Source organism: Neisseria sicca, from assembly GCF_003044565.1.
GTDB lineage: Bacteria > Pseudomonadota > Gammaproteobacteria > Burkholderiales > Neisseriaceae > Neisseria > Neisseria sicca_A.
The window spans coordinates 55,980-112,863 of the sequence record NZ_POXG01000009.1; the positions used below are offsets into that span (position 1 = coordinate 55,980).

General features: G+C 48.2%; 52 protein-coding genes, 1 tRNA gene, 1 other RNA gene, 1 pseudogene and 1 riboswitch (1 of these 56 running past the window's edge). Of the genes and pseudogenes, 21 read left to right on the forward strand and 34 right to left on the reverse strand.

Annotated elements, in window-relative coordinates; all coding sequences use genetic code 11:
• The 5 genes from DBZ16_RS13675 to DBZ16_RS13695 all read right to left on the reverse strand — a co-directional run.
• Positions 1 to 607, reverse strand: the 5' end (the start) of a protein-coding gene (locus tag DBZ16_RS13675) for a GntP family permease (protein ID WP_107814373.1). It extends 779 nt beyond the left edge of the window; 607 of the gene's 1,386 nt are visible here — the first part of the coding sequence; its start codon is at positions 605 to 607; the stop codon falls past the left edge of the window.
• 329 nt (positions 608 to 936) lie between these two features.
• The gene (locus tag DBZ16_RS13680; protein ID WP_240600399.1) at positions 937 to 1,782 is read right to left on the reverse strand and encodes a DUF4145 domain-containing protein; all 846 of its coding nucleotides are present in this window, start codon (positions 1,780 to 1,782) and stop codon (positions 937 to 939) included.
• Positions 1,783 to 1,900: 118 nt separating this feature from the next.
• On the reverse strand, positions 1,901 to 3,937 hold the full coding sequence (locus DBZ16_RS13685; protein ID WP_107814374.1) for a M3 family metallopeptidase: 2,037 nt from the start codon (positions 3,935 to 3,937) through the stop codon (positions 1,901 to 1,903).
• A gap of 244 nt (positions 3,938 to 4,181) precedes the next feature.
• On the reverse strand, positions 4,182 to 5,048 hold the full coding sequence (locus DBZ16_RS13690) for a hypothetical protein (RefSeq protein WP_107814375.1): 867 nt from the start codon (positions 5,046 to 5,048) through the stop codon (positions 4,182 to 4,184).
• Positions 5,049 to 5,081: 33 nt separating this feature from the next.
• Positions 5,082 to 5,933 carry a mechanosensitive ion channel family protein gene (locus DBZ16_RS13695; protein ID WP_070601903.1) on the reverse strand — a complete coding sequence of 284 codons (852 nt, stop codon included), beginning with the start codon at positions 5,931 to 5,933 and terminating at the stop codon, positions 5,082 to 5,084.
• Between the two features lie 299 nt (positions 5,934 to 6,232).
• On the opposite strand from DBZ16_RS13695, the gene DBZ16_RS13700 reads away from it, so the two are divergent.
• On the forward strand, positions 6,233 to 6,568 hold the full coding sequence (locus DBZ16_RS13700) for a hypothetical protein (RefSeq protein WP_003744687.1): 336 nt from the start codon (positions 6,233 to 6,235) through the stop codon (positions 6,566 to 6,568).
• Positions 6,569 to 6,769: 201 nt separating this feature from the next.
• On the opposite strand, the gene yacG is transcribed toward DBZ16_RS13700, so the two are convergent.
• The 17 genes and pseudogenes from yacG to DBZ16_RS13790 form a co-directional block, all read right to left on the reverse strand.
• Positions 6,770 to 6,955 (reverse strand): DNA gyrase inhibitor YacG, encoded by a 186-nt coding sequence (gene yacG / locus DBZ16_RS13705; RefSeq protein WP_107814376.1) that lies wholly within the window; start codon positions 6,953 to 6,955, stop codon positions 6,770 to 6,772.
• Positions 6,956 to 7,009: 54 nt separating this feature from the next.
• Positions 7,010 to 7,639, reverse strand: a complete 630-nt coding sequence (gene coaE, locus DBZ16_RS13710) for a dephospho-CoA kinase (protein WP_107814377.1) — start codon at positions 7,637 to 7,639, stop codon at positions 7,010 to 7,012.
• A gap of 1 nt (position 7,640) precedes the next feature.
• A complete protein-coding gene (locus tag DBZ16_RS13715) occupies positions 7,641 to 8,504 on the reverse strand; it encodes a prepilin peptidase (protein ID WP_107814378.1) in 864 nt (287 codons plus the stop codon).
• A gap of 1 nt (position 8,505) precedes the next feature.
• Positions 8,506 to 9,747, reverse strand: a complete 1,242-nt coding sequence (locus DBZ16_RS13720) for a type II secretion system F family protein (RefSeq protein WP_107814410.1) — start codon at positions 9,745 to 9,747, stop codon at positions 8,506 to 8,508.
• Positions 9,748 to 9,818: 71 nt separating this feature from the next.
• Positions 9,819 to 11,498 (reverse strand): type IV-A pilus assembly ATPase PilB, encoded by a 1,680-nt coding sequence (pilB, locus tag DBZ16_RS13725; protein ID WP_107814379.1) that lies wholly within the window; start codon positions 11,496 to 11,498, stop codon positions 9,819 to 9,821.
• Between the two features lie 526 nt (positions 11,499 to 12,024).
• Positions 12,025 to 12,498 (reverse strand): outer membrane protein assembly factor BamE, encoded by a 474-nt coding sequence (locus DBZ16_RS13730; protein ID WP_070496021.1) that lies wholly within the window; start codon positions 12,496 to 12,498, stop codon positions 12,025 to 12,027.
• A 64-nt stretch (positions 12,499 to 12,562) separates the two neighbouring features.
• Entirely contained in the window at positions 12,563 to 13,822 is a 1,260-nt protein-coding gene (locus DBZ16_RS13735; RefSeq protein ID WP_107814380.1) for a YadA family autotransporter adhesin, read from the reverse strand.
• 729 nt (positions 13,823 to 14,551) lie between these two features.
• Positions 14,552 to 15,631, reverse strand: a complete 1,080-nt coding sequence (gene apbC, locus DBZ16_RS13740; protein WP_107814381.1) for an iron-sulfur cluster carrier protein ApbC — start codon at positions 15,629 to 15,631, stop codon at positions 14,552 to 14,554.
• Between the two features lie 312 nt (positions 15,632 to 15,943).
• Positions 15,944 to 16,642: an N-acetylmuramate alpha-1-phosphate uridylyltransferase MurU gene (murU, locus tag DBZ16_RS13745; protein ID WP_107814382.1), complete on the reverse strand. Its 699-nt coding sequence runs from the start codon at positions 16,640 to 16,642 to the stop codon at positions 15,944 to 15,946.
• A gap of 179 nt (positions 16,643 to 16,821) precedes the next feature.
• A complete protein-coding gene (gene hpaC / locus DBZ16_RS13750) occupies positions 16,822 to 17,322 on the reverse strand; it encodes a 4-hydroxyphenylacetate 3-monooxygenase, reductase component (RefSeq protein WP_070496011.1) in 501 nt (166 codons plus the stop codon).
• Positions 17,323 to 17,332: 10 nt separating this feature from the next.
• A complete protein-coding gene (gene hpaR, locus DBZ16_RS13755; RefSeq protein WP_070496009.1) occupies positions 17,333 to 17,770 on the reverse strand; it encodes a homoprotocatechuate degradation operon regulator HpaR in 438 nt (145 codons plus the stop codon).
• Positions 17,771 to 18,118: 348 nt separating this feature from the next.
• Positions 18,119 to 18,625, reverse strand: a complete 507-nt coding sequence (locus DBZ16_RS13760; RefSeq protein ID WP_107814383.1) for a protein disulfide oxidoreductase — start codon at positions 18,623 to 18,625, stop codon at positions 18,119 to 18,121.
• A 190-nt stretch (positions 18,626 to 18,815) separates the two neighbouring features.
• On the reverse strand, positions 18,816 to 19,064 hold the full coding sequence (locus tag DBZ16_RS13765) for a GlsB/YeaQ/YmgE family stress response membrane protein (RefSeq protein WP_070496004.1): 249 nt from the start codon (positions 19,062 to 19,064) through the stop codon (positions 18,816 to 18,818).
• Between the two features lie 213 nt (positions 19,065 to 19,277).
• Positions 19,278 to 19,718, reverse strand: coding sequence for a hypothetical protein (locus DBZ16_RS13770; RefSeq protein WP_107814384.1), 441 nt, complete (start codon positions 19,716 to 19,718; stop codon positions 19,278 to 19,280).
• Positions 19,719 to 20,247: 529 nt separating this feature from the next.
• Entirely contained in the window at positions 20,248 to 20,562 is a 315-nt protein-coding gene (gene hpf, locus DBZ16_RS13780; RefSeq protein ID WP_107814386.1) for a ribosome hibernation-promoting factor, HPF/YfiA family, read from the reverse strand.
• Positions 20,563 to 20,628: 66 nt separating this feature from the next.
• On the reverse strand, positions 20,629 to 21,981 hold the full coding sequence (rpoN, locus tag DBZ16_RS13785; RefSeq protein ID WP_107814387.1) for an RNA polymerase factor sigma-54: 1,353 nt from the start codon (positions 21,979 to 21,981) through the stop codon (positions 20,629 to 20,631).
• 560 nt (positions 21,982 to 22,541) lie between these two features.
• A pseudogene (locus DBZ16_RS13790) lies at positions 22,542 to 23,726 on the reverse strand (cytochrome-c peroxidase).
• A gap of 327 nt (positions 23,727 to 24,053) precedes the next feature.
• Between DBZ16_RS13790 and DBZ16_RS13795 the strand changes: the two are divergent.
• From DBZ16_RS13795 to DBZ16_RS16455, 9 genes are all read left to right on the forward strand, one after another.
• On the forward strand, positions 24,054 to 25,043 hold the full coding sequence (locus DBZ16_RS13795; protein WP_107814388.1) for an NAD(P)H-dependent glycerol-3-phosphate dehydrogenase: 990 nt from the start codon (positions 24,054 to 24,056) through the stop codon (positions 25,041 to 25,043).
• A 141-nt stretch (positions 25,044 to 25,184) separates the two neighbouring features.
• The gene (locus DBZ16_RS13800; RefSeq protein WP_019271148.1) at positions 25,185 to 25,508 is read left to right on the forward strand and encodes a hypothetical protein; all 324 of its coding nucleotides are present in this window, start codon (positions 25,185 to 25,187) and stop codon (positions 25,506 to 25,508) included.
• Positions 25,509 to 25,517: 9 nt separating this feature from the next.
• Positions 25,518 to 25,820, forward strand: coding sequence for a cell division protein ZapA (locus DBZ16_RS13805; protein ID WP_003744050.1), 303 nt, complete (start codon positions 25,518 to 25,520; stop codon positions 25,818 to 25,820).
• Positions 25,821 to 25,827: 7 nt separating this feature from the next.
• Positions 25,828 to 26,007: non-coding RNA, 6S RNA (gene ssrS / locus DBZ16_RS13810), on the forward strand.
• A gap of 258 nt (positions 26,008 to 26,265) precedes the next feature.
• Positions 26,266 to 26,697, forward strand: coding sequence for a 50S ribosomal protein L13 (gene rplM / locus DBZ16_RS13815; protein WP_003744049.1), 432 nt, complete (start codon positions 26,266 to 26,268; stop codon positions 26,695 to 26,697).
• A gap of 9 nt (positions 26,698 to 26,706) precedes the next feature.
• On the forward strand, positions 26,707 to 27,099 hold the full coding sequence (gene rpsI / locus DBZ16_RS13820; protein WP_003744048.1) for a 30S ribosomal protein S9: 393 nt from the start codon (positions 26,707 to 26,709) through the stop codon (positions 27,097 to 27,099).
• Between the two features lie 236 nt (positions 27,100 to 27,335).
• Entirely contained in the window at positions 27,336 to 28,226 is an 891-nt protein-coding gene (gene rarD, locus DBZ16_RS13825; RefSeq protein ID WP_107814389.1) for an EamA family transporter RarD, read from the forward strand.
• 389 nt (positions 28,227 to 28,615) lie between these two features.
• Complete coding sequence (gene uvrD, locus DBZ16_RS13835) at positions 28,616 to 30,838, forward strand: DNA helicase II (protein WP_107814390.1); 2,223 nt, start codon at positions 28,616 to 28,618, stop codon at positions 30,836 to 30,838.
• A gap of 390 nt (positions 30,839 to 31,228) precedes the next feature.
• Entirely contained in the window at positions 31,229 to 32,290 is a 1,062-nt protein-coding gene (locus tag DBZ16_RS16455; protein WP_240600401.1) for a hypothetical protein, read from the forward strand.
• A gap of 248 nt (positions 32,291 to 32,538) precedes the next feature.
• Here the strand turns inward: DBZ16_RS16455 and lptB are convergent, their stop codons facing one another.
• From lptB to DBZ16_RS13865, 5 genes are all read right to left on the reverse strand, one after another.
• A complete protein-coding gene (gene lptB / locus DBZ16_RS13845; protein ID WP_019270978.1) occupies positions 32,539 to 33,273 on the reverse strand; it encodes an LPS export ABC transporter ATP-binding protein in 735 nt (244 codons plus the stop codon).
• A gap of 93 nt (positions 33,274 to 33,366) precedes the next feature.
• A complete protein-coding gene (gene lptA, locus DBZ16_RS13850; RefSeq protein ID WP_003743816.1) occupies positions 33,367 to 33,897 on the reverse strand; it encodes a lipopolysaccharide transport periplasmic protein LptA in 531 nt (176 codons plus the stop codon).
• On the reverse strand, positions 33,878 to 34,459 hold the full coding sequence (gene lptC / locus DBZ16_RS13855; protein ID WP_003743817.1) for an LPS export ABC transporter periplasmic protein LptC: 582 nt from the start codon (positions 34,457 to 34,459) through the stop codon (positions 33,878 to 33,880). Before lptC ends, lptA begins: the two co-directional genes overlap by 20 nt.
• The gene (locus DBZ16_RS13860; protein WP_107814391.1) at positions 34,456 to 34,992 is read right to left on the reverse strand and encodes a KdsC family phosphatase; all 537 of its coding nucleotides are present in this window, start codon (positions 34,990 to 34,992) and stop codon (positions 34,456 to 34,458) included. The genes lptC and DBZ16_RS13860 overlap by 4 nt, the downstream gene beginning before the upstream one ends.
• Positions 34,993 to 35,069: 77 nt before the next feature.
• Complete coding sequence (locus DBZ16_RS13865; RefSeq protein ID WP_107814392.1) at positions 35,070 to 36,044, reverse strand: KpsF/GutQ family sugar-phosphate isomerase; 975 nt, start codon at positions 36,042 to 36,044, stop codon at positions 35,070 to 35,072.
• A gap of 240 nt (positions 36,045 to 36,284) precedes the next feature.
• Between DBZ16_RS13865 and tal the strand changes: the two genes are divergently transcribed.
• The 3 genes from tal to DBZ16_RS13890 all read left to right on the forward strand — a co-directional run bounded on the left by tal (position 36,285) and on the right by DBZ16_RS13890 (position 39,430).
• Positions 36,285 to 37,340, forward strand: coding sequence for a transaldolase (gene tal, locus DBZ16_RS13875; protein WP_107814393.1), 1,056 nt, complete (start codon positions 36,285 to 36,287; stop codon positions 37,338 to 37,340).
• Positions 37,341 to 38,213: 873 nt separating this feature from the next.
• Complete coding sequence (locus DBZ16_RS13885) at positions 38,214 to 38,759, forward strand: pilin (protein WP_107814395.1); 546 nt, start codon at positions 38,214 to 38,216, stop codon at positions 38,757 to 38,759.
• A gap of 116 nt (positions 38,760 to 38,875) precedes the next feature.
• Positions 38,876 to 39,430 carry a pilin gene (locus DBZ16_RS13890; protein WP_276308317.1) on the forward strand — a complete coding sequence of 185 codons (555 nt, stop codon included), beginning with the start codon at positions 38,876 to 38,878 and terminating at the stop codon, positions 39,428 to 39,430.
• 407 nt (positions 39,431 to 39,837) lie between these two features.
• Here DBZ16_RS13890 and glnE read toward each other — a convergent pair whose 3' ends face one another.
• The 4 genes from glnE to rplU form a co-directional block, all read right to left on the reverse strand.
• Positions 39,838 to 42,528, reverse strand: coding sequence for a bifunctional [glutamate--ammonia ligase]-adenylyl-L-tyrosine phosphorylase/[glutamate--ammonia-ligase] adenylyltransferase (gene glnE / locus DBZ16_RS13895; protein ID WP_107814397.1), 2,691 nt, complete (start codon positions 42,526 to 42,528; stop codon positions 39,838 to 39,840).
• Positions 42,529 to 42,795: 267 nt separating this feature from the next.
• Complete coding sequence (ubiM, locus tag DBZ16_RS13900; protein WP_107814398.1) at positions 42,796 to 43,980, reverse strand: 5-demethoxyubiquinol-8 5-hydroxylase UbiM; 1,185 nt, start codon at positions 43,978 to 43,980, stop codon at positions 42,796 to 42,798.
• Positions 43,981 to 44,552: 572 nt separating this feature from the next.
• Positions 44,553 to 44,825: a 50S ribosomal protein L27 gene (gene rpmA, locus DBZ16_RS13910; RefSeq protein ID WP_016686478.1), complete on the reverse strand. Its 273-nt coding sequence runs from the start codon at positions 44,823 to 44,825 to the stop codon at positions 44,553 to 44,555.
• Positions 44,826 to 44,850: 25 nt separating this feature from the next.
• Entirely contained in the window at positions 44,851 to 45,159 is a 309-nt protein-coding gene (rplU, locus tag DBZ16_RS13915) for a 50S ribosomal protein L21 (RefSeq protein WP_003763980.1), read from the reverse strand.
• A 262-nt stretch (positions 45,160 to 45,421) separates the two neighbouring features.
• Between rplU and DBZ16_RS13920 the strand changes: the two genes are divergently transcribed.
• From DBZ16_RS13920 to DBZ16_RS13930, 3 genes are all read left to right on the forward strand, one after another.
• Entirely contained in the window at positions 45,422 to 46,396 is a 975-nt protein-coding gene (locus tag DBZ16_RS13920; RefSeq protein WP_101810534.1) for a polyprenyl synthetase family protein, read from the forward strand.
• A gap of 5 nt (positions 46,397 to 46,401) precedes the next feature.
• Entirely contained in the window at positions 46,402 to 46,848 is a 447-nt protein-coding gene (locus DBZ16_RS13925) for a DUF441 domain-containing protein (protein ID WP_107814400.1), read from the forward strand.
• Positions 46,849 to 46,852: 4 nt separating this feature from the next.
• A tRNA-Arg gene (locus DBZ16_RS13930) sits at positions 46,853 to 46,927 on the forward strand.
• Positions 46,928 to 47,015: 88 nt separating this feature from the next.
• Here the strand turns inward: DBZ16_RS13930 and DBZ16_RS13935 are convergent.
• Positions 47,016 to 47,699: a 7-cyano-7-deazaguanine/7-aminomethyl-7-deazaguanine transporter gene (locus DBZ16_RS13935; protein ID WP_107814401.1), complete on the reverse strand. Its 684-nt coding sequence runs from the start codon at positions 47,697 to 47,699 to the stop codon at positions 47,016 to 47,018.
• A 75-nt stretch (positions 47,700 to 47,774) separates the two neighbouring features.
• The gene (queF, locus tag DBZ16_RS13940) at positions 47,775 to 48,248 is read right to left on the reverse strand and encodes a preQ(1) synthase (protein ID WP_016686771.1); all 474 of its coding nucleotides are present in this window, start codon (positions 48,246 to 48,248) and stop codon (positions 47,775 to 47,777) included.
• Positions 48,249 to 48,252: 4 nt separating this feature from the next.
• A riboswitch (PreQ1 riboswitch) is annotated at positions 48,253 to 48,297 on the reverse strand.
• A gap of 602 nt (positions 48,298 to 48,899) precedes the next feature.
• Here queF and DBZ16_RS13945 point away from each other — a divergent pair.
• The 5 genes from DBZ16_RS13945 (at position 48,900) to DBZ16_RS13965 (ending at position 55,211) form a co-directional block, all read left to right on the forward strand.
• Positions 48,900 to 49,394, forward strand: coding sequence for a MarR family transcriptional regulator (locus DBZ16_RS13945; RefSeq protein ID WP_003757030.1), 495 nt, complete (start codon positions 48,900 to 48,902; stop codon positions 49,392 to 49,394).
• A gap of 52 nt (positions 49,395 to 49,446) precedes the next feature.
• Positions 49,447 to 50,847, forward strand: a complete 1,401-nt coding sequence (locus tag DBZ16_RS13950; RefSeq protein WP_107814402.1) for an efflux transporter outer membrane subunit — start codon at positions 49,447 to 49,449, stop codon at positions 50,845 to 50,847.
• A gap of 349 nt (positions 50,848 to 51,196) precedes the next feature.
• The gene (locus DBZ16_RS13955) at positions 51,197 to 52,387 is read left to right on the forward strand and encodes an efflux RND transporter periplasmic adaptor subunit (RefSeq protein ID WP_107814403.1); all 1,191 of its coding nucleotides are present in this window, start codon (positions 51,197 to 51,199) and stop codon (positions 52,385 to 52,387) included.
• Positions 52,388 to 52,609: 222 nt separating this feature from the next.
• Positions 52,610 to 54,136 carry a DHA2 family efflux MFS transporter permease subunit gene (locus DBZ16_RS13960; protein WP_107814404.1) on the forward strand — a complete coding sequence of 509 codons (1,527 nt, stop codon included), beginning with the start codon at positions 52,610 to 52,612 and terminating at the stop codon, positions 54,134 to 54,136.
• 67 nt (positions 54,137 to 54,203) lie between these two features.
• Positions 54,204 to 55,211: an IS5 family transposase gene (locus DBZ16_RS13965; protein WP_107814405.1), complete on the forward strand. Its 1,008-nt coding sequence runs from the start codon at positions 54,204 to 54,206 to the stop codon at positions 55,209 to 55,211.
• A 211-nt stretch (positions 55,212 to 55,422) separates the two neighbouring features.
• Here DBZ16_RS13965 and coaBC read toward each other — a convergent pair whose 3' ends face one another.
• A complete protein-coding gene (gene coaBC / locus DBZ16_RS13970) occupies positions 55,423 to 56,616 on the reverse strand; it encodes a bifunctional phosphopantothenoylcysteine decarboxylase/phosphopantothenate--cysteine ligase CoaBC (RefSeq protein ID WP_107814406.1) in 1,194 nt (397 codons plus the stop codon).
• Positions 56,617 to 56,884 lie beyond the last annotated feature (268 nt).

A 56,884-nucleotide genomic window follows, 5' to 3' on the forward strand; every position in this document is an offset into this window, starting at 1 on the left:
AGCCGCTGACATACCAAGTGAACATGGCGACGGGCAATCCCAAAATCAGCACCTGACCGATGTTCGCCGAATAAAATTCCGAAGCCGCAATCGGACCGGGGTGGGGCGGCAGGAAAACGTGCATCACCGAAAACGCGCCGATAGACGCCAAAGCATAAGGCAAGACATCCTGCTTCATGCGCCGCGCCGTCGCGAAGACAATCGGCAGCATCACCACCAGCCCCGCATCAAAGAAAATCGGGAAGCCGAAAATCAGCGACGCCACGCCCAAAGCAAACGGCGCGCGCTTTTCGCCAAACATCCGAATCAGCGCATCCGCCAGCGACTGCGCCCCGCCCGAAGTTTCCACCAGCCGCCCGAGCATCGCGCCCAAACCGACCAGCAAAGCCACGCTGCCGAGCGTACCGCCGAAGTTTTTCAGCAGAACGTCGTTCACAATCTTATCCATCGGCAGCCCCGTCGCCACCGCCGTCAGCAGGCTTACCGACACCAACGTCAACAGCGCATGGACACGCAGTTTCACAATCAACAGCAAAATCAGCACAATCGCCATCGCCGCAATACCCAGCAGCCAGCCCGCGCTCAAAGTCTGAGTCCAACCGTCCATTTTGAAGCCTTTCTTTGTAATCAGAATACAAGGTGATTAAGGTTTTTCAAACGTATCAAATAGACCATAGCACGATTTGCAACGGGGCGGTATGGCGGGTTTTTGATGCCGTAAGCGATTAATTTTTTGATGAATTTTAATGATGAATGGGAGATAAAATAGAGAGTAGGAAAGATCAGGTCGGATGAGATATTAAATAAGGCAGAGAGGTCGTCTGAAAGTTTCTTTATCGGGTGTCGGGCATGAAATATTATGCAAAAAGGTCGTCTGAAAACTTTTCAGACGACCTCTAATATTTTTGAAAATTGAAATGAAAAAACTACCTGCCGTTACTTTTGAGTAGGTGGGGAGGGAGGATTTTGTGCCTGATTTTGCAAGTTTCTTTTATCTTGAGCTTCTGCGGCGTTTCTTGCATTTTCGGGCAACTGTTGATAAGAATTATTCCACCTTTTGGGATTTGTAATGGTTTCCTCCACAATAGCGTTGAGTAAGCTAAACATATTTCCGGCGAGGCTATCAAAATCTTCATCTGAAATTTGACCGGGATGTACGGCATTATTTCCGGTAATCCTCAAAGTATCGGCAACTTTGATCGCGTCACCCGATAACTTTTTCTGCTTGACCAGTGACCTAATGTCAGCATTGATGTTTTTTCCTTCTTCACCTAAGTGGATACATAATTTTTGCAAGCCTAAACGCATCAATGCTGCCGCGCCTCGGGGTGATTTGGCGAAAATTCGGGCGGCTTCTTCGTAATCTTTTTTCACGTCCTCGGGCATATCTTCGGCTGGAAGGGGTGCAGAGCCGAAATCTGGATAGAGTATTTCACCTTTTCGGGGTTTTAAACCTGTAAAGTCCGTTTCGGTTACTCGCCAAAAACTATATTGTTTACAATGAGCGCAAATGGCTTGGTAATAAACATTGGGTTCGTGACTTACCCATTTCATATGCGCAAATGCCCCGCAATGCGGGCAATTAAAAGCGTCTTTATTAAAATCAGGTGCTGTGTATTTTGTCATTTCTGCCATCTCCCTATCAATGTTAACAAAACAATATCTATTGGTTTCGATAAAGGTCGTCTGAAAACTTTTCAGACGACCTTTTATAGTAAATTTCCAATAAAAAACATCTTCGCCGTCATTCCCGCGCAGGCGGGAATCTAGACTTGTCTGCATAGGAACTTATCGGGTAGAACGGGTTCTTTAACTTTACGTTCTGGATTCCCGCCTGCGCGGGAATGACGGTTCAGGTATTTCTAATTGAATCCGCCATATTTTTACCTCAACCTTACTCTCAAGCCGCGTTGTTGAAGCCGCTGTGGCGCAGCAGCGCGTCTATGCTCGGTTCGCGTCCGCGGAAGGCTTTGAAGGATTCCGCCGCGCTGCGGGAGCCGCCGACGGCGAGGATTTCCTGCCAGAAGCGTTTGCCTGTGGCGGCGACGTCGTCGCTTTCTTCAAAGGCGGCGTAGGCGTCGGCGCTGAGGACTTCGGCCCATGCGTAGCTGTAATAGCCTGCGGAGTAGCCGCCGGCGAAGATGTGGCCGAAGCTGTTGGCGAAGCGGTTGTATTCGGGCGGTTGGATGACGGCGACTTCTTTGCGCACGTTGTCTAAAACCTGTTGCCAGTTTTTCAGACGACCTTCGTTGTCTTCGCTGTAAATGGTCATGTCGAAGAGGGCGAACTCCATCTGGCGGACGAGGAACATGCCGCGCTGGAAGTTTTTGGCGGCGAGCATTTTGTCGAAGAGTTCTTTCGGCAGGGGCTCGCCGGTTTCTTCGTGGGCGGACATTTGTGCCAAGACGTCGTATTCCCAGACGAAGTTTTCCATAAACTGGCTGGGCAGCTCGACTGCGTCCCACTCGACGCCGTTGATGCCGGATACGCCCAGTTCGTCCACTTGGGTGAGCAGGTGGTGCAGGCCGTGGCCGGTTTCGTGGAAGAGGGTGAGGATTTCGTCGTGGCTCAAGCGGGCTTCTTTGCAGCCGACGGGAGGGGTGAAGTTGCAGACGAGGTAGGCGGTGGGCAGTTGCAGCGTGCCGTCGGCGAAGCGGCGGCGGCCTTTGTAGTCGTTCATCCACGCGCCGCCGCGTTTGCCTTCGCGGGCGTAGAGATCCATATAGACGCCGCCTATGGTTTTGCCGTTTTGCTCCAGCTCGAAGTAGCGCACGTCTTTGTGCCAGACGGGAACGGTTTTTTCGGCGAATCCGATGCCGTAGAGTTTTTTGATTTGGGCGAACAGGCCTGCCAGAACTTTGCTGACGGGGAAGTATTTTTTGACTTCGGTTTCGCTGAATGCGTATTTGGCTTCGCGCAGTTTTTCGCTGGCGTAGCTCAAATCCCACGGCTGCGGGTCGGCGAGGTTCAGGCTTTCGCGTGCGAAGGCTTTGACTTCGGCGAGGTCTTTTTCGGCGTAGGGTTTGGCGCGGCGGGCGAGGTCGTGCAGGAAGGTGAGGACTTGTTCGGGAGTGTCTGCCATTTTGGTTGCCAGCGACAGCTCGGCGTAGTTTTTGAAGCCGAGCAGTTTGGCGGTTTGCAGGGCGTTTTCGAGGGTGCGGTCGATGTTGGCGGTGTTGTCGAATTTGCCGTCGTCTGAAAGTTCGCTGGCGCGGGTAACGTAGGCGCGGTAGATTTGTTCGCGCAGTTCGCGGTTGTCGGCATATTGGATGACGGCGAGGTAGTGCGGAATCTGTAAACCGATTTTGTAGCCTGTTTTGCCTTCGCTTTGCGCGGCGGCGGCAAACATGGCGAGCGAGTCTTCGGGAATGCCGGCAAGCGGTGCGGCGTCGTCGAAGTAGAGGGCGAAGGCGTCGGTTGCGTCTAAGACGTTTTGCGAGAATTTGGCGGAAAGTTGCGCGCCTTCGGTTTGCAGTTGTGCTAGTTTTGCCTGCTGTTCGGGCGGCAATTCTGCGCCGCTGAGGACGAAATCGCGCAGGTCGTGGTTGAGCTTGGTTTTTTGTGCGGGGGACAGGGTGTCGAATTCAGGGGAGTTTTTGATGGTTTTGAAGCGGTTGTACAGCTCGATGTCTTGTCCGATTTCGGTGAAGAAGATGGTGATTTCGGGCATCAGTTCGTTATAGACGGCGCGCAGTTCGGGCGTATCGACGACGGAGTTGAGATGCGACACCACGCCCCAAATTCTGCCGACGCGTTCGGTGATGCCGGTCAGACGCTCGACGGTGTTTGCCCAGTCGGTGTGCGTTTGGGCTTTGACTTCGGCAATCTGCGCGCGCGCTTCGGCGATGGCGGTTTGCAGGGCGGGTTTGATGTCGGCGGTTTGGATGGCGTCGAAACGGGGTTCTTCGCCCAAATGGAGCAGTACGTTGTCGGTCATGGATGGGATTCCTTTGTGTGGGTGGCGGGGTCGGACGGAGGTCGTCTGAAAAATGGCTGCCGCCTAAGTCAATGGGAAAATGGGGAGGATGTGTGTCTTGGTTTTAGGTTTGCCGTTCGGGAGAACCGATTGTGTTTTCAGACGACCTGTTTGGATTCGGGGTCGTCTGAAAACGGTGGGGCAAACGATAGGGGAGATATAGTGCCATCTTGTCGGGCTTAAAGCATCTTTCCCTGTTTTTACGCTATTCTGCGCCGCGCGGGTTAGATTTGAGCGGGGCGGCGAGGTCGAGGCTCATCGGTGTGCCGGCGGGGGCGAACACGGCTTGTGCGATATTGGTTTGCAGCGAGTCGGCAAACGAGCCGCGGTAGATTTTCGCGCCTTGGTGGGTCAGGTTGGATTGGACGTCGACATAGACTTCGCCGCCGATTTGCTGCCACAGGCGGCAGAACGTGTAGTCTTCGGAAAGGTAGCGTTTGCTTTCGGGATCGACCATGCAGTCGAAAAAGCGGTAGTGCAGCCCTTTGTCTTCGTGCTTGTAGTCACTGTCGGAGATATAGTTCAGCTCGGGGTAGGCTACCATCATTTTTTCGAACACGCTGCGTTTGATGACCATGAATCCGGTCGGTGCGTCATCGACTTTCATAAAGCCTTCCTCATCGACGCGCAGGACGATTTCGCCGTTTTCGTTTTTATCGCCTGTGTTGACGGTGTAGGCGGTGTACATCCGCTCGAAATCCGCTTGGGTCGTGCCGGCGGGAACGCCTTCGTCCGGCCAGTTTTCGCGTTTCAGCGGATAAATGCCGGCAACGACGTCTTTATCTGCCAAAAGCAGGCGGTAGAACGCTTCGGCGGAAAAACCGATGTCGGAATCGATCCAGAAGAGGTGCGTCCATTCTTTGTTTTCCAAGAATGTTGCCACGCAATTATTGCGCGCGCGGGTAATCAGGCTCTCGCCGCGCTGCATCATTACTTGCAGCGGCCAGCCGTTTTGCGCGCTGGTGTTGACGATGTTGAGCAGCGAAAGGACGTAATTGTGGAAATATTTCCCGTCGTGGCTGGGGGTCATGATGACGGGGTACATTTGTGTAAGTGCGGATTCAGGCAACATAATGATTTTCCAGATTATTAATAGATTATGGGGTTAAGCTTGAGGGTTTAGCAGACGGTATTGTACGCGTAAAAACTCATCTAACACCGCCTGCTGGATTTCTAAACGCTTCGCCACGGGCGAGGCATAGCGCACGATGATAAGGTACACCTTGTCGTCATGCGGCACGCGGGTTACGCGCGGCTGGGCGGCGGGTGTGATAAATAATTTCTCCGCCTGAACATTATCCAAATGCTGCTGGATGGCAGGCACATAAGGTCGGCACAAAGGCTCGAGTACGGCTTTCAGACGACCTACAATCTCATCTGAATCCAAATGAATCGGTACGGGAATCTCTACCGTATGAATCACATAATCGCCCAAGATATTGTCGCGGCGGACGGAATGGTTCAAAAGCAGGCTGTTGGGAAACGACAGCGTTTTGCCCGAAAGCTGACCGACCAGCGGGTTCGGGCCGATCTGCATCATCAACGTATTCAAAAGATTAATATCGACCACGCGCCCGCGCAGGCCGTCAACTTCGATGTAATCGCCAACCGAATATTGTTTCGTTACCGAGCGCAGGATGCTGCCCGACAAACACATAATCAGCTCTTTCGTCGCCACCACAATCGCCGCCGCCACCGCAAACATCGACAGCGCCAGCGTCTGAATTTGTGTCGCCCAAATTACCGCCAGTCCGAAAATGGTCAAAATCAGCGTCAGATTGCGGCTGAGTACCAAAGAGCGGCGTTTTTCCTCGATGCTGTAATGCGGGTGGCGGCGCAGATAAAGATTCAGCAAAATACCCCGCAAAACCAGCAGCGCCACCACCATCAGCACCGATTCCACCACTTCCTCGCGCACCGGCAGAGTATGCAGCCATTGCCGTACTGTATCCCACATAGTGAAAAATCCTATATTTATCTTGATATTGTTTTCAGACGACCCGCAAATCATCGGCATAAGCTGCCAAGCCGTCTAGGAAATGACATTATAAATGATAACGAATGGGGAGGTCGTCTGAAACATTTGCAAGAGTCATATCATCGAAATTACGCGTTCAGACGACCTTTAAAAGCTATAATGATATACCGTAACACTATGTTAATAAAGAAGAAATTGTTTACTGAGCTGACAAAAAAGGATACTATAGGGGCGTAACCTAAAGGGTTTGAATTAACCACCAATAACGAGGAATCAAAATGACTTGTAAAATCCACGATCATCACGATCATACCCACGGCGCCGGTTGCGGCCATACCGCCATCAAACACGACGACCATACCGACTATCTGCACGACGGTCATCTGCATCACGAGCACAACGGTCATTACGACGAGCACAGCTTAAGCGTCAATGAAACCAACCCCGACGGCTGCCATCCCGTCGATACCTGCCAAGGTCACGTTCACGGCGAAGGCTGCGGTCATGAAGCCGTACCGCACGGCGATCACACCGACTATATCGTCAACGGCCGCCTGCACCATCAACACGGCGACCACTGCGACGATCACGGTCCGGTTGAGATTGTGAAGTAAGTGCAATAGAAGCGGTTTCTTCTGAATAAGCGTTAAAAACAAAAGGTCGTCTGAAAATGCTGCTTCCGTAAAAAAACGGAATGGCGTTTTCAGACGACCTTTTTGTGTTTTCTATCTAATGAGAAGAAGGAGAGGGGAGGGGTAAATGGCTTTAGCTTTTGTTTGTTAAACCAGGTCTATTAGATAGTTATGCTCTATCGTTTATGATTTTAATAAGTCCGACAAACTATCATCTTCTTCTGATGCAACCGTATATTTCTCTTGCGCCCATTCGCCTAAGTCAATCAATCGGCAACGCTGACTGCAAAACGGTCGGTATTTGCTCTCTTCATTCCATATCACCGGCTTTTGACAGGTCGGACATTTCACAGTCGTTACTTCAGTCATTATTTGTTCCTTACAAATCATTTAAGCTTTGTCTGTTGATTGAGATATTTCATTTTAGGGCAATAATGTACCAAATTTCGAGTTGCCGGCATATCCCAGATAAAACCTATGCAGCCCCTGAATTTTCTTGGTTAACTCAGATAAAGTCCCTTCATTTTCTAAGACATCATCTGCATAGAGAAGCCGCGTTTTGCGGTTAGCCTGAGTATGCATAATGCGCTTGATCTCTTCTGTGTCCAAACCACTTCTTTGCTGAACACGAAGAATTTGTGTTGCTTCAGAAACATCAATCACCAATACTCTATCAACAACCGCCAAAAAATCTGGATTTTCAATCAGCAAGGGTACATCGATGATGCCGTATGCTGCATCGGGATAACAGGTCTTTGCTGATTTGATTTCATTTAAAATCAAAGGCAGTAATACCTCTTCCAATTCTTTTTTGGCTTGAGGTCGTCTGAAAACAATATCTCTCAAAGCAGCACGGTTCAGACTGTTTTGAGTATGAAAAACCTTGTCGCCAAAAAGACGGCGGATAGCCGGTAATGCTATACCGTTATCCGCCGTCAGGTTTCGACTCAGAGCGTCGGCATCAATATGCGGGGCATCCAAATCAGAAAAGATTTTTGCTGCTTGAGATTTCCCGCTGCCGATACCGCCTGTCAAACCTATCCATAAAGTCATATTAAAACCCTGATTTGGTCAGCCACCAAGTGACGGCACGATGTACCGGCTCATTAGCTACCAAAATAATCCAGCCGGCAATGGCCAAACTCGGACCGAAAGCAAAATATTGTCCTTTGGCAACCCGTCCGATAATCGCTCCAATCAGACCGATTAATGCCGCCATGAAAACCAAGACAGGTAAAATGCCGACCCCAAGCCATGCACCTAGAGCAGCCAGCAATTTAAAATCGCCGTTACCCATACCGATTTTTCCAGTCAAAAGCTTATAGATGAAACATAACAACCATAAGCTCATGTAACCGAAAACTGCACCTAAGACGGCGGATTTCAATGGCACGAATGTGCCGTTCAAATTAAACAGCAAACCTAACCATATCAACGGCAGGGTCAGGCTGTCTGGTAAATATTGAGTATCCGCATCGATAAAGGTCAATGCAATCAATATTGCAGTCAATATCAACCCACCGAATGCCGCCATCGTCCAGCCATATTGCCACGCTACTACGCCAAACAATATACCGGTCAATAATTCGATTAAGGGATAACGGATGCTGATGGGCGTTTTACACGAACCACATTTACCGCCAAGCATCAGATAACTGACAATCGGAATATTTTGCCAAGCCTTTACCGGAGCATGACACTTAGGGCAGCGTGAATCCGGTTTCATCAAATTGAATGGTTGCTGCTCTTCTTCCGTTAATTCAAGTTGCAAATGCTCTTTCGCAAACTGAGTCCAACCGCGTTCCATCATGACAGGAACGCGGTAAATGACGACATTAAGGAAACTTCCGATTAACAAACCAACGACGACAGATAATGGAATCGCAAATGGCGTTAATGTATCCAAAGATTCCAACATATTAACCTACTACGTTACCGAGGTTAAACAGCGGCAGATACATTGCTACCAACAGTGTGCCGATGATGGTGCCTAAAATAACCATAATAATGGGTTCCATCAGTGAGGATAATTGTGCTACAGAGTTATCAACTTCATCCTCGTAAAATTCAGCAGCCTTATTCAACATATCATCAAGGGAGCCGGATTCTTCACCAATAGCAGCCATTTGAATAACCATATTGGGGAACATATCCGTACTTTGCATACTTGAAGTTAAAGAAAGCCCCTGAGTAACTTTTGCACGAATGTCCTGTGTTGCCTCCTCATAAAGGATATTACCAGCTGCACCTGCTACTGAATCTAAAACCTCTACCAAAGGTACGCCTGCTGCAAACAAGGTGGAAGTGGTACGAGCCCAGCGAGCAATAGTTGCTTTACGGACAATTTGACCAAAAATTGGTAAACGTAAAATCATTGCATCTATACGTTTTTGGAAACTTGGTGATTTTTCATGTAATTTATAAACACCAAAACAAACGGCAATAAAGATAACGATCATCAGCCATCCGTATTCTACAAAAATTTTGGAAATATCCATAACAATTTGGGTTAAGTCAGGCAGTTTCGCCCCCATGCTTTCGTAAACTTTACCAAACTCAGGCAGCACCCAACGCATCATCACGAAGATCAATGCCACTGCAACGACCAAAATAGAAATTGGGTACGTCAGTGCAGTTTTTACTTTTTTCTTAATGGCTTGTGTTTTTTCTTTATATACAGCAAGTTTATCCAATAGGCTTTCTAAAACACCGCCAGCTTCACCGGCTGCAATCAGATTGCAATAAAAACGGTCGAAATATTTTGGGTATTTGGCAAATGATTTACCTAATGCACTACCTTGTTCCACATCTGCACGGACTTGCATCAACATTTCAGTCATGGATGGGTTGGAGTGTCCGCGTGCGACAATTTCAAAAGCCTGCATTAAAGGCAGACCTGCTTTCATCATGGTGGCGAGTTGACGGGTAAAGACAGTGATGTCTTCCTGAGTAATACGACGCTTTTTAGTTGCCTTTACTTTACTGATACGTAAAGGACGTATCCCGCGGCGTTGGAGCTTTTTACGCGCTTCTTCTTCGTCTTTAGCGACTACTTCACCTCGGACTAATTGATCTGTATTGGTATTTTTACCTTCAAACGTAAAACGTTTGCCTTTGTTTTTTTGAGCGAATAAGCCTTTTTTTTGCTCTGCTTGAGCCATTTTGTTACCCCTTGGTTTAATGTTTGAGAATGAAGAAAACATAAGTCCCCGTGTTTCTTCGATTCAATGGTTTAATCGTTAGTGTGAGCAATAACTTCTTCTAATGAAGTCAAACCTTGCATTGCTTTTAATAAGCCTGCACGGCGCAAATCAACCATACCTTCTTTGTAGGCCATGTTCATAATATCAACTTCTGTACCATTATTCATAATTACACGTTGCATTTCCTCGGTAATCGGCATGACTTCATAGACGCCGACACGACCTTTAAAGCCTTTGCCACGACAACTGTCGCAACCAACAGGACGGTAGAGTTTCCAATCTTTTGCTAAATCTTCATCTGTAAATCCTGCTTTTTTCAATGCAGGAACTGGAGGACGCTCAACCTCACGCTTACAACTTGAACACAGACGACGCAATAATCGTTGTGCCATAATCAAGCTGACCGAGCTTGCAATATTGAACGGAGCAACCCCCATGTTTAACATACGGGACAGAGTTGCAGGTGCATTATTTGTGTGCAACGTTGAAAATACCATATGTCCTGTTTGTGCTGCTTTAATGGCAATATCCGCAGTTTCCAAATCACGAATCTCACCTACCATGATGATGTCAGGGTCTTGACGCAAGAAAGATTTTAATGCTGCAGCAAAAGTCAAACCTTGTTTATCATTGACGTTGACTTGGTTGATGCCTGGTAAATTAATCTCTGCAGGGTCTTCTGCAGTGGAAATGTTGACGTCTTCTGTATTTAAAATATTCAGACAGGTATACAGCGATACAGTTTTACCTGAACCTGTCGGACCTGTTACCAATACCATGCCATAAGGCCGATGAATGGCCTCAAGCAGCATTTCTTTTTGGAAAGGTTCGAACCCCAGCTGGTCAATATTTAAAGTTGCCGCATCAGAATTCAGAATACGCATTACTACTTTTTCACCAAAAAGGGTAGGTAGCGTACTCACGCGGAAATCAATGGGGCGACCATGTTTATGGAAAGCAATCTGAATGCGACCATCTTGTGGTACACGTTTTTCAGAAATATCCAAACGCGCCATCACTTTAATACGTGAAGCCAGTTGTCCGCGTACTGCAACAGGCGGTTGAACCACTTCTCTTAGCTGTCCGTCTACGCGAAAACGGACACGAGCCATTTGTTCGTAAAATTCGAAATGTATATCAGATGCACCTGCGTTTAGTGCATCCGATAAAGTTTTGTGAATAAAACGAGGGATAGGACCATCTTCAGCCTCTTCATTGTCAATGTAGAGAGCTTGTGAGGGTTGAGCAGCTTCTTGTTCTTCACTGATCTCTTTTAAAATGGTGGTGGAACGTTGTCCCAGCCACTCTAAGAGGGAGCTTAATTGGTCGTCGGGTACAACAACCAAATCAATCGTAACACCTGAAGAAAAAGTGATTTTTTGGAAGTTTTGGATTTGTGTTGGATCGGAGACGGCCAGATAAACTTTACGGCCGCGACGGAATATCGGTATGCAGCGATTTTGAACCATTTGTTCTTCGCTCAAAACATCAGTAATGATGTTGCTGCGAGGGTAATGATGCAAATCCAATAATGGGTAGCTGAATACACGCGCAACTAATTCTCCCAAGCTTCTAGGAGAGATGATGCCGTCCGCAAAAAGCATGGGTAGGATTTCTTTACCTGTTTTCAAGGCGCTGCCGTAATGTTCAGCTTGTGCATTTGTAATGGTTTGGCTTTGAAGCAGTACGCGTAATAGTCCGATACTCATTATTCAATTGTCCGTTTCTTGTATAACCTTTTACACAGCCAGATATCCTCAGATAGTCTGCTGAGAAGTTATTTCACAAAGGAGTAGGTTCTGTTGTTTACTTAAGATTTTTGTATTTAGCTGTATTAAAAAGAAATTTTATTCTAAGTGTTTTTATTTTATTACTAAAAGATAATATGATATTCCGCTATTATGTGCAATCCCCTTATTTATTCGGAATATTAAAGGAGGGAAGTATTGGAAACTTCTAAAGAGCCGTTATTATAAGGTAAACAATACAGTTGCAACACTTCTAGGCGAAACTTTGTATGAGGCTATCCTTGAATGATTGCTTTGGGTGCTGTTTTTAGCGAGATAATTTGGTGGTATTTAAGAGACAGTATGATCGGAATATGCACATATAGGTCGTCTGAAACTAAAAATGCTAAAAGCCGGATCATGTTTGAATACATGATTCGGCTTTAATTAGATTTGAGTTCCTATTTCAATAAATTAAAATAGGAACTCAGTTCATTAGTTGATAAACTTATTGGCGAATGCGAGTTTGTACAGGAGCAGGTGCAACTTCGCGGATGATGACTTCGCGAACAACTTGAGGTTCTGCTTTTTTCGGACCGCAGCCTTCAGGCATCCAATAGAATGATTGTGCATCCTTGTTTTTATCAAACAGAATTTTGAATTGGCAGGTTTTGTGTTCGCCATTTTCACGGTAGTTGAACAAGTAGTCCCACTCACGTACACCATAGAGACCTTCTTGGAAGTGAGGGCGGCCGATCAATTCATAGATTTGATCCTTGTTCATGCCGGCTTCAATTTGACGGACATTGTCCCAGTTTGGCCAAGAACCATGTTGGGTGCCATCGTGGCGGAAGGTAGTTTTTGCTGCATCAGGCCATACTGGATTGTCAGTAGTACCTTCTTTGCTGACTTTGCTCAGATTACCACAGGCTGCTAGGGCGAGTGCTGCAATTGCAGGCAATACAAATTTCGATAATTTCATGTTTTTTCCTTTTATATCAAATCTTTGATAGATAGAGATGCTTTTAAGTCATCCCCTCTAGGTCTTACCATTGGTAGCCGACGCTTCCGCCCCAGTTAACATCTTTGCGGGTGTTCACGCTTACGCCGGTTTTGATGGACCATTTGTTGTTATCGGAATTGTGTGCATAACCAACAGCGACTGCTTGTTGACCACGGTAGCCACCTACAGCTGCAGAAACGATGCTTTTACCTGCTTCGTTAGGACGTTGCAGGAAACCGATTGCTGTGGCACCGGCGATACCTGCACGCAGGTCTTTGTTCATATCGTTGATACGATCTTGAAGATTATTGATAACAATGCTGTTACCGTTTGTTTGTGCGGCTACTTGGTACAGTTGGCTGCCGTTGATAGCATCTGTGCTGGTAGGTGTGATGCGACCAGCTGCAACATTAGTGATAGTACGTTCGTTGCCTGTTGAACCTACACTCACTGTGGATGTAGGAGTGGTGCCGGCAAAGCCGCTGTAAGTTACACCGTTTACAGTAGCGGTATTTGTACCTACTGCAGCAGAAGTAGTAGAACCTGCGCCTAAAGCAACAGAGTATTCATCACTTGCAATCGCTCCGCGACCGATAGCGACAGAAGAACCGCCTTTAGCTTGAGCCTGGAGGCCAGAAGCTACGCTGGCGTTTCCGGTAGCTTGGGAGGCAGCACCTGTAGCAATAGAATAGTTACCTTCGGCAACAGAAGCAGAACCTACAGCAGCTGAAGAAATACCCTTGGCTTGAGCTTTTTGACCTACTGCAACAGTGTAAGCGCCGGTTGCTTGAGTGCCTTGTCCGATCGCAGTAGAGGCGGGAGCCGCAGCGTTAGAGCCAGAGCCAAATGCAGTAGAAGACAGGCCTTCGGCTACAGAAGCAGAGCCTACAGCAGTGCTGCTGTTGCCTTTGGCAGCTGCTTGACGACCGATTGCAGTAGCGGCATTAGCAGTTGCGTTGGCGCCTTGACCGAAAGCTGCGGCGGCAGTGCCTTCAGCCTTGGAGAGTGTACCAACTGCAGTGGCAGATTCATCTTTAGCAGTAGTTTCAGAACCAATTGCAACGGTGCTGAGGCTTTGTGCGCTGGCGTTAACGCCGACAGCTACACCGTAACGACCAGTTGCGCCCTTACTGTCGTAGTTGCCACGGACAGGTTCGTTGTTATCGTTAATGCTTACATAAGAAGCATTTGTCAGCGCTGCTGCAAACGCAGGCGAAGCAGAAACAAGACCTGCGGCTGCCAATGACAAAGCCACTGTTTTGTTGAGCGCGGTAAAACGATTCATGTGTGTTTTGTGTTTCATAATTATCTCCCTGATAAAAACACATAAATAATAATATGGATGAATCTATATATTTTGCATATTCTGATTGACAAATATATGCCGCTTATCTAATATGCATACCACTGGTTGTTGAGCAGTAGTGAAATACATAAAATTTTATTTCTAAAAAATAAAATTGATTCAGAAAACAAATGGTTCGAAGCACGATTTACTACTCCGTACATGATGACCATTATATGAAGTTCCTTATTTTGTATTTATTATTTTTTTTTATCAAATATTAACTTCATTATAAAAAAACAATCGTTCCCCTTATTATCTATATGTAATATATAACAAAAAAAATAATAACATGTATTATATATTTATGTTTTTTGGGTTGTTTTGATTTTAAATTGCGTTTTTTTATTTTTAAGTAATTTAAAATGTCTTAATTTTTCGGATGAGTCATTGGTAAAATCAAGTGTGGCATTTAATATATTTAATACGGTAGAAAATTTTATATGAAGATAAATTTTTTCTACTGGAAACGATATTTTTCTTTTTTATATCTCTGTTAATTATTCCATAGATTTGTGTTGTATTTTCGATACTTGTGCCATGATGTAGATAAGAGGTGTTTTTGTTTGGATGGTATATATTGGAATAAGCTGAGATTTGTAAAGACAATTCCGAGTTTTCAGACGACCTTTTAGTCACAAATAAAGCCCGATTATTGCGATCGGGCTTTATTTGTTTATCGTTGCATCATTCAATTACGATTTTGGGGAAACGGCTGCTGAAATCTTTGCCTTTGTCTGCAATGGTCAGTGCGATTTGGAAGGCTGCGTCGGTGTAGATTTTGGCAATGGCGGGATGGTCGTCAAACAACTGTTTCGCCGCGCCGTCATCCATTGCTTCGCGTACGGGCAGGCTTAACGGGAGCTGTCCGAGCAGCGGGACATTCAGACGACCTGCCAAGTTTTTGCCGCCTTCAGAACCGAAAATAGCTTCGGCATGACCGCAGTTGGAGCAGATATGTACCGACATGTTTTCCAGTACGCCGAAAATCGGGATATTGACTTTGTGGAACATATCGACCGCCTTGCGCGCGTCAATCAGGGCGATGTCTTGCGGCGTGGTAACGACGACCGAGCCGGTTACAGGGATTTTCTGCGACAGGGTGAGTTGGATATCGCCTGTACCTGGCGGCAGGTCGATGAAAAGGTAGTCCACTTCGTCCCACTCGCTTTGGAACATCAACTGCTGCAAGGCTTGGCTTACCATCGGACCGCGCCAAACGACGGCTTGATCGGTATCAACCAGAAAGCCGATGGACATCACTTGGATACCGCTGTCGGCTTCGACGGGAATCAGTTTCTGGTTTTGTTGGTCGGGTTTACGGTCTTGCACGCCCAGCATGGTCGGTTGACTGGGGCCGTAGAGGTCAGCATCTAATACACCCACGCGCGCGCCCATGCGTGCCATGGCGGTGGCGAGGTTGGCTGTGGTGGTGGATTTGCCAACACCGCCCTTGCCAGATGCAACGGCAATGATGTTTTTTACGCCTTTGATGGTGGCGACTCCGGGCTGTACTTTGTGTGTTGTGATTTCAGTGTCAATGCGGAGATGGATATGCGCGTCGCCTGTGATGCCGATGACGGCTTCTTGCAGGCTGTTGGCGATGTCGGCGGCAATATGCCCGACAGGGAAGCCGAATTTCAGTCCGATATGGAGACCGTCGGTGCGTTCTTCCAACAGTTTGACGGCTTTTTCGCTACCAAGTGTGCGTGTGGTGTTGGGAATTTGTACTGCTTCCAGTGCAGTTTGAATGGTTGCGATATTCATGGCGTATCTCTGGTTGATAGGTAACGATAATTGAATCAAGGATGATTCATATTTGGTGTGTGGATGCAAGAAATACAATAGGTGTGGAATAAAAAATACGATCCATATTTCAGGATGAATGCGCGGATGCTGTAATAAATTTTCTTCCAAAAGAAACTGTATCTAAAGTCATCATAATCGATATCAAAATATTATTTGAAATATAGAGTTTTTATGTAATAAATTGTCGATAGGAATATAGTACTTTGTGTAATTATATTTCCAGACTTTATATTATGTCTCAATGGATGCAAGCGAGCAGAATGGTGAATGTTAATCCCAGTTTGCGGCAAGTTCATTTGCTGTTTTCAGTCGTTCCGTTGTGCCGACATCCAGCCATAATCCATTGTGTTGTTCGCCGGTAACGCGGTGTTGGTTCATGGCTTCCCTCAATAGAGGTGCGAGTTTGGCGATTTGATTGGCGGGTGTGTTTTTGAAGAGGTCGGGGTGATATATGCCTACGCCGCTGAAGGTTAGTGCAACTCCCTCGGTTTTATTAGAGTGCACCTGTCCATCGGGGGAAATGGAAAAATCACCCTCCGGGTTGTGTGGTGGGTTGGGAACCAACCAAATATGGGCCAGTAGGTTGGAGGTTTGTAGAGATGAGGCGGCTTGTCGGGCGGAGTTAAAGTCAATATCGGTCAGAACATCTCCGTTAATGACAAGGAAAGGAGCGTCGCCCAGTAAGGGTAGGGCGGTGGCGATTCCGCCGGCGGTCTCCAGTCCGCCTGTTGATTCGGGGGAGTAGGCTATGTTGACTCCGTATTGCGCGCCAGTACCAAGTGTGGCTTCGATTTGTTCGCCTAGCCATGCGTGATTGATGACGATTTCGGTAAAACCTGCGTTTTTCAGACGACGTATATGCCAGCCGATGAGTGGTTCGCTGCCGACTTTTAGAAGTGGTTTGGGTGTATGGTCGGTCAGGGGGCGCATCCTTTCTCCGCGTCCTGCTGCCAGTATCATTGCTTTCATGGCTGTCCTTGTTTGGGATGGGATTGTAGTCATTTGATGTGAAAGTATACAGTGTTGTGCCGTCAGGGTTCAAAGAGAATGATGCTTTGGTTATTGGTGTATTGATTGGTCGTTGATGAGGGAATACGAAATCAAGAGGTCGTCTGAAAACAAAGATGGGTTTTCAGACGACCTTGTGTTTAGGCTAATGATTTGAATTGTCGGCGGAAATACAGCAGCGCCGGGTTGTCGGTGTGGGTAGTGGTGATTTCATCGATGCGGACATAAAAGATGAAATGTGTGCCGATTTCGTGTTGCTCGATAATGTGACCGTGTAAATGAGCCAGTGCGCCTTCAACTTCGAGTTGACCGGTTTGCCCTCTATGCCAAATGTGGTATTCGAAGCGTTCTTCGGGGGAAAGGTTGGTAAGCCCTGCGAAGTGTTCGGCGACGTCTTGTTGATTTTCTGACAGGGTGTTGATACAGAGGTTCCGGTTTGCCTGCAATATGGGAATGATGCCTGCCTGCCGGTTGATGCATAACATGACGGTAGGCGGCTCGTCGGTAATTGGCGCTACAGCTGTCATGGTAATGCCGTAACGTCCGGACTGCCCGTCTGTGGTGATGACGTGGACGCCTGCGGCGCAGGATGCCATAGCATCTCGAAATGGACTCTTGAGTGTGTGTGCGGAATCTGTCATTCAGTTTCTTTTATTTTAGTGCCTGCTCAATTTGCGCGAGTTGGAGCAGCAGCTCTTTCAGTTCGAGCATTTTTTCTTTGGATAAGATTTTTTCGATGGCGTCGTAGCGTTCGTCTACTTGCGCGCCTATGGTTTCGTACAGTTTTTCGCCTTCTTGAGTCAGTTTCAGGTAAACGCGGCGTTGGTCGTTGGAAGGTTTCAGTCGTACCGCCAAACCTGCTTTTTCGAGTCGGGTCAGGATGCCGGTCAGGCTGGGGCGCAGGATACAGGCTTGGTTGGCGAGGTCTTGAAAGTCTAATGTGCCGTTTTCTGCCAGAAGACGGATGATACGCCATTGTTGGTCGGTAATATTGGCTTGGTTCAGAATAGGGCGGAATTGGGTCATCAACGCTTCTCGGGCTTGAATCAGTCCAATATTGATAGATGCATGTTTAGATTGGTTAGGCATTATAAGTCTCCATTGTTATCAAAAATCAAACCGTTGAAGCGCGAGGCAGGTATGTAAAAGGCGTTTTTTGATTATAAGCCGTCATTGGGGCGGCAAGGATATATAGGAACAAAAGCATCATTGTTTGGGTATCTTGGGAATACGCTAAACAGTTTGTTTTGATAATAATGTTCCCAAGTTTTCTTATAAACCTATCTTAGTCTATTTTCTGTGCAATCTCAACAAAATCATCAAGTACGGATTTTTTGAGTAATTCGTTTCTTTAAAAAACGAATATATTTTGAAGCGATGGATATGCCGTATGGTATTTGGGTTCTTTATATTTTAAGGATTTTAATAGGGGCTTGGTCAGTAGAAGAGGTCCATCAGCCAGATTCGGCTGCGTAAGCCCCAGTAACTGCTCAATCCTGAGGTGTGATGTATCATTTTGCCGTTTTTAATCAAGATGATGGTCGGGGTAACGGCGATCTTCCAGTTGGTTGCTAATTGGTCGTCTGAATCGTTGGCTGTCGGGAATTGCAGTTGGTGTTCCTTCATGTAGGACTGAATCTCTGTATCGGAGCCGGAATGTACGGCGACGCCAAGTGTGGGAATGCCGTTTTGATGTAGGCGGTCGATTGTCGGGGATGTGTATGAGCAGATATGGCACCATGTTCCCCAGAAATAGACGACAGCAATGCGCTCTTTGCTGAGTGTTTCAAGGGAAGTGCTGTTTCCATTGATAACATGGAGGGGTTCCGATGAGGCTTGCATCGGCTGATTGGGTTTGCGCCACCAGTCAATGGCTACGGAAATCAGAATAAAGAGAAGGAGGGCTTGGGTAAGGGATTTTAGATAAGGTAAGAGTCGTTTCATGTGGTGTCTGCATAAAGCAGGCTGAATATAAGGGAATCTGTATGTACTGCTACAAGGTTGGCTTGCGGTAATCATCTGCGGCTTGCCCGCCTTGCATCGGTATATTGGGTGTTCCTTTATAAACAGCCTGTTTGTATTTGAATCGTTGAAGAACGATATCAAAGTTCACAACGTGTTATGGTTATAGGTTTTAGCGTTTTTTAAACTTGCGTGTATAAATTGCCAAGATAATGACGGCAAATACGGTGGAAGCAATCCAGCCCGCTGGTTCGCCGACGTTATACCAACCTGCTTTTTGTCCGACAAAGCCGGCCAGTGCGGAACCGCCGATGCCTAACAGGGTAGTCATGATGAAGCCTAAGTTGTCTCTACCCGGGTGCAGGAATTTTGCCAATACGCCGATTACAAAGCCAATGATGATGGTAGTAAGCCAACCCATATTGCTTATCTCCTTATGTGTGTTGTGGTGAATGTGTGTGTGAAAATGCAGTATACAGTGTTGTTTTATCCCGCTGTGTCGTCTTTACATTTTATAGCACTGCTTCATATGGGTAGGGCGAGTAGCGGTATTGTGAGTCAGTATTGGATAATATTAAAAGGTCGTCTGAAATCTGTTTCAGACGACCTTTGGATTTACTGGGTCAAATTCTGATTATTGGGCAGCTTCAGCGTTTTCAGGAATTTCTTCAGGAACTTCTGAGGCAGCTTCGCTTTCTTGTTCCAACATATTATCAGCAGATGAGTCTTGCTCAGGGAGGCTGTTGGCATCAAATTTTTCAGAAGGCATGTTGTTCATTGGTGCTTCATATGCAGGCTGTCCAAAATTGTGTTGCTGCATGGCTGCGGCAGGAAGATTTTTCGTTATAAAAAATACTAGTGGAATCATAATAATGAAACAAATCAGCATAAGCCACAAATAAGCTTGCATGAAATGTTTGCGGTTTTTGTTGCCATCCCCAAATGCCCAGACAAATATCATGACAAGGCCTACGATAGGAATGGCGAGTATCAGGAATGTGATAATCCAATCCTTGACGGTCATGACTGCAGTGTCGTTGGGTACATTAGGGTGTGGAGTGTTATTTTGATCCATGAATAAACTACCTAAATGAAAGTGAATGAATAGGTCGGCAGCGGGCGGTTTTAATTTCTAATGTATTAAAATGTGCTGAATGTTAAAGCGGTGATGCTGTGTAGAATCATTTTGCACATTTATCCGACTGCCTGGCGATTGCAACATATATAGTGGATTAACTTTAAACCAGTACGGCGTTGCCTCGCCTTGCCGTACTATCTGTACTGTCTGCGGCTTCGTCGCCTTGTCCTGATTTAAATTTAATCCACTATATTTTATCCCAGCTGCAAGGATGAGAATGTTATCTTTCATTCCGTTTTCATGCAAGTGGATAGGGGTGAGGTGTGTTGGATTTTGGGTAATATGTGAATGGATCTTGACGTGATAGCGTTGCGTTGCCGTGTCCTATGAAATTCAATCCACTATGGGGGAGAAACTCAGGAACAAGTTGATGAGATTGGGTAAGATGCGGGTTGGTGCCGCAAAAGGAAATTTAATGTAAAGGTCGTCTGAAAATGGGTTTTCAGACGACCTTTGGGATTTTGATTTATTCTGCGGCAGGTTTTACCGTACTGCGGACATCGCCGCTTTTTTCTTTGTGTTTCAGCACCGCGCGGTCGAGTTTGTCCATCAGAACATCGATGGCGGCGTACATATCTTGTTCAACGGCCTCGACGTGGAGGTCTTTGCCCGCCAAATGGATGTCTGCTTCAGCCTGTTGATTGAGTTTTTCCACAGAAAGGGTGATGGTAATCGAAATGGCGTTGGCTGCGTGGCGGTTGATGCGTTCCAATTTTTCGGAAACGTAGTTTTTGATGGCTTCGGTAACGTCGAAATTCAGACCGGTGATTTTCAGATTCATAATACAGCTCCTTCGGTGGGGTTCAGTCCGTCAGAAACGGAACGGGAAAACTGCGGTTTAAAACTGTCATTCGGTAAGTTTGCGTTTGTGTGCCGGCGGGATGTCGAGCGACTCCCTGTATTTGGCGACGGTGCGGCGGGCGATGTCTATGCCCTGTTGTTTGAGGAGGCGGACGAGGGTTTCGTCGGAATGGGGCTTGCTGCTGTCTTCGTTTTCGATAATCTGCCCCAAAACGGCTTTGATTGCGCCTTGGCTCAGGCCTTCTTTGTCGCCTTCGGAATTGACTGCTTGTGTGAAGAAATAGCGTAACGCAAATAGTCCGCGCGGGCAAGACAAATATTTCTGGTTGGCGGCGCGCGAAATGGTACTTTCGGCAAGCCCCAATTCGGCGGCGGCGTCTTTCATAAGCATGGGCGCGAGTCCGATTTCGCCGAATATGAAGAAGTCTTCCTGATTTTTGACGATGTATTCGGCAAGGCGGATGACGGTGCTTTTGCGCAGTTCGAGAGAGTCGATGCGCTGCTTGGCTTCGTTGATTTTTTCTTTCCATTCGGGTGCGCCGTCTTCTGCGGATTTCATGAGGTCGCAGTATTCGCGGTTGAGTTGCAGTTTGGGCCAGGCGGCTTCGTTGCCGATGACTTTCCAGCCGTCTTTGCCTTCTTTGACCCAAACGTCGGGCTGGATGTAGGCGGTTGGTTCGGAGGAGGCGAAACCGTAGGCGGGGTAGGGGTTGAGCGTGGCGATGATGTCGAGCGCGACTTCTATGGTTTCGCTGTCGATTTCGGGAAAGAGTTTGCGGAAGCGGATGATGTTTTGTTTGCGGTTTTTGCCCAAATCGTGCAGCGAACTTTGGATGAGGTGGGCGGCCGCCTGACGCGCGGGGCTGGCGGGCAGGCGCATGAGTTGGAGCATCAGGGATTCGGTCAGGTCGGCGGCGGCAACGCCCGGCGGGTCGAAGGTCTGCAAAAGGTCGAGGGCGTTTTGCAGCTCGTCTTCGTCCAGCATCCATTCCAAGGGTGTGTTGTCGATAACGTCTTGAATGCTGTCGGTGAAATAGCCTTGGTCGTCAAGGAAGTCGATAAGGATGTGGACGTAGGCGGCTTCTTTGTCGGAAAGGGGGTGTTCGCACACTTGGGCGTGCAGGTATTGGTTGAAATCTTCTTCTTTGGCGATGTTGAGCCACGCGTCTTCGGCATCGTCGCCGCCGAGGTGGTTGCTGCGCGGCATGGTGGTACCGTGATTGAACTCTGCGTCGGCAAATTCGTCGGCTTCGGGACGTTCGAGCAGGGGATTGTCCTGCAACCAGTCTTCGACCTCGCGTTCGAGTTCGATACCGGACATTTGCAGGATGCGCAGGGATTGTTGCAGACGTTGGTTGAGTTGTTGGGTCTGCCTGAGTTTGAGGCCGAGTAAGGTCATGGTGCAATGTATGTTAATTAGTTTTATGGTGGATTGGACTTGAAACGGTGCAGCTTGGTTTACATTACGCTGTCAATTGCTTCTTGTTCATCCACTATATGATTTCAGACGACCTTGGGTTTGGTTATTGGGTGGGGAAAGGCCGTCTGAACGGATTTTGTGGTGTGTTTATAGGCGTTTGGTCAACGCTTTTTATTTTTTATCCTAGATATGTATTTCAACATTTTGCCTTGCCGCCGTCAACTGACGAGGCGTGTTTGAAGATAGGCATTCGGATATCAATGATGTGAGTTGAAGATTCGTTTGTTGATGGTTTTTATAAAAACTTAAATAAATCATATGTTTGATTATATTCAAGATGTAATTGTTTGAACAACGTGTATTTCATTGCATATGAGGCTGATTTTTGTCTAACGTGTCATTTGAGGGAAAAAAAGAATGTGGGATCAAATAATATAGGGTCATGAAATGGCATAAAGGTCGTCTGAAATCCTGTTCTCTAAAGCTTTGGGCTTGGTTGAACCTGAATTTCAGACGACCTTTCTTTATTTACCGCTTATTTATTTATTGTTCGGATGGGATTCCATCGGTGCGGACAAAGGCAGTTCGGGTACAGTGCGGGCAGATTCCGAAACGCTGCCGGACAGGGTTTTCAGGAAGGCAACGATGTTTTCGGTTTCTTCCGGAGTCAGGTCTTTACCCAGCTGCGCTTTACCCATGATGGTAACGGCTTTGTCTAATTCCCAAACGCTGCCGTTGTGGAAATACGGATAAGTTTTGGCGACGTTGCGCAAGCCTGGTACGCGGAAGAAGAATTCGTCTTCAGCTTTTTTGGTTACGTCGGCACGACCTTTGTCTTGTTTCGGATCTTCAATGAATTTCCAGTACGGACCTTGAACCAAACCGAATTTTTGGAAGGTTGTGCCGCCGAGGTTGACGCCGCTGTGGCAGGCGATACAGCCGCTGTCCATAAAGGCGCGCACGCCTTTGCGCTCTTGCTCGTTCAGAGCGTTGACGTTACCTTTGAGGTAGTCATCCCATTTGGTCGGTGTTAGTAGGGTACGTTCGAATGCGCCCAGTGCGGTGGTGATGTTTTTGAAGGAAACTGCGCCGTCTTCAGGGAAGGCGGTTTTAAACAGTTCTTGATATTCGGGGATTTTGGCAATTTTGGCAGCGGCTGCTTTTTGCGAGTCGTTTGCCATTTCCACAGGGTTGACCAACGGTCCGCCGGCTTGTTCTTCAACGTCGGCTGCACGGCCGTCCCAGAACTGCATGCCGAGCAAGGCGGCGTTTAACGCGGTCGGGGAGTTGCGTCCGCCGAACTGTCCTTTATGGCCTTGGCTGGTCGGCAAGTTGTCCACGCCTGCGGTGGCGAGGTTGTGGCAGGAGTTGCAGCTTACGGTGTTGCCTTTGGAGAGGCGTGGCTCATACCATAATTGATGGCCGAGTTTGACCTGTTCTTCGGTAAACGGGCGCAGTTTCTGCATTTCTTCAGCGCTTGGCAGTGGTTTGAAGATGCCTTGCGCGCGTTTGAGCAATTCTTGGTCTTCAGGTGAAGCATTGCTGTCAACGGCGACTTGGGACGCTGCTGAGGCGGTTGAAGCAGCTTCAGGGGTTGTCTGAACGGCAGAGGCTTCGGTCGGTGCGGAAGCAGGTTTTTGTTCCTTGCTTTCCTATCCGCCACAGGCGGCCAATGCGGACAAAACAGCAAGCGACAGGAGCAGTCGGGTGTTGCGGTGGTTCATGGCGTGTTCCTTTTTGTAGTGGATATTATTATGAGTAAGCACCGTTTCCGTTGATTGCCGTGATGAATGGCGGGCGAAAATGGGGAATGGCATTCCGCTTTGTTTACGTCCGTTTGATATGTCCGGCTTTTTTGTCCGCGAAGTATAAACAGCGGGCGTGGTTTGCCCTTTGCGGTAAATCAATATTGGATTTTCAATAGAAATAAGCAATATATGTGATAGCTTCTGCATTTTCATGCGGTTTTCATGTTGAATAGGCCTCTATCGCTTGCACTGCCAAGCCGATTGGTTTAAATTAAACGACAATTTACCGTTGGAAGACACACAATGAAAATCACCGTCATCGGCGCAGGTTCTTGGGGTACAGCCCTTGCCCTGCACTTTGCCCGCCACGGCAACGAAGTCGCCCTTTGGACACGCAATCCCGAACAAGTCCGTACATTGCAGGCAGAACGTGAAAACAAACACGGTCTGCCCGGTTTCCCTTTCCCTGAATCCTTAACCGTTTACGCCGATTTGGGTGATGCACTCAAAGACAGCGAACTCGTCCTTGTCGTAACTTCTGTCGCGGGTTTGAGAAGCAGCGCAGAACTCCTCAAACAACACAATGCCGACCACGTTCCCGTCCTTGCTGCCTGCAAAGGCTTTGAACAAGATACAGGGCTGTTGACCTTCCAAGTATTGAAAGAAGTATTGCCTGAGAACAAAAAAATCGGCGTGCTGTCTGGTCCGAGCTTTGCCCAAGAACTCGCCAAACAACTGCCTTGCGCCGTAGTTATCGCCTCAGAAAATCAGGAGTGGATTGAGGAATTGGTTCCACAACTCAACACCAACGTAATGCGCCTTTACGGCAGTACGGACGTGATCGGCGTGGCTGTCGGCGGTGCTGTCAAAAATGTGATGGCAATCGCTACCGGCCTTTCCGACGGTCTCGAATACGGACTCAATGCGCGTGCGGCGCTGGTGACGCGCGGTCTCGCCGAGATTACCCGTCTTGCCATGGCTATGGGCGCGCAGCCTAAGACCATGATGGGGCTTGCCGGCATCGGCGACCTTATCCTGACCTGTACCGGCGCGCTTTCGCGCAACCGCCGTGTCGGTTTGGGTTTGGCAGAAGGAAAAGAACTGCATCAAGTGTTGGTGGAAATCGGTCATGTTTCCGAAGGTGTCAGCACCATCGAAGAAGTGTTTAACACCGCTGTGAAATACCAAATCGACATGCCCATCACCCAAACCCTGCTGCAACTCATCCGCAAGGAAATGACCCCGCAACAAGTTGCAGAAAGACTCATGGAGCGCAGCGCACGCTTTGAGTAAGACCGAACGGTAAAGGTCGTCTGAAAACATCAAACCAAAAAGTTTCAGACGACCTCAAGATTCGGCAGCGATTGACATCCCTGCATCATCATCCTAATATCCTGACCGCCTGCCACCATGCGGCAATATGGAAGCCTATACATGAATCAATCACTCGACACCTTGGAAGTCAGCGTTTACCAGCTGGCCCAAAAATTTGAAACCCTTGTTGGTGAAAACCGCCGCCTTAATGAAGAAATCGACCGCCTCAAGCTCGAGCATGAACAACAAAAGCGCGAACATGAAGCCGCCGTTGACGAATTGAGTGAAGCGTTGCTTGTACAAGTCGGCAAACTCAAAGAAGACCTACAAGGCAAAATCGACAATCTTAATGCCGAAAAAGAACAATACCGCAGCGCATTGGAACAGACTGCAGAAAAAATCCGCCAGCTCATTTCCCGCCTGCCGCAAGAAACACAATCATAAGGACACGCCATGAGTATCGAACAAGTCAGCCTCGACATCATGAATGTCAATTTCACCATCAACACCCCGAGCGAAGAAAAAGATACCCTGCTCCAAGCCGTTGATATGCTCAACAAAAAAAGTGCCGCCATCAAAGAGAGCGGACGCATTGTCGGCAGCGATAAAATCGCCATTATGACCGCGCTCAACGTTGTCCACGACCTCCTTAAAATTACACTCAAAGACGATTTGGCAATAGGCGAATTTGAGCGTAAAATAACTGACATGAACAACGCCTGCCAAAAAGCTTTGGCGCGGTTGGAACAAAACTGATTTTTCTTTTTCCCTGCGGTGTCCGCGAAGGCATATATTCCTTTGAACCAATAAGTTCGCTTAAGGTTGCCGGGAGTTGCAGTGGGCGCGAGTGTCTATTCTTAGATGCACCCGAAGCTGCCCGAGGTGACCGCCTTGTCAACAAGGTTCAAGCGGATTCAGCCAAAACGGCTCTCGCGGGGATTCCCTATATCAAGCCATGCCCGTGCGGCATGGCTTTCATTTATCATCGGCTTCGACGTCGTCTGAAAACCAAGCGTAAAATTAAAAAACATATCCCGATATTTTGAATCATCAGGAATGTTTTCCAGCTTAAAAACAACATCTCCCTACGCATAAAACCGCCATCATAGAAAAAACACTTTCAGACGACCCCAATCCGATTGACAAAAGCCAATCCCATCTTTAAAATTCACAACTTTCTATATCTATCTGGATTTCCACTATGAAAACCTTTTCAGCGAAACCCCACGAGGTGAAGCGCGAATGGTTCGTTATCGACGCCCAAGACAAAGTTCTGGGTCGCGTTGCAGCCGAAGTCGCACACCGTCTGCGTGGCAAGCACAAACCTGAATACACCCCCCACGTTGACACCGGTGACTACATCATCGTCATCAACGCGGACAAACTGCGTGTAACCGGCGCCAAATTCGAAGACAAAAAATACTTCCGTCACTCCGGTTTCCCCGGCGGTATCTACGAGCGTACTTTCCGCGAAATGCAAGAGCAATTCCCGGGTCGCGCTTTGGAACAAGCTGTAAAAGGCATGTTGCCTAAAGGCCCATTGGGTTACGCAATGATCAAAAAACTGAAAGTGTACGCTGGTGCAGAACACGCCCATGCCGCACAACAACCCAAAGTTTTGGAATTGAAATAAGGACACGACATGAACGGTAAATACTACTACGGCACAGGCCGCCGCAAAAGTTCAGTGGCTCGTGTATTCCTGACTAAAGGTACCGGCCAAATCATCGTAAACGGTCGCCCCGTTGACGAATTCTTCGCGCGCGAAACCAGCCGCATGGTTGTTCGCCAACCTTTGGTTCTGACTGAAAACGCTGAAGCGTTCGACATCAAAGTCAACGTTATCGGCGGTGGTGAAACCGGTCAATCCGGCGCAATCCGTCACGGCATTACCCGTGCCCTGATCGACTTCGATGCTGCGTTGAAACCTGCCTTGTCTCAAGCCGGTTTCGTGACTCGCGATGCCCGTGAAGTTGAACGTAAAAAACCAGGTCTGCGCAAAGCACGTCGCGCAAAACAATTCTCCAAACGTTAATTCGTTTTTGGAATCTAAAAAAGCCCTGCAATGCAGGGCTTTTTTTATTTGTTGCAGCTATCGGATTGCCTATACATTTTTGAGACTGGTTGAGAGAGGGCGGACGGCTGAGCGATAGTAAGTTGAGACGGCAGGATTCGCGTTAAGTTTTTCTATTTCTTCAAATATCGAAAATGTGAAATTTCTTTTCGCATTCCCCATTGATACAATGAGGTTTTTTGCAGGGTCGTCTGAACATGACGGATTTCTCAAAGGGGCTTGTGGCAGCAGTAGCTTCCAATTTATTGTTTTCCATGCTGTTTCTGTACGGAACTTGGATGCATCCGATGACCGGGACGGAAGTTTTTGCTTGGCGCATGGTTGCAATGTTGGCGGCCATATGCGTATTGATGGGCATGAGCGATGGCTGGAAGGGGGCAGGGCAGTTTGTTCGTGAAACGGGCAGGGATTGGAAACGTTGGTTTTTGATTATGTTGCCCACGCCTGTTTTCGCAAGTCAGCTTTGGCTGTTTGTATGGTCGCCGATCAATGGTGAAGGTGTGAATGTGGCAATGGGCTATTTCCTGTTCCCATTGGCGATGCTGGCGTGCGGGAGGATTTGGTTTAAGGAAACGCTTAACCGTCTGCAAATAGTAGCGGTCGTATCGGCATGTTTGGGCGTGGCATGGGAGTTGGTACGATCCGGTGCATTTTCATGGGCGACGGTATGGGTATTCGGAACATATCCCATCTATTATTTGGTGCGCCGCAGACTGGGCGTGCCGGCATTGATAGGGCTGACGTTTGATTTGCTCGTGATTGCGCCTTGTGCCTTGTTTTATATTCTGACGCAAACCGATACCATTAATTTGATTGCGTCCACCCCAAAACTTATCGGCTTTATCGTTCTGCTGGGTATCAATAGCGCGGTCGCCATGCATTTGAATTTAAAAGCAAGCCAATTATTACCCATTGCCGTATTCGGTATGTTGAGCTATTTGGAACCGGTCTTGCTGTTTATCATTTCGATTGCGTGGCTGGGCGAACCTTTGGAGAATAGGGCATTAATCAGCTATGGATTTATCTGGTTGGGGTTGAGTCTGATGATGGTAAACGGATGGCTGGCAATGAAGAGAAGGGTCGTCTGAAACCGCTGTTTTATATAGTGGCTTAACTTTAAACCAGTACGGCGTTGCCTCGCCTTAGCTCAAAGAGAACGATTCTCTAAGGTGCTGAAGCACCAAGTGAATCGGTTCCGTACTATCTGTACTGTCTGCGGCTTCGTTGCCTTGTCCTGATTTAAATTTAATCCACTATAAATTTCAGACGACCTTGCTCCGTCAAAATCGCATTTCCCGCTTTCCGTCCTAAAGTTTCAATTTCTAAATCAATGTCGTCAGCAGGCTGCCTCGGCTTGTCAAACTTTTGCCTGATAGACAGCATTCGATATCGAAAGGTCGTCTGAAACATCTTTTCAGACGACCTTTGCCGTTTCCATTAAAATACCGTATTCCCATTTTTCAGACGGCCTTTTCCCATGTTTACCGACCAATCCGCCCCCAATCTTCTGCAAGGCTTGAACCCCGAACAACTTTCCGCCGTAACCTGGCCGCCGCAATCCGCCCTTGTGCTGGCGGGCGCGGGCAGCGGCAAAACGCGCGTGCTGACCACGCGCATCGCATGGCTTTTGCAAACCGGTCAGGCAAGCGTACACAGCATTATGGCGGTAACGTTTACCAACAAAGCTGCCAAAGAAATGCAAACCCGACTCGGCGCGATGGTTCCCATCAACGTCCGCGCCATGTGGCTCGGCACGTTCCACGGTCTCTGCCACCGCTTTTTGCGCCTGCACCACCGCGATGCCAGCCTGCCGTCTTCCTTTCAAATCCTCGACAGCGGCGACCAGCTTTCCCTCATCAAACGCCTGCTCAAAAGCCTCAACATCGCCGAAGAAATCATCGCGCCGCGTTCGCTGCAAGGCTTTATCAACGCGCAAAAAGAATCCGGTTTGCGCGCTTCCGTGTTGAGCGCGCCCGACCCGCACACAAGCCGCATGATTGAATGCTACGCCGAATACGACAAAATCTGCCAACGCGAAGGCGTGGTCGATTTCGCTGAGCTTATGCTCCGCAGTTACGAAATGCTGCAAAGCAACGAAATCCTGCGCCAACATTACCAAAACCGCTTCAACCACATTCTCGTTGACGAATTCCAAGACACCAACAAACTGCAATACGCCTGGCTCAAACTCATGGCGGGCGGCAACGCGGCAGTCTTTGCCGTCGGCGATGACGACCAAAGCATCTACCGTTTCCGCGGCGCGAACGTCGGCAACATGACCGCGCTGATGGAAGAATTCCACATCGACGCGCCCGTCAAACTCGAACAAAACTACCGCTCCGTCGGCAACATCCTCGCCGCCGCCAACGCCGTTATCGAAAACAACGACGAACGCCTCGGCAAAAACCTGCGCACCGACGCCGAAGCAGGCGACAAAATCCGCTACTACTCCGCCTTTACCGACCTCGAAGAAGCCCAATTCATCGTGGACGAAACCAAAGCCCTCGAACGCGAAGGCTGGGATTTGGACGAAATCGCCGTCCTCTACCGCAGCAACGCCCAATCCCGCGTTATCGAACAAAGCCTGTTCCGCAGCGGCATCCCCTACAAAATCTACGGCGGACTGCGCTTTTACGAACGCCAAGAAATCAAACACGCGCTCGCCTACCTGCGCCTCGCCGTTAATCCCGACGACGACAACGCCCTCTTGCGCGTCATCAACTTCCCGCCGCGCGGCATCGGCGCACGCACTGTCGAAAACCTTCAGACGGCCTCAACCGAACAAGGCATCACCCTCTGGCAGGCAGCCTGCAATGCCGGCGCAAAAGCCGCCAAAGTCGCCGCCTTCGTCCGCCTGATTGAAGCCCTGCGCAACCAAGTCGGACAACTGCCCCTGCCCGAAATCATCGTCGGCATCCTCAAAGACAGCGGCCTGACCGAACACTACAAAACCCAAAAAGGCGACAACCAAGACCGTCTCGACAACCTCGACGAACTCGTCAACGCCGCCATCGAGTTCAAACCCGAAGACAGCAACTTCGAAATCCTGCCCGACAACATTTCAGACGACCCCGCCTTCCCCATCCTCGCCTTCCCCATCCTCGCCTTCCTCAGCAACGCCGCCCTCGAATCCGGCGAAAACCAAGCAGGCGCGGGCGAAAAAGCCGTCCAACTCATGACCGTCCACGCCGCCAAAGGCTTGGAATTCAACGCCGTCTTCCTCACCGGCATGGAAGAAGGCCGCTTCCCTAGTGAAATGAGCCTTGCCGAACGCGGCGGCCTCGAAGAAGAACGCCGCCTCATGTACGTCGCCATCACACGCGCCCGCAAACGCCTCTACATCACCATGGCGCAGCAACGCATGCTGCACGGGCAAACCCAATTCGGCATCGTCTCCCGCTTCGTCGAAGAAATCCCGCCCGAAGTATTGCACTACCTGTCCGTCAAACAAACCGCCTACGACAGCTACGGCAGCCCGCGCCAAACCGCCGCGTCCAAAGACAAAATCATCGACGACTACAAACAGCCGCAAACCTACGCAGGCTTCCGCATCGGACAAAACGTCCGCCACGCCAAATTCGGCACCGGCGTCATCATCGATGCCGTGGACAAAGGCGAATCCGCCCGACTGACCATCAACTTCGGCAAACAGGGCGTAAAAGAGCTGGATACCAAGTTTGCGAAATTGGAAGAGATGTAGAAGGGAGATGGCAGAGGCCGTCTGAAACCCGTAGCGTGGGCTTTGCCCACGAATCAAACTAAAATTTCAGACGACCTCTTTTAGTCGTCATTATCGTGGGCGAAGCCCACGCTACAATGCACACCGATAAAGCAAATAGTCGTCTGAAAACGAGAGCAACGAGCTTTGCTGAAACCTCTGCCGTCATTCCCGCGCAGGCGGGAATCCAGAAGTTTGAGGTTGCAGCAGTCTTGAAATGTTCCTGAAATACCAAGGTCTGGATTCCCGCCTGCGCGGGAATGACGGCATTAAAGAATCGGCAGTTTGCAAATAGGTTGTTCAAATTAAGTGATTCGATTCTTATCTTTAGAATCCGAAAAGATTAATCAGCAAAAATAGGAAAGGGAAAAAATGGGATTTTTTAGCGAGTTACATGATGATTTGGTGCAGGTTAAAAAGAAAATTGCCCAAGCGGATGAGTCGATGTTGTCAGAACAGGAGCGCGAACAGTATGAATTGATTACGGCGGTGGCGTCATCGATGATTGATAATCCTGAGTTATGGGAAGAACAATGTTTATTCAATATTCATTATATAGGTGAAAATTTTAAAAGTCTGATCCAAAATTTTCTTTTTGATTTTTCAGATAAAAATTTGTCATATCTTTATGACGATGTTGTAAGGTTTTTAGCTGAATTAAATTTAAGCTTTCAGCAAAAAGAATATAGTTTCAATCCTGGAAGTTCATTATTCCCAATAATCAAAAGATTAAAGGAACAAATGTTTTACTCAGGAGAAAGACATCCTGATAGTCTTAATTATGCTTTTTATAAGATGCCGATAGACATATTATGTTTCTATATGGGTAACCAAGGCTTTAAGACATTCTTTGAATTTGATGAAAGGAAAAATGCCTTAGAAACATCAATTACAAAATATTGGGATGAAATTCAACAAAAAATAGATGAAGTAAATGTACTCAAAGATAAATTGGACGAATACAAAACGGCATTTAATTTTGTCGGTTTGTCTAAAGGTTTTGAAAGTCTGTTGGAACAAAAGAACGAAGCTAAAAAGAAAACTTTTGGGCTGTTGGTTTTGTTGGCAATAACCGTAGCTTTGACTTTGGCTATCAGTTTCTCTGTACAAACTACAGGTGCAGTTTTTTCATGGCAATCCATGCTACCCATTATCGGCTTGGAATTTGTTTTAATCTATTTCTTCAGAGTGGTTTTAACTCATTACCATTCGATACAGACCCAAATCATGCAGTTGGAACTGCGACAGTCGTTGTGCCAATTTATCCAAAACTATGCCGAGTACGCGAAAAAAATCAAAACTGATGATAAAGACGCGCTGGAAAAATTCGAAAACTTGATTTTTAGCAGTATTTTGTCCAATCCTGATAAAGTGCCGGGTACATTCGACGGTGTGGAAGGATTAACGTCTTTGCTGAAAGAATTGAAGAAATAAAATGAAGGTCGTCTGAAATCCTAAATTAGTTTTTCAAACGGATTTCGTGGGCAAAGCCCACGCTACGGGATGGTCCTATCAACGTGGTCAGTGTAGGTTGGGTCGAGACCCAATAAAGTCTGTTGAGTGTTCGCAATGTTGGGTTTTCAACCCAACCTACGTGAAAAGTCGTCTGAAAACGTTTTCAGACGACTTTTCGGGGCTTTGTTATGTTAAAACCGCACAATTTATTGTGCGGTTTGTCATTGTCAGTATTTGAAGTTTTCGCCGAGATAGACGGAGCGGACTTGTTCGTTGTTGACCAAGTCGTCGGGCTTGCCGGAGGCGAGGACAGTACCGTCGCTGATGATGTAGGCTCTGTCGCAGATGCTGAGGGTTTCGCGTACGTTGTGGTCGGTAATGAGTACGCCGATGCCGCGCGATTTGAGGAAGTCGATGATTTTTTGGATGTCGATGACGGCAATGGGGTCGACGCCGGCGAAGGGTTCGTCCAAGAGGATGAAGCGCGGCTTCATGGCGAGTACGCGGGCGATTTCGACGCGTCGGCGTTCGCCGCCGGATAGGGAGGGGGCGGGGTTGTGGCGCAGGTGGCCGATGTTGAGGTCGGCGAGCAGTTTTTCGACTTCGCCGTCGATGCGGCTTTTGTCTTTGGTGCTGATTTCTAAAATGGCGCGGATGTTTTGTTCGACGGTCATTTTGCGGAAAATCGAGGCTTCTTGGGGCAGGTAGCCGACGCCGAGGCGGGCGCGTTCGTGTATGGGCAGGTGGCGCAGTTCTTGTCCGTCGAGGGTAACGCTGCCTGCGTCGGCGGCGATGAGTCCGACGATCATGTAGAAGCTGGTGGTTTTGCCTGCGCCGTTGGGGCCGAGCAGGCCGATGACTTCGCCGCTTTCGATTTCGAGGGAGAAGCTTTTGACGACTTGGCGTTTTTTGAAACTTTTTTGCAGGTTTTGAACGACGAGGCGGCTAGTGTTTTCGCTCATAAATGACTCTTGGTTCGGAGGTCGTCTGAAAATGTGGCTTGGGGAACTTGCTATGCTGGTTTTCAGACGACCTTTGGTGTTGTCAGATATTGGTTATTTGGTTTTTTGGGTGCTGGACGGCTGGATGACGACGCTTACCCTGCCGGATTTGGCGGCGGATTTGGCACCTGTTTTGGAGCTGCCGTTGATGGTATAGACTTCGGTTTTGGTGTTGTAGGTGATGACTGCGCCTTCGGCTACATCGCCGCCGCGTTGGACTTTGGCGTTGCCGGTCAGGGTAACGAGGTTGATGGCGGAGGAGTAGGTTACGTTGTTGGCTTGTCCGTTAACCGTGCCTTTGTTGTCGTCGAGCGTTTGGCTGAAGCGGACTGGCGAGCCGCTGGCTTTCATAAACTGTTCGCCTTTGTCGTTGCGGGAGACGTTGACGCTGCCGGCGCGGATGTTGAGCGTGCCTTGTTTGATGATGACGTTGCCGGTGAAGGTGGTGCTTTGGTTGTTTTGGTCGAGCGAGCCTTGGTCGGCTTCAATCTGTATCGGCTGCTTGCTGTCGCTTTGCAGGGCGTAGGCTGGGGCGGTGGCGAAAAATGCGGTTAAAACACATGCCTTACATATTTTTTGTATCATAAATCGTGGCTTTCACTCTGGATGGGAAGTTCAACAAACCTTTTTTGTGGTCATACGTCAGACCTTCGGCGCTGCCGCTCGATTCGCCGTATTGGAAGGTAACGGGCGTGTCGGTTTTGGCGTATTGCGATTCGGTGTCGACGTGTAGAAGCTCGGTTTTGACGACGCCCGCCTGCCGTTTGGCATCGGCGGCTTTGGTCAGGACGACGTTGTGTTTGAACAGGAGTTGTTTGGTTTGGGTGTTGTACACGGCTTCGTCGCTGCCGACGTCGTAAAGCCGGCTGCCTTCTTGGAAGAAGACGAGGTGTGGCAGCTCGAAATGGACGTCGGTGCTTTCGGGAAACTGTTTTGCCCCTCTTGCGCTCAGATGCTCTTTCAGACGACCTTGTTCGTCAAATCGCCGCCCGTCTATGCCGTCCATCGTATATTGCGGCTGGTTAGGGTTGAGTTTGACTTCTTCAATGTCGATTTCGCTGATGCGCCCCAGCCATGCCGACAATCCGCCGAGCGCGACCGCCAGCACCAAAGGGAATGCGATTCCGTACCGCCATCTTACTTTCATTTGATGTACTCGTTCAAAGCCGCGCCCAGCGTACCTTTTGCGCGCATAATCAGGTCGCACACTTCGCGCACCGCGCCTGCGCCGCCCGCCTGTTTCGTAATATAGGCGGCGTGTTGCAGCGTAAACCAATGCGCGTCGGGGACGGCAACCGGCAATCCGCAGCGCACCATCACCGGCAAATCGACCACGTCGTCGCCGACAAAGGCGCACTCGGCTTCTTCTACGCCTGCCTGCGCGCGCAATTCTTCATAGGCGGCGCGTTTGTCCGAAATGCCTTTGAAGTAGTAATTTATGCCCAACTGTTTGACGCGGATGCCGACGGAGGGCGCGTCCCGACCTGTGATAATCGCAGTCTGCACGCCGCTTGCCTGAAGCATCTTCAAGCCGTGTCCGTCCAGGGTGTGGAACGATTTGATTTCTTCGCCGTTGTCGCGGATAAAGATGCGGCCGTCGGTCAAAACGCCGTCCACATCCAATACCAGCAGCTTGATATGCGCCGCGCGCTGTTGCAGCTCGGGGTCTAAGGTTTGCATAGTGTTTCCTTGCGGATTGCCAGGTTTCAGACGACCTATTCTAACATAAAGGTCGTCTGAAAACGGTTAGCCCGCCTTTACACAATCCGCGCCATCAGTAAATCGTGCATATTCAGCGCGCCGGTCAGCACGCCGTCGGCGTCGGTTACCAAAAGCCCGTTCACATGGTTTGCCTGCATGACTTTGAGGGCTTCGGTGGCGAGGCGTTCGGCGGGGATGGTTTTGGGGGAGGGGTGCATGATTTCATCGACGGTCAGCCCGTCAAAGCGGTCGCGCTGTTGGAACAGGCGGCGCAAATCGCCGTCGGTGAACACGCCTTTCAGACGACCTTGATTGTCCGTTACCGCGAGCATACCCAAGCCTTTTTCGCTCATGCTGACGATGGCTTCTTTTAAGGGCGTACCGAGTCGGACGGCAGGCAGTGCGTCGTCTTTGTGCATGATGTCTGCCACGCGTAAAAGCAGGCGTTTGCCGAGGCTGCCGGCGGGGTGGCTCAGGGCGAAATCGTCGGGCGTGAACGCGCGTGCGCGCAAAAGGACGACCGCCAACGCATCTCCCAAAGCCATAACGGCGGTGGTGCTGGTGGTCGGGGCAAGTCCCAGCGGGCAGGCTTCTTTGGAAACCGACGCCGTGATGTGGATGTCGGCATGACGCGCCATGGTCGAGTCGGGGCGGGCGGTGATGCAGATTAGGGTGATGTTTTTGCGTTTGAGCGCGGGAATAATGGCGGCGATTTCGTCGCTTTCGCCGGAATTGGAAATCGCGACGACGACGTCGTTATCCACAATCATGCCCAAATCGCCGTGTGCCGCTTCCGCAGGATGAACGAAAAACGCGGGTGTGCCCGTCGAAGCCATGGTCGCCGCTATTTTGCGCCCGATATGTCCCGACTTGCCCATGCCCGTGATGACGACTCTGCCTGTGCAGTGCAACAGCGCGTCTGCCGCAAGGGCGAAGTTTTCGTCCAACTCCGTCGCAATTTCGCGCAAGCCTTCCGCTTCGGTGTGCAACACTTCGCGCGCCCAATCGAGATATTGACCGTTTCCTGCCATAAATTCATGCCTTTTTGTGTTCGTTTTATAGTGGATTAACTTTAAACCAGTACGGCGTTGCCTCGCCTTGTCGTACTATTTGTACTGTCTGCGGCTTCGTCGCCTTGTCCTGATTTTTGTTAATCCACTATATATCGTTTTGGACATTGTTAAATGCCCTAATAAACTATCCAAATTTTCCGAATAGGGGTAGCATTACCGCCAGCTTCGCAAATAACCTATATTTAAAAGGAATCAGAGATGACTATTTTATCGGACGTTAAAGCATTAGGACAACAAATCTGGCTGGACAACCTTTCCCGCTCGCTCGTGCAAAGTGGCGAATTGGCGCAAATGTTGAAACAAGGCGTGTGCGGCGTCACTTCCAATCCCGCCATCTTTCAAAAAGCCTTTGCAGGCGACGCGCTTTACGCCGATGAAGTCGCCGCCCTCAAGCAGCAAGACCTCAGCCCCAAACAACGCTACGAAACCATGGCGATAGCCGACGTACAGGCAGCATGCGACGTTTGCCTCACCGAACATGAATCCACCGGCGGCAAAACCGGTTTCGTCAGCCTCGAAGTTTCCCCCGAGCTTGCCAAAGATGCGCAAGGCACGGTAGAAGAAGCCCGCCGCCTTCATGCCGCCATCGGGCGTAAAAACGCCATGATTAAAGTTCCCTCCACCGATGCAGGCATCGAAGCACTCGAAACCCTCATCGCCGACGGCATCAGCGTCAACCTGACCCTGCTGTTCTCACGCGCCCAAACCCTCAAAGCCTACGCAGCCTACGCGCGCGGCATCGCCAAACGTTTGGCAACCGGACAAAGCGTTGCCCATATCCAAGCCGTCGCCAGCTTCTTCATCTCCCGCGTGGACGGCGCGCTGGATGCAACGCTGCCTGACCACCTCAAAGGCAAAATCGCCATCGCCCTTGCCAAAGCCGCCTACCAAGACTGGGCGCAATACTTCGGCAGCACCGAATTTGCCGCGCTGGAAGCCAAAGGCGCAAACCGCGTGCAACTCTTGTGGGCATCCACAGGCGTCAAAAATCCCGCCTATCCCGACACGCTCTACGTTGACAGCCTGATCGGCGCGCACACCGTCAACACCGTCCCCGATGCCACCCTCAAAGCCTTCATCGACCACGGCACAGCCAAAGCCACGCTGACCGAAGGCGTGGAAGAAGCGAAAGCGCAGCTTACCGAAACCGCCGCGCTCGGCATAGACGTAGAAACCCTCGCCAACCGCTTGCAGGAAGACGGTTTGAAACAGTTTGAAGAAGCCTTCGACAAACTGCTCGCCCCGCTGGCTTGATTGTCAAAACCCAAGCAAGCCTTAGCAACCCGATTCCTGTGCTTTATCTATAAACGAACTCAAAAGGTCGTCTGAAAACCTCAATTCGAGATTTTCAGACGACCTTTTGCCGTTTCCATCATCTATATATAGATTCAAATAAATGCCAAGCATCATCACAGTGATTATTTCAATACTGGCAGAATCTGCCAAAAATAATGTGCAAAATCGAAAAAGGGCAGGGCGGGTATCCCTATCGATTATCCCCTTTTTAGAAGAGGCTTCGAGCGCTAAGAATAACCATTCAAAATTAAATTAATTTCCATAAATTTCTATTGCGAATTACCTCTTATCCTAAATAAATACCGAATATCAAAAAATCATATTAAAAATATTATATAAATCAATTTATTAAAAATATCTAAATTTCAAGAATACCGCTTATCTAAATAATCATACCGTTTGTCAAAATATTCAAATATTATTAAAAACGGCTTTCAAAAGTGACGAAACACGGCACATGACACAAAACGTCTTCTTCACTTCCCCCAAAAAAATCAAAAAATGACAAAACGCGTCATATCGCAGAAACAATCCCTCGTCATAAAAAAGCCAAAATCTGCCCGAAAAATCCTTCAAAACAAATTTAAACTTATTAAAAACATAAAATTACAAAATATTTGCACAAAAAATCCAAAAAAATCCAGACTTGGCACATCCCCTGCTTGATACATTACGTCCGGCAAGGAAATGAAGCAACGAAATCCGAACCGGGAAGCTGTATATTCCTTCTACTTGATGGTTTTACTCATAAAACAAGAGAGCCAAACACATTACGGTTTTTTAACAACAAACATTTTTATTCACAACACTTTTTAAACTGGAGTTTATTAAATGAAAGCAATCCAAAAAGGTTTCACTCTGATCGAATTGATGATCGTAATCGCAATTATCGGTATTCTGGCCGCTATCGCCCTGCCGGCTTACCAAGACTACACCGTACGCTCCCGCGTAACTGAAGGTTTGGGTCTGGCTGAATCTGCCAAACAAGCCATTGCTACTGAAGGCTCTGCAGCTGCTGCTGACCTGGCTCGTGTTGCTGCGACTTGGAACGCTCAAAACAACGGCACTGGTGCCAACTCTAAATATGTTAACAGCATTCAAATGGATGAGAATAGCGGCGTTATTACTGTTGTCTACAATCCAGGTCGAGTGGGTGTTGCTGCTACTGAAAACACCCTGACTCTGACTCCATGGGTACGTAGTGGTGCTGCTGGTGGCGGTGAAAGTTTGGCTGCTGCCATTGGTGGTGGTCGTACCGGTTCTTTGGACTGGGGCTGTGCTTCCTCTACTCATGGTTCTGCTGATGCTTCAAATATCACAGTTACACCTGTTACGAATGCTTTGCAAGCTAAATACGCTCCTGCACAATGCCGCTAATTTAATCAATCAGAAACACCCGCTGCGGCGGGTGTTTTTCTATCAGATAAAATAATTTTCAATCGGATTTATCTTTCGGAGTCATTTTTTTTCAAGATTTAAAAAGGGGGGATATTGTGTCTTTACAAGCAATGCATACAAAAAATAGAGGCTTTACCTTGATTGAGCTGATGGTGGTCATCGCCATTATCGGCATTTTGGCGGCAATTGCATTGCCAGCTTATCAGAATTACGCGATACGCGCCCGTATTTCAGAAGGGCTATTGTTGGTTGCACCCCTAAAGAACGAAATTGTTGTTGATGGACGGACATCATCTGTGTACTTGCGTAGTGCTATCACTGAAATGAATACTCGCAACAACAATACGGGAGCGAACAGTAAGTATGTAGATTCTATACAAGGCGATCCGACAAGCGGCGTGATTACCATTACTTATAATGCCGCAGCCGTAGGTTTGGATGCCAATGCCAATACCTTGACCTTGACACCTTTTGTCCCTAGAGCAACAGGTGGATACGATACCCTGCAGCAAGCCTTTACATCCGCCAATATGGGCGTGGTGCAATGGGCATGTTCATCCGATACCCATACAACTGCAGACCATTATGGCCTGACTCCCGTCACTCCAGGAACGCTGCCTGCTCGATTTGCACCATCCGAATGTCGCTAAGCGCATTGCTTGGGTAGTGTGTAGGTTGGGTCGAGACCCAATGAAATTTGGGTAATTTGGAATGTTGGGTTTTGCAACCCAACCTACCCTGAGGTCGTTTGAAAAGCGTTTTCAGCAGGGTGTAGGTTGGGTCGAGACCCAACGAACTTTAGATAATTTGAAATGTTGGGTTTTGAAACCCAACCTACCATAAGGTCGTCTGAAAAGCGTTTTCAGACGACCTTTTGTCTTATACGTGTGGATTGTAGCGTGAGCTTTGCCTACGAAGATGGCGGGTAAAAGAGGTCGTCTGAAATTTTGGGTTTGATTCGCGGGCAGAACCCACGCTACGGGTTTGGTGTGATTCGCGGGTGGATACGCGCTACGCGGTGGATGGTTTAATCCCTCCCCCCCCTGTAACATCCGCTTTATCCAAGCTTCCCCTCCTCTCCGAACACTTCCTTCCACAATTTCCTGACATTGCCGTAATGTGCCAGCAATTCGTCAGTTACTTCGGTTTTTTCCGCATCGCGCAGTTTGGTGTTGTGTTGCTGCTGGCGGTAGAAGCGGTAGGCGGTGCGGCTTTGTTCGGCGAGGGTTTTGCCGATGAGGCCGCAGTCGGCGGCGATGTTCAAGAGGGCGATGTTGCCGTAGTTGTCGAGGAGTTGCGGATATTTTCGGGCATAGGCAAGGATGAGGTATTGGACGATAAATTCGACGTCGACCACGCCGCCGCGCGCGTATTTGACGTTGCTGTCAACTGGCGGATGGGTGGGGAACATTTTTTCGCGCATTTCGATGATTTCGCCTGCCAAGGTGGTTTGGTCGCGTTCGGCGGTGAGGATTTCGGTGCGGATGCGGTCGAAGGCCGTCTGAATTTCGGGTGTGCCGCAGATGAAGCGGGCGCGGGTGAGGGACTGGTGTTCCCACGTCCATGCGTTTTCGCGCTGGTATTTTTCGAAGGCGGCGATGCTGTGGGCGAGGAAGCCGGCGTCGCCGTTGGGGCGCAGGCGCAGGTCGGTTTCGTAGAGGCTGCCTGCGCCGGTAGCGGCGGAAAGGCAGTTGGTCAGGCGGCGCGCGAGGCGGCTGTACACGTCGCCTGCGTCGGGATGGGGATCGTCGTAGAGATAGATGAGATCGAGGTCGGAGGCGTAGCCGAGTTCTTTGCCGCCGAGTTTGCCGTAGCCGACGACGGCGAATTGCGGGGTGTCGCGGTGTTTTTTGGGCATGTCCGCCCACGCGCACAGCAGGGCGGCGGCAAGGATGGTGTCGGCTAGGGCGGAGAGTTGGTCGGAGAGGGATTCTACCGTCCACAGTCCGGCGAGGTCTTGGACGGCGAGGCGGAAGACTTGGGCGTGTTGGAAGCGGCGCAGGGTGTCCATTTGCGCTTCGGTGTCGCCGCCGCAGGCTTTGAGGTCGTCTGAAAGGGCGGTGGCGAGGGTTTGCCAGTCAAACGTGGTATCCAAAAGCTGCGCGCTGATGAGTTCGTCCAGCAGAATCGGATATTTGCTCAGATACGCCGCCACCCATGAGCTTTGGCTCATAATCTGCGCGAGTTGCGCCAAGGTTTGCGGATGTTCGTTGAGGAAGGCGAGATAGGCGGAGCGGCGGCTGATGTTTTCGAGGAAGTCAAACAGCCGCATCAGCGTATCGGTCGGGTTGGTTTGCTCTGCCGCCGCCTGTACGAACAGCGGCACAATGGCGTCAAAACGCGGCTGGGCGTGTGCGGAAAGATGGCGGTATTTATGACCGTTTCGGATTTGGTCGAGCCTTGCGGCGATGGTTTCGGCATCGAACCCGTGTTCTTTCAGACGACCTTGCCGCTCTTCTTCGTCGGGTTTGTCCTGCCATGCCCATTGCCATTCGCTGTTGGCTAGGGTTTGCTCTTCGGGTTCGCTCAAAATTTCGTTGAACAACTGATTGACCTTGTTCCGATGAACGTTGAGGTCGTCTGAAAAGGCGGCGTAGCTGTCGAAGCCCATGCTTTCGGCGAGCAGTTGCTGCTGTTCGGGCGAGGCGGGCAGGGTTTGGGTTTGCTGGTCGTCCCAGTATTGCAGGCGGTGTTCGACGTCGCGCAGGAAGCGGTAGGCAGCGAGCAGGGTTTCGACGTTTTCAGACGGCATGATGCCCAATTCGGCAAGTTTCTTCAGCGTTTCCTGCGTGCCTTTCAGTTGCAGCGCGCGCATTTGCCCGCCGCGTATCATCTGGAAAATCTGGGCGATAAATTCGACTTCGCGGATGCCGCCCGCGCCGAGTTTGATGTTGTCCGCCATGCCTTTTTTGCTGACTTCGCTGCGGATTTGGCGGTGTAGGTTGCGCATTGCCTCATACGCGCTGTAATCCAGATATTTGCGGAATACGAAGGGACGCACCAGCGATTTGATGTCGTTTGGATACGGCGTAACCACGCGGCCTTTACACCACGCATAGCGTTCCCATTCGCGCCCCTGCGTGATCAGGTATTGCTCCAGCGCGGTTTCGCTCAATACCAGCGCGCCGGAATCGCCGTCCGGCCGCAGCCGCATATCGACGCGGAACACCTGCCCGTCGGCGGTAATGTCATTCAGCAACGCAATCAGTTTCTGCCCGACTTTGGTGAAAAACTCCTGATTGCCCCGTTCGCGCCTGCCGTCGGTGTCGCCTGATTCGGGATAGACGAAAATCAAATCGATGTCGGAAGACACGTTCAACTCATAGCCGCCCGCCTTACCCATCGCCACCACGCTCAAATGCTGCGGCGATTTGGTATAACGCCCGATTGGCGTGCCGTACATATCCCGATAATAGGCGTAGGCAAAATCCAGCGCGGTATTGACGGCAAAATCGGCAAACAGCGTAATCGTGCGGGTTACTTCGTTCAAATCGCTGATGCGGTTTATATCGCGCACGATAATCTGCGACACCACATAACGGCGCAACTCGCGCAACTGCCGTGCCAATTCTTCCTCGTTTTCTTCCGTGCGGATTTTGTCCCAGTCGGCAAAGGCTTGGAAATCCGCTTCGGTTAACACTTTGTCTAGCATGGGCAGGAAAATTTCGGGCTTGAGTTTGCCGTTGTCGAGCTGGCGGGTGAGGAACAGGGAATGGTGGCGGGCGGTGTCGAGGCGGTTGTCGGACATTTCGGATTCCGTTTTGAAGGATGAGGGGAATGGTATGGTGGATTAACTTTAAATCAGGACAAGGCGAGGCAATGCGGTACCGGTTTAAAGTCAAGCCACTATATCATAGCAATCTTGGAGGTCGTCTGAAACAGCAAAACACAAGGCGTATGAGCGGGTTTGTTTGCTGATATGGGAAGTTTGTGATTTGTTCCTGATAGTCAAAAAGTATAGTCAAAAGGTCGTCTGAAAAGCGTTTCAGACGACCTTTTGATGTGTTTAAACAGATTAGCCGGTGAGTTGTTTGGTAATCAGTTTTTTCAATGGCGGGAAGTTGTTGCTGGCACGCAATACCAAGCCGCGCAGGATTTTGGCGGGCGCGGTTTCGTTGGTAAAGAGTTTGAGCAGCATATTGGTGCCGAGGTAAATCGGTTGGGCATGGAGCATATGCTTGGTGCTGTATTTTTCCAGCAGGCTGGCGGCGCCGATGTCTTGACCGCGTTGTTCCGCTTCGAGAATCAGTTTTGCCAAGATGTCTGCGCTGGATAAGCCCAAGTTGAAACCATGTGCGGTAACGGGGTGCATACCGACGGCGGCGTCGCCGATTAAGGCGCTGCGTTTTCCATAGAAACGTTGGGCAATCATGCCGACCAAGGGGTAGTTGTGAATGGTGCTGACCAATTCCATATCGCCCAAACGGCCTTTGAGCTGCTCTTTGACACTGGCTGCCAATTCTTCAGGAGACATTTTTTTGATGGTGTCCGCCTTGTCGCTATCGACGGTAATGACGGTGTTGGTCAGGTGTTCTTCCAAAGGCAGCAGGGCGATGGTGCGGCCGTAGTGGAAGCATTCGTAAGCGGTATGCTGGTTGGACAGGGTATGCTTCATGCGGCAGACGAACATGGTGCGGCTGTAATCGTGCATATCGGAGGAAATACCCAGTTGTCGGCGGGTTTGGGAGAAGCGGCTGTCTGCTGCTAAGAGTAGGCGACCGCTCAAAACTTCGCCGTTTTCCAAGATGACTTGGGCTTCGTCTTCGGAAGTTTTGACTTCTTTGACGCCCGTGCCGGTCAGAATAGTGACGTTGTCCAGTTTGGATACGACTTCATAAGCGGCTTTGCGGATATTGTGGTTTGAAATCAGATAACCTAAGCAGTCGGCAGGTTCGCCGCGTGCTTGGGTCGGTTGCGGGAAGTGGAGTTGGTAATCGGACTGCCCGTTCAAGACTTTTGCGTCACGCAAGGGGTAAATTTCGTCTTTCGGAATCAAATCCCACATGCCCAAGCGTTGCATAATTTCGCGGGACAGGTGGGTCAACGCGATTTCACGCCCGTCATAAGGTGGATTTTGTAAAATTTCTAAAGGGCTTTTTTCAATCAATGTGATTTTTAAACCGCTACCGGCCAGTTCTGCGGCAAAACTCAACCCGGCAGGTCCTGCGCCGACGACAAGAATATCGCTGTGTAAGCTCATGAGGCATCCTTTTTGTTAAAGGGGTACGGATAATTTCAGACGACCTTAAGTTTACTGTGTTTGAATGAGATAAGGGTAATCTGCATTGAGTAATTGATTATAGCAAAAGTATCGATTGAGTAATTCAAAGATTTATATTGTGAATGATTTTTTACGCTGCGCTTAATGTAAGTCAATGGCGGTAATGTGTTGCGTATTATGAAGTGTTTAAAAATCAGTAAGTAGCGGCTATATGGATTTGCTTTTCTTTTATAGTGGATTAACTTTAAACCAGCACGGCGTTGTCTCACCTTGTCCTGATTTAAATTTAATCCACTATACTCTGGGGTGTGGGAAGGGGCGTGATGGCAAAGGGGTCGTCTGAAATTTTGTGGTAGAGTGGTTTTTGCATCAATGCGGTGTTCTTGTTTTGTTGAGTTGATTGTATGGTTTGCAGTTTTGTTGTCGTGTACTGCTTGAATTTGAATTGGTAGTGGCAAAATTATTTACGATCAATATTCGCAACCGAATACAAACAAAAAAGCTGTATTCCCTAAGAAATACAGCTTTTTCAATATCGCGACAAACTCGGATTATTCTTCAGAACCGGTGTAAGGACGGATGCTGACAGTTTTACGGTTCAGCGCACCTTTGGTTTTGAATTCAACATAACCGTCAACTTTGGCGAACAAAGTGTGGTCTTTGCCCATGCCTACGTTGTCGCCGGCGTGGAATTTGGTACCGCGTTGGCGGACGATGATGGAACCTGCCGGAATCAGCTCGCTGCCGTAGGCTTTTACGCCCAGGCGTTTGGCTTCTGAATCGCGACCGTTGCGGGTGCTACCGCCTGCTTTTTTACTTGCCATTTGTAATACTCCTAAGTTTCAAAAATTAGGCGATTGCCACGATTTCGATTTGAGTGAAATTTTGGCGATGGCCTTGGCGTTTTTGGTAGTGTTTACGGCGGCGCATTTTGAAAATGCGTACTTTCTCGCCGCGACCATGGGCTACTACTTTAGCTGTTACTTTTGCGCCTTCGATAAAAGGAGCGCCAACTTTTACAGATTCGCCGTCAGCAATCATCAAAACTTCGGTCAGTTCGATTTGGCTGTCGAGTTCGGCTGGTATCTGTTCTACTTTCAATTTTTCGCCAACGGCAACTTTATATTGTTTGCCGCCAGTTTTTACGACCGCGTACATACTCAACTCCATGAGAATTATGGTTAATATCCCGCACACCATTGTGCGAAACACGAGATTCTATTGCTATTTGCCTGTTTTGTCAAAGTTTATTTCGTTTGTAGGGGTAAGGTCGTCTGAAAGATGTGCCAAACGGGCTTTGCTGCTATAATCGCGCGCTGGATTGCCGATATTTTTATGCGGCAATATTATTTCCACCTTATACCCAACCCATTATATTTATACGGCAAGCCTGCTTCATTTTGCTGACTGAGAATGTGTTATGCTCGAAAACCTGCCTTATTTCCAACGCCATCTGCCTGAAGACCTTTCACGGGTCAATGAGGTGATCAACCAAGCGGTTCAGTCTGATGTCGCGCTGATTTCGCAAATCGGTACTTATATTATCAGTGCCGGCGGTAAGCGTCTGCGTCCGATTATGACGATTTTGGCAGGTAAATCGGTCGGCTATGACGGAGATAAGCTGTATGCTTTGGCGGCGATGGTGGAATTTATCCACACTTCGACCCTGTTGCACGACGATGTGGTTGATGAAAGCGATTTGCGCCGCGGACGCGAAACGGCGAATAATCTGTTCGGCAACGCGGCGGCGGTGTTGGTCGGCGACTTTTTATATACGCGCGCTTTCCAGTTGATGGTTGATTCCGGCAGTATGCGCATTTTGGAAGTCATGGCGGATGCAACCAATATTATTGCCGAAGGCGAGGTCATGCAGCTGATGAACATCGGCAATACCGATATTACCGAAGCGCAATATGTTCAAGTGATTCAATATAAAACAGCCAAATTGTTTGAAGCGGCAGCACAGGTCGGCGCGATTTTGGGTAATGCCTCTCCTGAGCATGAGCAGGCGCTGAAAGATTACGGCATGTATGTCGGTACGGCGTTCCAAATTATTGATGATGTTTTGGATTATTCGGGTGAAACTGAAGAAATCGGTAAAAACGTCGGCGATGATTTGGCGGAAGGCAAACCGACTTTGCCGCTGATTTATCTGATGCGCAACGGGGCGAAACAAGTGGCGGACGATGTGCGCCACGCTTTGGAAAATGCGGACCGCAGCAGTTTCCAAAAAATCCATGATTATGTCGTCCATTCCGATGCGCTGACTTATTCGATTTCCGAAGCACGTAAAGCAGTTGAGCAAGCAGTGGCTTCTTTGGCTGTGCTACCTGACAGCGAAGTCAAGCAGGCGATGGTTCAGTTGGCTGAGGAATCATTGGCACGGGTTTCTTAAATCCGATGAATTTCAACTTCGTCCCGATGTTTCTGGTGACGCTGATTTTTCTCGGTGTCGTCAGTAACAACAACTCGATTACGATTTCAGCAGCAATTTTGCTGTTAATGCAGCAGACTGCTTTGTCGCAATATATTCCTTTCATGGAAAAACACGGCTTGCATTTTGGGATTATTTTGCTGACAATCGGGGTCTTAAGCCCGCTGGTTTCAGGCAAGGTTCAAATTCCGCCGCTTTCGGAGTTTGTCAATTTTAAAATGATTGCCGCCGTATTAATCGGCATCCTTGTCGCCTGGCTGGCAGGACGCGGCGTACCGCTGATGAGCGAACAGCCTGTTTTGGTAACAGGTCTTTTGATCGGTACGGTTATCGGTGTGGCGTTTATAGGCGGCATTCCGGTCGGCCCGCTGATTGCCGCAGGATTATTATCATTTATAGCAGGAAAAGTTTAACACGCTCGCCATAGTTCAACGGATAGAACGTATGCCTCCTAAGCGTAAAATACAGGTTCGATTCCTGTTGGCGAGGCCAGAAAATACAAAGAGGTCGTCTGAAATTTTCAGACGACCTCTTTGTATTTTCTATGAACGGGAATCGTAAATCGTTCTGTCGGACTGCATCAAGATTCTTGTACCGGCAGCATCTGTTTTTGAGGATGTTGGGAGTGCAGTGTCGTCAGCTTCTTCGTCAAGATATTCAAAATCACGCCGTAGGCTGGCAGGAAGAAGAGGGTGCAGATGGTGAGTTTGAACAGATAATCGACAAAAGCGATGCTCTGCCAGTTTGCCGCCATAAATTCATCGCTGCTTGCGTAGAAGGCAATGGCGAAAAATACCAGCGTATCCAAAGCGTTGCCGATGACGGTTGATGCGGTCGGGGCAATCCACCACGCTTTCAGACGACGTAATTTGTTGAACACAAAAATATCAAGAATTTGTCCGAGTGCGTAAGCGGCAAAGCTGGCCAAAGCGATACGTCCGACAAAGGTGTTGAATTCGGATAGTGCGCGCAAGCCTGTCCAACTGCCGTTGTGGAACAAAACGGAAAAGATGTAGGAAAGCAAAAGGGCGGGGAACATGACCCAAAAGATAATCCGCCGTGCCAAGTGCGAACCGAAAATGCGGACGGTCAGGTCGGTGGCAAGAAAGATGAAGGGAAAGGAAAACGCGCCCCAAGTGGTGTGGATGCCGAAAATTTGGAAGGGGAACTGCACCAGATAGTTGCTGGCGGCGATGATGAGGATGTGGAAAAGCACCAGCCAGAAGAGTGCCTTCTGTTGTTGCGCTGTTGTAAATTCGTACATGTAAATCTTTCGGAAAGGCTTTCAGACGACCTTCTTGTGAAAGAGGTCGTCTGAAAATGCGTAAAAGGGGATGGATTATTGGCTGTCGTGTTCAAACAGGCGTTTGCGTGCCAATGCTTCGAACTCGGTACCTGCTTTGCCGTAATTGGCAAAGGGATGAATGGCGATGCCGCCGCGCGGTGTGAATTCGCCGAAAACTTCGATGTATTTCGGATCCATCAGTGCGATCAGGTCTTTCATGATGATGTTGACACAGTCTTCATGAAAATCGCCGTGGTTGCGGAAGCTAAAGAGGTAGAGTTTCAGGGACTTGCTTTCCACCATTTTGATATGCGGGATGTAGCGGATGTAGATGGTAGCGAAGTCAGGCTGCCCGGTCATGGGGCAGAGGCTGGTGAATTCGGGGCAGACGAATTTGACGAAATAGTCGTTGTCAGGGTGTTTGTTGTCGAATGCTTCGAGAATTTCGGGAGCGTAGCCGGTCGGATATTGGGTTTTTTGATTGCCCAAAAGAGAGATGCCTTGTAGCTCTTCGGTATTGCGGGACATGAGGGTTTCCTTAGTTTTTTAATGTGGGAGGTTTTCGAACCACGAAGCGCGGATTGTAATATAAGGGGAACTATGTGTGTGATTTTTTTGATGATTATTTTGTGTGTGAAAGCTGGGTTGGAAATGCAGAAAGAAACGGAAGGGATTGGAGAGGATATCTTTGACGCGGCGTAATGCCTTTGCAAGGCTATGCGGAGAGAATTTAAATTAATTTTTAAATTTATGATTTTTATAGTTAATTTTTTTGCGTTAATCGTAAAAGTCAAAATTTTTTTGAAGTGTTTTCAGTAGTATCTCAAAAGTCATGTTTTGAGTTGTAGAACTAAGGAGAAGCGCCATCTCTCTAATAAATTATGGTGTTTTCAATATAAACAATAAATTAAGTTGTCGGTAACCACAAATCTATCCTTTCAGAATGCTGATTTTGTAGAGTAAGAATTCGGAATTACATACAAATTAGATGACTTATGCATAAAAAACGCCACTTGTTATCTTCTTGAACCGATTGTCAGATTTTCATTCGGAAAATAATCAGTTGAATTAGTATAGCGGCATTGAATAAGTATTTGGTATTTTGAAGCAAATGAGATTGTCATTTTATTCTGATTTGCAGCATAAACAGCCAATAAATTTAAGAAGAGGATATTTATAATGAGTTTTTCACAAACCGACTTGGTCAACGCGCTGCGCCAACTTTCCGACCGTTTGCCTGAATTTTCAGAACAACAGGTAAGAACAGGACGTCTGTTACGGGTAACAACCGAGCGTTTAAGCAGTCATCTCAATGAGAATTTGAAAACTTTCGGTATCAATGAAAATTTGTGGTTTGCTTTGATGGCAGTTTATGTCAGCCCTAAAAGCGAAATCCTTCCTTCGCGTTTGAGCGACTTGATGGATTTGACGCGTACCAGCGCAACCCGTCTTTCCGATGAGATGGTAGAACGGGGATGGGTAGGTCGTCATATCAATCAGCAAGACCGCCGCCAGATTGTGTTAAAATTGACACAGGAAGGTGAGTCTTTTATCCAACAAGTATGGCCGCAGATTTCCAGTAAGAGCGGGGAAGCTTGGGAAGATTTTACCAATGAGGATTATACCCAGTTGCAAAATCTGTTAGGCAAGCTGTTGAACCGTTTGGACAGCTGATCTGATGCAGTAAGAATTGTGGCAGGGATAAAAGTAAAAAACGGAGTCTGCCATGAAATCAAATATTGCCAAACGGGGCATCTGCATTATTGCAGTATCTGTACTTGCAGCTTGTGCGCAGTTTGGTAAACAAGCACCGTTGGAAGAACCGACGGTGTATTCTTTGCCCGATGGTAAATCGGCATCCCTCATTCAAGACGGATGGTGGTTGCAATTAAAAGATAACAAACTGAATCAATTGATTGCACAAGCTATCCAAACATCAACAGATTTGCGTATTGCCAAGGCGCGTTTCGAGCAAGCACAAGCGCAGCTGGGAATAACCGAAGCCGCCGGCAAAACGCAAATCGGTATGTCTGCAAGCGGGTTTGGGATGTATGTTGCACCCAAGCCCGCATCCTCCCGTATTGATACCGACCATACATTATTATTGGCAAACGCTGCAGTGCAGGGAAGCTGGACATTCGATTTTTGGGGAAAAAACCGTGAGCAGATTGCAGCGGTTTTGGGGCGTCGTCAGGCAATTTTGTATGAAGCACATCAGGCACGGATTGAGTTGGCGAATGCGGTGGCCAAGCAATATTTTATTTGGCAGGCTTTGAGTGAGCGGCAAGCTCTCGTACAAGAGCGTATCAATCTGTCAGAGAAAATGCAGCAATTGGTCTCACGCAGAATCCATGCAAACCTGATGCCTGCGCAATCATTGTATCCCATTGAGTTGGCGCATCAGCAACTTCAGTTGGAAAAAACGTCATTGGAACAACAGATTGCCAAAGTCCGACATGCTTTGGCGGTATTAAGCGGTAACGTGCCGGGAGCGCTTTCCGGACAAGAACCCAGTCGAATGGGTGTGGTTCCTGTTGTACCTGTGAATAAAATCCATGCTGATTTGTTAGCAGCTCGACCGGATATAGCGGCACAAAAATCATTATTGGAATCTAAGCTGCATACGATTAAATCTACTGAGGCAGAGTTTTATCCCAATATTGAGTTAAAAGCCTTGGCAGGTCTTGGACATATTGATGCGTTCAATGTGGTCAGAGGTAAAACATCAGGTATGCTGGGTATTGTTCCGGCTATCAATCTTCCTATTTTCACTTCTGGTGCATTGCAGTCAAAATTGGCAGGTAAACGCGCAGAATATAATGAGCAGGTGGCCGTGTACGATCAAACGGTTTTAAATGCGATGCGTTCTGCTGCGGATGCTGTTGTAGATTACCAAAGCCTACAAAGTAAACAGTCTACTTGGGATAAAATGCTGAAAATATCCGAGAAGTCGGTTAAAAATGCTCAGGGTAGAGTGAGGGCAGGATTGGATAACGGTCTTAACGCATTGCAAAAACAAGATGATATGTTGCAGGTAAAAATGCAATTGGTGCAGTATCAATCTGAATGGTTGATTGCGTGGAGTAATCTGAATGCCCAGTTGGGCGGTGGGTTTAAAACGCAATAGGAGGCTTTTCAGACGACCTCTTTCCTTTTAATTAAGTCAGTTGGCGATATTTTGAATATGCATTTAATGTTTAAATGTATGTGTTCAGAATATCGCCAATTGCTTTTTGATTGTCAGGAATCGGTATTGCTTGGATGGCTTTGAAATGATTGCTTGCGCCTAATGGTAAAAGGGGATATCCAAATGGTTTTTAAATATGATTGTTACTTGATTGAGTAACGATGCGGCTATAAAATGCACCTCTGCATGTATTTTTCAGTATTGTCTATTCTATTAAAATCAAAGAGATATTAATGGGGTGGGGTAAATAAGGAAAATAGTCTGTAATTACTCGGGTTAAAATGAAATCATGGATGCGAATCTCGAAAATAATGAACAATTACGCAATTTAGGGACAAAAAGTTCAAGGGTGGGGCGTAAGCGCGGACGTAATTTGGCAGTTATCACACTGCTTTTTATTTTGATTGCAGTCGGTGTGGCTCTTGCGTATTTCTTATTTTGGCAATACGAGGAAGAGACTGAAGATGCTTATGTTGCGGGCCATCTGGTGCAAATTACCCCTCAAGTCACCGGTACGGTAAGAAAGGTGATGTATGACGATACTGATGTGGTCAAAAAAGGGGATGTCTTAGTTGCGTTAGATGACAGCGATTTTCAGCTGGCTTACGAGCGTGCTCAAAATGAATTGATTCAGGCAATTCGTCAGAATAAACAACAAACTGCGGTTAACTCGAAAGCAAAAGCGCAAGTTCTGTTGCGAAAAGCCGAATTGGCAAAGGCTCAGGCAGATTTGCGTCGACGTGAAGCTTTATCGGGAACAGACGCGATTTCAGGTGAGGAGTTGAGTCATGCCCGCGCTGCTGTGGTTCAAGCTCAAGCGGCTTTGAAGGCAGTGGAAGCGGAAGAGACTTCTGCACAAGCAATTTTAGGTAATAATATCCCTCTGCGTCAACAACCTGCGGTGCAAACAGCCATCAGCCATATTAAAGATGCATGGTTGAATCTGCAACGCACCCAAATTCGCGCCCCGATGAATGGACAGATTGCCAAACGGAATGTTCAAGTAGGGCAGCGTATCGCTCAAGGTTCACCAATGATGGCTGTGGTTCCTTTGAGTAATCTTTGGGTTGATGCTAACTTTAAAGAATCGCAACTGCGTCAAATGAAAATTGGTCAACCTGTTGAAATGACTGCTGATTTATATGGAAATAAAGTGGTCTATCATGGCAGGGTGATGGGTTTGTCTGCGGGTACGGGCAGTGCATTCTCCCTTTTACCACCTCAAAATGCGACGGGGAACTGGATTAAGGTTGTACAACGTGTTCCGGTCCGCATCAGTTTGGATGCGAAAGAGTTGCAGGTAAATCCGCTGCGTGTCGGTTTATCTATGAAAGTAAAGGTTGATATTTCAGGTGCCGGTTCAGGAAAAAATATGACGGCGGTTGCTGATAAAAATGTAGAATCACCGGAAACCGAAAGTGTGGATTGGGCTGCTGCCGATGCGTTGATCGATAAGATTTTTGAGAAATACGCTAAGTAAAAAATGTTTTCAGACGACCTTTCATGTGTTGAATTGCTGAATGTGGTTCTTTGATGGCGAATAGATATCAAAGTACATGAGGAAGCAAATTTGTGACGGATTATACAAGGCAGCACTTTGGTTATGATGATATGAATGTTCATCAAAGAGGTCGTCTGAAAAGGGATGTGTATCTAAGCGCAATCACTGTGCAATATATTGAATGAATAATAGCGAAGAAATATGAATTATCCGCCATTGCAGGGTGTTAGGCTGGTGCTGGTTACGTTGGCACTCAGCCTTGCCGTTTTTATGGAAGTCTTGGATACCACGATTGCCAACGTTGCAGTACCGGTAATTGCCGGGGACTTGGGGGCGGCGACTACTCAGGGTACTTGGGTTATTACGTCATTTGCCGTGGCGAATGCGATTTCAGTGCCGCTAACCGGATTTATGGCAAAACGGTTTGGCGAAGTAAAACTGTTTATCGCCTCCGTAGTGGGATTTGTTTTGCTGTCGTGGTTGTGCGGCATTGCACCCAATCTTCAGGCTTTGGTGATCTTCAGGGTGTTACAAGGCTTTGTAGCCGGACCGTTGATTCCGCTGTCGCAAAGTTTGTTAATGGCATCGTATCCTCCTGAAAAACGGACATTGGCTTTGGCATTGTGGGCAATGACCGTTGTCGTCGCGCCCGTTTTAGGTCCTATTTTCGGCGGTTGGATTTCGGATAATTGGCATTGGGGTTGGATTTTCTTCATCAACATCCCTATCGGTATTATTTCTGCACTTATTGTGTGGCAGCAATTGAGGGATAGGGAAACGGAAGTGGTGAAGACGCCGATAGATTACATTGGTTTAGTATTGATGGTGGTTGGTGTTGGTGCGCTGCAAATGATGCTGGACAGAGGCAAAGAGTTGGACTGGTTTGCCTCTGGAGAGATTATCGTTTTAGGTATAGTGGCATTGGTATGTCTGACATATTTTGTGGTTTGGGAACTGGGCGAGAAATACCCCATTGTCGATTTTTCTTTGTTTAGCAACAGAAATTTTACGATAGGCGTACTGGCGACCTCATTGGGCTTTATGGTTTATATGGGTACGCTCACGCTGTTGCCGCTAGTGTTGCAGTCTAATCTTGGTTATACGGCAACATGGGCGGGCTTGGCGGCTGCACCTGTGGGCTTTCTTCCTATCTTGTTGTCCCCGATCATAGGTAGATTCGGCAACCGTATTGACATGCGTCTTCTTGTTACCGCAAGTTTCTTGATGTTTGCTTTTACTTTCTATTGGCGCACTGATTTTTATGCCGGAATGAATATGAGCAATGTTGTTTGGCCCCAATTCTGGCAAGGCTTGGGTGTGTCCATGTTTTTCCTTCCGTTGACCAGCATTACATTGTCCCATATTAAATCTGATCAAATTGCATCAGCAAGTAGCCTGTCTAATTTCTTGCGCGTCTTCATGGGTGGGGTGGGCGTATCCATAGTCAGTACCATGTGGGAACGGAGAGAAGCTTTGCATCATACGCAGCTGAGTGAACAGATTAATCCATATTCGAGTTTGACTGTTCAAACAGTTCATGAAATGACGAATCGGGGGCTGAGTGAACAGCAGGTTTTGAAAAATATTTCCGATGTCATTACGCAGCAAGGCTTCATCATGGGGTCAAATGAGATTTTCCTGGCTGGCAGTATCTTGTTCATCGCCATGATTTCCATAATTTGGTTTGCCAAGCCGCCATTCAATGGAGGCTCATCAGCAGGGCATTGAATATCAAAAAGGTCGAGACCTTTGCAAAATCCCCTAAATTCCCACCAAGACATTTAGGGGATTTCTCATGAGCACCTTCTTCCGGCAAACCGCACAAGCCATGATTGCCAAACACATCGACCGCTTCCCACTATTGAAGTTGGATCAAGTGATTGATTGGCAACCGATCGAACAATACCTGAATCGTCAAAGAACCCGTTACCTCCGAGACCATCGCGGTCGTCCCACCTATCCCCTGTTGTCCATGTTCAAAGCCGTCCTGCTCGGACAATGGCACAGCCTCTCCGATCCCGAACTTGAACACAGCCTCATCACCCGCATCGATTTCAACCTGTTTTGCCGTTTTGACGAACTGAGCATCCCCGATTACAGCACCTTATGCCGCTACCGCAACTGGCTGGCGCAAGACAACACCCTGTCCGAATTACTGGAACTGATTAACTGCCAACTGACCGAAAAAAACCTAAAAGTAGAGAAAGCATCCGCCGCCGTCATTGATGCCACCATTATTCAGACCGCCGGCAGCAAACAGCGTCAGGCCATAGAAGTCGATGAAGAAGGACAAGTCAGCGGACAAACCACACCGAGCAAAGACAAAGATGCCCGTTGGACAAAGAAAAACGGTTTATACAAACTCGGTTACAAACAACATACCCGCACCGATGAGGAAGGCTATATCGAGAAACTGCACATCACCCCCGCCAATACCCATGAGTGCAACCACCTGTTGCCTTTGCTGGAAGGCATTGCCGAAGACACAACCGTCTATGCAGATAAGGGCTACGACAGTGCGGAAAACCGGCAACATCTGAAAGAACATCAGTTACTGGACGGTATTATGCGCAAAGCCCACCGCAACCGTCCGCTGACGGAAGTGCAAACCAAACGCAACCGATATTTGTCGAAGACCCGTTATGTGGTCGAACAGAGCTTTGGTACGCTGCACCGTAAATTCCGCTATGCCCGGGCAGCCTATTTCGGGCTGATTAAAGTGAGTGCGCAAAGCCATCTGAAGGCGATGTGTTTAAACCTGTTGAAAGCGGCTAACAGGCTAAGTGTGCCTGTTGCCGCCTAAAAGGCGGCCCGGATGCCTGATTATGGGGCGTCCGGGGAGGATTAAGGGGTATTTGGGTAAAATCAGGAGTGATTGGGGCGGAAATAGACGAAAACCTGTGTTTGGGTTCCGGTTGTCGGGGGAAGGGCTTTTTTGCAAAGGTCTCAGGTCGTCTGAAAATTTTCAGACGACCTTTGCCGTTGTAGAAAATATTTCAGGTTAACCTGATTACTTACAGGTCTGGTTTGTCCAGATGGCGAGCAAGAGATTGAACAATTTCTTCTGCTACCTGTAATTTCTCTTTCTCAGGGAAAGATAGTTCCTCGTCATCCGTAATAATAGTAATCTGATTGGTGGATTTTCCCATTGCTTGAGAAACATCATTGGCAATCAGCATCGGAATGCCTTTGCGTAAACGTTTTGCTCGAGCATATTCCAAAACTTTTTCACTTTCTGCGGCAAATCCAATGCAAAAAGGCGATTTGGGTAGGGTGGCTACAGATGCCAAAATATCAGGATTGGCTTCCAATTCAAGGGTCGGGGTATCTTTTGAATTTTCTTTTTTCAATTTGTGCGGGCTGCTGTTTTTTACCTTATAGTCAGCCACAGCGGCTACGGAAATAAAAACATTCTGATCTTCAATATATTTATGAACAGCATCGTACATTTCTTGGGCGCTAATAGCCTGTTCTACATGATAGAGACCGGTTGGCAGGGGAGTTTGTAACTGTCCATAAATTAACGTAACTTGTGCGCCGGCCATTCTGCATGCACGGGCTAGGGCAATGCCCATTTGACCGCTGGAAATATTCGTAATTCCGCGTACCGGATCAATCATTTCCAAGGTCGCACCGGCAGTGATTAAGATTTTTTTGCCGACAAGTATTTTCGGCGTCCATAAATCATGAATCAAATCGGCAAGTTCAATTGCTTCAGGCATTCTCCCTATCCCGATTTCACCGCAAGCCTGTTCGCCATAGGATGGCTGGAAAACCGTGATGTCCTCTGAAATCAGTTGTTGGATATTCCTTTGATTGGCAGGATTGTTCCACATCTCCACATTCATCGACGGAGCGACTGCCATGGGGCATTTTCGTGCTGCTGCCAAATTGGTCAGTAGATTATCAGCAATACCGTTGGCGATCTTGGCAACCGTATTGGCAGTAGCGGGAGCAATTAAAAAAACATCCGCTTCTCGGGTTAAATCAATATGACTCATTCCTCTAGTCGAGTGACCATCGTGCGTATCGACTAGAACAGGATTTCCGCTTAATGCTTGAAACGTAAGGGGGGTAACAAATTCAGTAGCTGCACGGCTCATTGCTACCGTTACAGAATGTCCTTGTTTTTTTAGTAATCTGACCAACTCACATGATTTATAAGCAGCAATACCACCACTTATCCCTAAAAGAATGTGTTTACTCATTACAGTAACTCAATCCAATTTGAATCAAATAAGTCATAATACTAACATGGATACTGTTCAAAAAAGTAACAGGAACTGATGGGTGGGTATCTTAAGTTGTAAATCGAAGCTTGGTATATTTGGAATTGTTTCGGATATTTATGATAAAGGTCGTCTGAAAGAGATTTCAGACGACCTTTGGTGTTGGAGGGGTGGGTTGTTGAGTTTTGTTTGAGAATGGTTTTGAAAGTTTCGAAATAAAAACCGTTGAATTTCATATTGTTGGTGT

Excerpts from the sequence above, each read along its gene's own strand:
- uvrD (WP_107814390.1), top strand. The coding sequence starts at position 28,616 with ATGTTTACCGACCAATCCGCCCCCAATCTTCTGCAAGGCTTGAACCCC.
- rpmA (WP_016686478.1), bottom strand. The coding sequence starts at position 44,825 with ATGGCAAGTAAAAAAGCAGGCGGTAGCACCCGCAACGGTCGCGATTCA.
- DBZ16_RS13760 (WP_107814383.1), bottom strand. The coding sequence starts at position 18,625 with ATGAAACGACTCTTACCTTATCTAAAATCCCTTACCCAAGCCCTCCTT.
- DBZ16_RS13715 (WP_107814378.1), bottom strand. The coding sequence starts at position 8,504 with ATGTTGGAATCTTTGGATACATTAACGCCATTTGCGATTCCATTATCT.
- DBZ16_RS13720 (WP_107814410.1), bottom strand. The coding sequence starts at position 9,747 with ATGGCTCAAGCAGAGCAAAAAAAAGGCTTATTCGCTCAAAAAAACAAA.
- queF (WP_016686771.1), bottom strand. The coding sequence starts at position 48,248 with ATGTCCCGCAATACCGAAGAGCTACAAGGCATCTCTCTTTTGGGCAAT.
- DBZ16_RS13770 (WP_107814384.1), bottom strand. The coding sequence starts at position 19,718 with ATGGATCAAAATAACACTCCACACCCTAATGTACCCAACGACACTGCA.
- DBZ16_RS13950 (WP_107814402.1), top strand. The coding sequence starts at position 49,447 with ATGAAATCAAATATTGCCAAACGGGGCATCTGCATTATTGCAGTATCT.
- apbC (WP_107814381.1), bottom strand. The coding sequence starts at position 15,631 with ATGAATATCGCAACCATTCAAACTGCACTGGAAGCAGTACAAATTCCC.
- tal (WP_107814393.1), top strand. The coding sequence starts at position 36,285 with ATGACTATTTTATCGGACGTTAAAGCATTAGGACAACAAATCTGGCTG.
- DBZ16_RS13800 (WP_019271148.1), top strand. The coding sequence starts at position 25,185 with ATGAATCAATCACTCGACACCTTGGAAGTCAGCGTTTACCAGCTGGCC.
- murU (WP_107814382.1), bottom strand. The coding sequence starts at position 16,642 with ATGAAAGCAATGATACTGGCAGCAGGACGCGGAGAAAGGATGCGCCCC.
- yacG (WP_107814376.1), bottom strand. The coding sequence starts at position 6,955 with ATGACTGAAGTAACGACTGTGAAATGTCCGACCTGTCAAAAGCCGGTG.
- coaE (WP_107814377.1), bottom strand. The coding sequence starts at position 7,639 with ATGACTTTATGGATAGGTTTGACAGGCGGTATCGGCAGCGGGAAATCT.
- rplM (WP_003744049.1), top strand. The coding sequence starts at position 26,266 with ATGAAAACCTTTTCAGCGAAACCCCACGAGGTGAAGCGCGAATGGTTC.
- DBZ16_RS16455 (WP_240600401.1), top strand. The coding sequence starts at position 31,229 with ATGGGATTTTTTAGCGAGTTACATGATGATTTGGTGCAGGTTAAAAAG.
- lptA (WP_003743816.1), bottom strand. The coding sequence starts at position 33,897 with ATGATACAAAAAATATGTAAGGCATGTGTTTTAACCGCATTTTTCGCC.
- DBZ16_RS13965 (WP_107814405.1), top strand. The coding sequence starts at position 54,204 with ATGAGCACCTTCTTCCGGCAAACCGCACAAGCCATGATTGCCAAACAC.
- DBZ16_RS13935 (WP_107814401.1), bottom strand. The coding sequence starts at position 47,699 with ATGTACGAATTTACAACAGCGCAACAACAGAAGGCACTCTTCTGGCTG.
- DBZ16_RS13960 (WP_107814404.1), top strand. The coding sequence starts at position 52,610 with ATGAATTATCCGCCATTGCAGGGTGTTAGGCTGGTGCTGGTTACGTTG.
- DBZ16_RS13885 (WP_107814395.1), top strand. The coding sequence starts at position 38,214 with ATGAAAGCAATCCAAAAAGGTTTCACTCTGATCGAATTGATGATCGTA.
- DBZ16_RS13680 (WP_240600399.1), bottom strand. The coding sequence starts at position 1,782 with ATGCAGACAAGTCTAGATTCCCGCCTGCGCGGGAATGACGGCGAAGAT.
- pilB (WP_107814379.1), bottom strand. The coding sequence starts at position 11,498 with ATGAGTATCGGACTATTACGCGTACTGCTTCAAAGCCAAACCATTACA.
- DBZ16_RS13925 (WP_107814400.1), top strand. The coding sequence starts at position 46,402 with ATGAATTTCAACTTCGTCCCGATGTTTCTGGTGACGCTGATTTTTCTC.
- DBZ16_RS13700 (WP_003744687.1), top strand. The coding sequence starts at position 6,233 with ATGACTTGTAAAATCCACGATCATCACGATCATACCCACGGCGCCGGT.
- DBZ16_RS13920 (WP_101810534.1), top strand. The coding sequence starts at position 45,422 with ATGCTCGAAAACCTGCCTTATTTCCAACGCCATCTGCCTGAAGACCTT.
- DBZ16_RS13860 (WP_107814391.1), bottom strand. The coding sequence starts at position 34,992 with ATGCAAACCTTAGACCCCGAGCTGCAACAGCGCGCGGCGCATATCAAG.
- lptB (WP_019270978.1), bottom strand. The coding sequence starts at position 33,273 with ATGAGCGAAAACACTAGCCGCCTCGTCGTTCAAAACCTGCAAAAAAGT.
- rplU (WP_003763980.1), bottom strand. The coding sequence starts at position 45,159 with ATGTACGCGGTCGTAAAAACTGGCGGCAAACAATATAAAGTTGCCGTT.
- lptC (WP_003743817.1), bottom strand. The coding sequence starts at position 34,459 with ATGAAAGTAAGATGGCGGTACGGAATCGCATTCCCTTTGGTGCTGGCG.
- rpoN (WP_107814387.1), bottom strand. The coding sequence starts at position 21,981 with ATGACCTTACTCGGCCTCAAACTCAGGCAGACCCAACAACTCAACCAA.
- DBZ16_RS13945 (WP_003757030.1), top strand. The coding sequence starts at position 48,900 with ATGAGTTTTTCACAAACCGACTTGGTCAACGCGCTGCGCCAACTTTCC.
- rarD (WP_107814389.1), top strand. The coding sequence starts at position 27,336 with ATGACGGATTTCTCAAAGGGGCTTGTGGCAGCAGTAGCTTCCAATTTA.
- coaBC (WP_107814406.1), bottom strand. The coding sequence starts at position 56,616 with ATGAGTAAACACATTCTTTTAGGGATAAGTGGTGGTATTGCTGCTTAT.
- rpsI (WP_003744048.1), top strand. The coding sequence starts at position 26,707 with ATGAACGGTAAATACTACTACGGCACAGGCCGCCGCAAAAGTTCAGTG.
- DBZ16_RS13685 (WP_107814374.1), bottom strand. The coding sequence starts at position 3,937 with ATGACCGACAACGTACTGCTCCATTTGGGCGAAGAACCCCGTTTCGAC.
- glnE (WP_107814397.1), bottom strand. The coding sequence starts at position 42,528 with ATGTCCGACAACCGCCTCGACACCGCCCGCCACCATTCCCTGTTCCTC.
- hpaC (WP_070496011.1), bottom strand. The coding sequence starts at position 17,322 with ATGACAGATTCCGCACACACACTCAAGAGTCCATTTCGAGATGCTATG.
- DBZ16_RS13735 (WP_107814380.1), bottom strand. The coding sequence starts at position 13,822 with ATGAAACACAAAACACACATGAATCGTTTTACCGCGCTCAACAAAACA.
- DBZ16_RS13765 (WP_070496004.1), bottom strand. The coding sequence starts at position 19,064 with ATGGGTTGGCTTACTACCATCATCATTGGCTTTGTAATCGGCGTATTG.
- ubiM (WP_107814398.1), bottom strand. The coding sequence starts at position 43,980 with ATGAGCTTACACAGCGATATTCTTGTCGTCGGCGCAGGACCTGCCGGG.
- DBZ16_RS13795 (WP_107814388.1), top strand. The coding sequence starts at position 24,054 with ATGAAAATCACCGTCATCGGCGCAGGTTCTTGGGGTACAGCCCTTGCC.
- DBZ16_RS13955 (WP_107814403.1), top strand. The coding sequence starts at position 51,197 with ATGGATGCGAATCTCGAAAATAATGAACAATTACGCAATTTAGGGACA.
- hpf (WP_107814386.1), bottom strand. The coding sequence starts at position 20,562 with ATGAATCTGAAAATCACCGGTCTGAATTTCGACGTTACCGAAGCCATC.
- DBZ16_RS13805 (WP_003744050.1), top strand. The coding sequence starts at position 25,518 with ATGAGTATCGAACAAGTCAGCCTCGACATCATGAATGTCAATTTCACC.
- DBZ16_RS13865 (WP_107814392.1), bottom strand. The coding sequence starts at position 36,044 with ATGGCAGGAAACGGTCAATATCTCGATTGGGCGCGCGAAGTGTTGCAC.
- DBZ16_RS13730 (WP_070496021.1), bottom strand. The coding sequence starts at position 12,498 with ATGAAATTATCGAAATTTGTATTGCCTGCAATTGCAGCACTCGCCCTA.
- hpaR (WP_070496009.1), bottom strand. The coding sequence starts at position 17,770 with ATGCCTAACCAATCTAAACATGCATCTATCAATATTGGACTGATTCAA.
- DBZ16_RS13690 (WP_107814375.1), bottom strand. The coding sequence starts at position 5,048 with ATGTTGCCTGAATCCGCACTTACACAAATGTACCCCGTCATCATGACC.
- DBZ16_RS13695 (WP_070601903.1), bottom strand. The coding sequence starts at position 5,933 with ATGTGGGATACAGTACGGCAATGGCTGCATACTCTGCCGGTGCGCGAG.